Origin of the sequence: Kitasatospora sp. NPDC001309, assembly GCF_042896295.1 — a bacterium.
Classification (GTDB): domain Bacteria; phylum Actinomycetota; class Actinomycetes; order Streptomycetales; family Streptomycetaceae; genus Kitasatospora.
Genome location: NZ_JBIAXC010000049.1, coordinates 1 through 56,928 on the forward strand (window position 1 = coordinate 1; position 56,928 = coordinate 56,928).

Genomic DNA, 56,928 nt, shown 5'->3' on the forward strand with positions numbered 1-56,928 from the left:
CCGAACTCACCAACAAGAAGCTCCGCCGCGGCGTCCACCGCTCCGTCCAGGCCCTCGAACGCGACATCCGCGCCTGGGTCGCCGACTGGAACACCAACCCCCGGCCCTACGTCTGGACCAAAACCGCTGACCAGATCCTCGAATCCCTCGCTGGATACATCCGACGGATCAAGGACTCAGGACACTAGGCACCGAAGTGCCTAGCCTGCGTGCCGTGACCATACCCAGCAGGCACCAGCCCCATCTGACGGACGACGTCGCGCACCTGACTGCACGCCGGGTGCGCGACGTCGTCGCCGTCGTCCTGCTCGTACTCGGCGCCATCGGCCTCAACGCGGCCGCCTACGCCGCCGACCCGCGCCTCGGCCTCGCCTGCACCAGCCTGCTCGCGCTCGCGGGCGCGGCCATCCTCGGACACCACACCGAGCAGTAGGAGGACTGGATGCCCCGCCGCTGGTTCCCCAGCCTGCGCCGCCCCGCGCCGGCCATCAAGTCCATGCCGGAGTACACCATCGGTTGGACGCCCGCGGGCGTGGACCGGGCCCGTCCCTGGTCGGTCGAGCGTGCGGTGCGCGACGGCATGGAGCGAGCCGTGTGGATCTACAAGGCGGTCGACACGATCTCCAACCACGCCGCGGACAGACCGCTTCGAGTACGCCCGCGCAGTGGTACCTCCGACGAGCCGCTGCCTCCCCACGACGCGCACCCGCTCTACCGCGCGATGAACATCAGGGCCAACCCAGCCGAGGGCGCGTGGACCTTCAAGAAGCGGGTCAGCATGCAGCTTCTGCTGTCCAAGCGCGGGGTGTTCCTCGAGCCGACATTCTCGCGCGGAGGCGACCTGCTACGGATCGACCTGCTGCCACCGGGCCGCACCCGGCCGGTACCGTCTACCGGCGCCGACCTGATCTCGCACTTCGAGACCGTCACGATCACTGGGGAACTGCGCCACCTCGACGTCGACCAGGTGCGGTGGATCCGAACCCCCCACCCGCTCGACCCGTACAGCGGCATCACACCGCTGGAGGCCGCAGGCCTGAGCGCCGACCTCGACTTCTTCACCCGCCACTACAACCTGTCGTTCGTCAACAACGACGCCAGGCCCGGAGGCGTGATCGGTATCGACGGTGACATGGACGACGACGAACTGCGGCTGCTGCGCGCCAGGTTCGGCACGGGCCCGTCCGCGGCCGGCTCCTGGACGGTGCTCAACGGCGGCAACGTCACCGTCACCGACACCTCCGTCACACCCAGGGACATGGCCTACGAGACGGTCGCCGCCCTGTCCAAGATCGAGCTGCTCGCCGCGTTCGGCGTCCCGGAGTCCCAGCTCGGCAACGCCTCGGGCAGGACGTTCGACAACGCCCGCGCCGAGAAGACGACGTTCTGGGAGATCACCATGCCGCCGCACCTGCGGCTGATCGCCGACGCCTTCCAGGACGACGCCGGGGAAGACGCCGAGGTCTACTTCGACACCTCCGACATCGACGTGCTGCGCGAACCCCGAACCAAGCGCCTGTCCGAAGCCCGCGAGGAAGTCGCCGCCGGCGTCCGCTCGATCCGCTCCTACGCCGAACTCGCCGGATACGCCGACGAGATCGATGACACCCCCGAGACCCGGGCCCTGTGGCTTGCCTCCGGCCGGACCGCCCTGCCCGCCCGCACGGCAGATGCCCCGGCCCTCGACGCCACGACACCGTCCCCGGTGCCGGCCACAGGCAAGACGCTGTCGCCTACCTCCGACCTCGCCCTGGACGAGACCGCAGCCGATTCCCTCCGCGGCCGCCTGGACGACGCCCTCCAGACGCTCACGACCCGGTGGACGGAACGCACCGTCGCCCGGCTCCACTCCCCCCGGCACCGCAAGGGCACCCGGCACTGGGACGACCGAGGCGACACCCTCGCCGCCGCCGGTATCAAGGGTCTGCCCGTTGACCAGGTGATCGACGTCGCCACCTGGCAGCAGGAAGCCGCCCAGGCCCTCCAGCCCCTCATCGAACAGGCTGCCGCCACGGCCGCGACGGAGCTGCACGCCGCCCTCGGGTCGACCGGCACCGCCACCGTTGCCGTCTGGCCCACGATCGCCCCGCTGCTCACCGCCTGGCTCGCCAAGCGGGCCCAGGTCCTCGCTGAGGACGTGGCCGCCGCCGACCGGGAGGGCAAGAGCCTGGCGGGCATCGCCGAGGCGACCCGCGACTGGGGTCGCTCCCTGGCGAGCTGGGCGGGCGTCACGGCGGGCCACATCGCCACCGCTACCGTCGAGAGCGCCCGTGACCGGGCCGTCGCCGCCAACGCCCGCACCGGGCTCGTCCGTCGCTGGGTGGCGCACGACGACGACCGCACCAGGCTCGGCCACGACGCGGTCGACGGCCAGATCCAGCCCTACGGACAGCCCTTCACCATCGGCGACGACCTGCTACGCCACCCCGGCGACACCACTGCCCCGTCTGGACAGGCCGTCAACTGCCGCTGCCACCTGGCCTGGAGTATCGAACACTGACCGCCCGCGCCGGACCGTAGAGCGCGACGACTTCGCCCGTACCCCCGTGTGAGGATGAAGCATGACCACCGGAACACCGAGCGACCGCCAGCAGCTCAACGAGGACTGGCTGCGCAGTCGGCGTTGGGACATCCGCTTCGCGAACGGCGAGCCCGTCACCACGCTCGACGGGCTTGCCCAGGTACTGCGCGTCTCCCGGCAGGAAGCGGCCAGCCGGGTCCTGACTCAGCCGTTCGGCAAGGCCGCCCCGCAGCAGCTGCGGGTCGAAGCCGAGCAGGAGAACGGCGGCGACGCGACGGCGTGACCATCACCCAGCGCACCGAGCGGGGCGAGGACAATAGCGTCCCCGACGCGGCGTTGGCCGTCGGGACGCCACCAGGCCGCAGTGACGCTAAGGCGCGCCGCTGACAGGGTGCGCTGCATCAAGTCGCCCCGCCACCGGAGGACCGTGTGGGCCACCCGACCCGAACCGTCCGGCTTGTCCGCCTGCGCCTGCGCTCGAAGAACAAGCCGTTCGCGGAACACCTGCACCCGCGGGACGGCCGCGGCCGGTTCGCGCACGGCCCCGGCGCGGGGCTCAACCCGTTGCTGGAGCGCGTCCGAGCAGCCGCGAGCCGGCCGTCCAGGGCGCCGCGCTCCGAACCCCGCTTCGACGAGGAGCAGCACGGCCTGGTGTTCCGCGACGGGCAGAGCGAGCGCGTCGCCAAGGCGTACAAGGCGAATGTGGTGGAGGGGATCGCCCGGGACCTGCGGGACATGCCGGACGAGACGCTGCTGTTGGAGTCCGACCGGGCCTGGCTCGACAAGGTGCGCTTGGGGAAGGTGCGCGCGTACGAGGACCCGGCGACCGGGATCGCCAACTCCGTTCCGTTGGGCGACTCCCCGGCGGACGCGTCCTGGACCCGCGTCGACGCGGACCGGGCGCGCGAGCTCTTGCGGCGTGACGCCGTCAACCAGGTGGTAGCCACCTGGGCGATGACCTCCAACGACGAAGACCCCGGAGCCCTCGCCCTCCAGGAGACCGCACGGGACGCCTTCGGCCTCCACCCGGCCGCCGACTGGCCCAGCACCGACCAGATCGCACGGGAGACCGCCGGCCAGCGGGCCGCCCTCGGTACCGGCCACGCGGCGATCCTGACGGCGATGTGGGAACGCACCCAGAACCACCTGGCCGAAGCCGACCTCGGCTCCCTGACCGTGTGGCGCGGCGTCGCCACTTCGGACGGGCGGCCACCCGCAGGCTGGACGGCTGACGGCAGCACCCTCTCCGACCCGCTGCTGCGCCCCCTCTCGGCCTTCTCCCTGGACCCGGACGTAGCCCACGGCTTCGCCACCGACGAGGGACCCGGCTTCGTGATGAGCGCGATCGTGCCTGCAGAACGGGTGATCGCGACGCCGGCCACGGGGCTCGGCTGCCTGGACGAGTCGGAGGTCGTCATCCTGGCCGGCCCCGGCACCTGGCACTGGCAGTCCGCGGAGTAGCCCCGTACCGCTCGGCGCGACACCACCCCCGGCCCGGTGCCACGCTGCCGCCGACCTGATCTCCAGCAGAAGGCGGTGTGGTGCGGTGCACGACTTCCCCGCTGTCGCCCTCCGGCTGCGCCGCAAGAACCGGCCCTGGGACGAGGCCCGACACGCGCGCGACCTCCAAGGCCGCTTCGCCCACCACCCGGGCGCCGACCGAGCCAGCCTCCCGGGCACCCTCGCCGACGACCACACCGTAAACCAGGACGCCCTGCTGGGGAAACGGCAGCGGCCCCCCGGCGCCGTCAAGGCCGCCATGTGCGACTCGCTCGCAAGGAAGATGAGCGGCGTCCCCGACGAGCAGCTGCTGTCCGACTGCCAGCGCGACCGCCTCGCCCGGGTCCGCGCCGGACAGCTCGCCGCGTACCGCCCGGAGTCCGGGCACAATGGCTACGCCGACTACGTCGAGCAAACCGACCTCGACAGCGGCGCCCGCCGCGAGCCCTGGGGCTACGTGAGGATGAGCGCCGAGGAGTACCGGGACTTCGCCCGCGCCGAGGCCGTCTCCCACCACGTCGCCGGATGGGCGGCGACCTCCAACGACCACGACGCGAACGCCCTCGCCCTCCAGGAGACCGCCAGCCAGGCCTTCAACCTCACCGACACCATGGCCTGGGAGCACGGCGACGCCGACCTCGACGCCGAAACCGCCCAGGCCCTTGCCGAAGACGGCCCCGTGCTGCACGCCTTCCTCACCGCCATGTGGCAGAACACCCAAGACCACTTCGCCGGCCTCGGCATCACGCACGTCACCGTCCACCGCGGCTTCACCAGCGGCTACGACGACACCCACGTCAGCCAGATCGACGGCCAGGGCACCGTTACGGACCTGCGTCTGCGCCCCCTGTCGTCCTTCACCACCGAGGAACACGTCGCTGCCGGCTTCGCCACACACGGCGGCGAGGTCCACGTCGGCTACACCATCAGCGGCGACGTGCCCGTCACCCGCATCCTGGCCGTACCCGGAACCGGCGTCGGCTGCCTGGACGAGTCCGAGATCGTCGTCCTCGCAGGCCCCGGCGACTGGCACGTCCAACAGATCTACGCCGAGACCGACGACGACAACTGGTACGACGAGTAGAACGAGACCCAAGCCCGCCATCCGCCTACCGTGACCGCCACCAACCCAGCGAACCGGGAGCGAGAAGGTGGCACCGACCCCCAGCAGCACGCTGGACCACAAGCAGGCGATGCTCGGCGTCCTGGAAACCGACGACGACCAGGGCACCTTCACCACGCTCGTGTCGATCACCGGGCTACGCGACCACGACGGCGACGTGATCGAGCCCGGTGCCTACGCCCGCACCCTCGCGGAGATCACACCAAAGGGCGTGTGGTCGCACGACTGGAACGTGTGGACCGCCCGCACCGAGCACACCGAGGAACTGCTGCCCGGCGACGCCCGGCTGCCCGCCGCCCTGCCGAACGGCCAGCCCTGGCCCGCCGAGGCCGGCGCGCTCCTGATCAAGGGCCGCTGCAACCTGGCCACCCAGGCCGGGAAGGACATGTACGCCAACCTGCTGTTCTTCGGCGACCAGGTGCAGTGGTCCATCGGTTACCAGGTCCGAACGGCCAAACGCTCCAAGGGCGTTCGCCGCATCACCGACCTCGACCTCTACGAGTACAGCCCGGTGCTGTTCGGCGCGAACCCCTACACCTCGACCCTCGACCTCAAGCAGCACAAGGCCCGCGGGGCCCTGGGCGACACCCAGGTGGAACTGGCACCGCTGGCCGGCACCCTGGAGGAGCGGATCGACGCCATCGCCTCGGCCGTGGAGCAGCGCCTGCGTCCCACGGAGGACGACCGCCTCGAGGTCGGCACGGTGGAGATCATCGGCACCTACCCGGACCGGGTCATCGCGACCATCTGGAGATACACCGAGGACGGCTTCGGCTCCAGCAGCTGGGAGGTCCCGTACACGCTCTCCGGCGACGGCACCCCGGCCGTCGGCCAGCCCAGCCCCGTACGCCTGGTGCTCGACGTCGAGGGCGCCGGCCCCGAGGCGGCGCTGGCTGCCCTCGCGCCCGACGTCGAACGGGTCGCCTCCCAGATGAAGACCCTCGCGGACCTCCAGCACAAGGCGGGCCGGGTCCTCTCCGGGGAGAACGCCGACCGTCTGGCCTCCGCCGTGCAGCACCTGGTCGCCGTGCTCACCGCCGCCGGCATCGACTGGCAGCCGCTCAAGCCGCCCCCGGCTGACGAGAGTAAGACCCTGGCCACGGCGGTGCTCCAGCCGGGCGAGATCAGTGCGGCGCTCGCCCTGTTTGCCGATGTGCGGACCACCAGCTGACTGGTCAGTACGGAACCTTCGGGATTCGGGAGCGAACGGTTGCATCCGCCGGCACCAAAGGTGCTTCACTGACGATAGGTCACCGCTTCACCGCGACGGCGGCGTAGGCACTCACCTGGGCCTCGGTGATCCCTTGGTCGGCTCCGTTCGGCCGCCACCTATGGGTGGGGCAGATCCCGGGATCGAGGAGGTCCCAGCCGTCGAAGAACCGCTCAACCTGCGCCCGGGTGCGCATGCGGACCGTGGTGCCAGCGGCGGCGTAGACCTGGGTGATGCGCTCGGCCTCGGCTTGTCCGAAGTCGGGGGTGCCGTGGCTGATCACCAGAGCGCTGCCTGGGGAGAGCGCGTTCTTGAGCTGTTCCACGATCCGGTAGGCGTCTTGGTCGTCGGGCACGAAGTGGAGCAGGGCGTTGAGGCTCATGGCGACGGGTGCGGTGACGTCGATGGTCCGGTCCAGCTCCTGCGAGGTGAGGATCGTGGCCGGATCGGTGACGTCGGCCTGGAGGTAGGTGGTCAGCCCTTCGGGGCTGCTCAGTAACAGGGCGCGGGCGTGGGCCAGAACGATCGGGTCGTTGTCGGTGTAGAGAACCCGGCTTTGCGGATTCACGGCCTGGGCGACCTCGTGGAGGTTGGGCGAGGTGGGGATGCCGGTGCCGATGTCGAGGAACTGGGCGATGCCAGCCTGTGCGAGGGTGCTGGTGGAGCGGTGCATGAAGGCCCGGTTCGCTCGCGCGGCGACTCGGGCGGATGGGAACACCGCGATCGCCTGGCCGGCGGCTTCCCGATCTGCGGCGAAGTTCGTTGTCCCGCCGAGGTAGTAGTCGTACATGCGGGCGGAGTGGGCCCGGTGAAGCTGGAGGTCGATCTCGTCGTCCTCGTCGTTGCGCGTGCCCACCGTGCCCCCCGGCCGTCTCGTCCTGCGCTGCTGTTCGTGCCGCGCCATGCGGAGCGCGCCACGGCGCGCCACCGGCGGATGCTCCTGCGGTTCCTGCCCGGGGCCGTTGCATGTCAACCCCGACGCCGCCCGGATGGGCGAACTGGACTGCTCCGGGCGGTGCTTGAGCACGATGACCAACGTACGACAGGAAGACCCGACAATCGATCAGCTAATGCAGTAGTCATACTATTACCGTCTGTCATTTTCTTTGCGCCCCCTTTGCACCCAGCGGCCCCCACTGCGCTTCCATGTGCCTCGGGGGGACACGAGTTCCCCCGAGGCACACCAGCACCGGCCGCACGCCAGTGCAGGGGAGGGACAGCGCGATGCTGATCAACCGGGACGAGCCGCCCAGTGCCGGCCTCAGGGGAGGCCGGGCCATGAACGACACCAGCGGAACGACGTCGGGTGGCCGCGAGGCGCTCACCTTCGACGCGTTCTGCGCTACGCACGAGCGCGCCTGGCTGGGGTTCGTCCGCACCCAGGTAGGCCACCGCGACGGCGGCCCCGAACTGGTGGTGGCCGCCACCAAGGAGCACCTGCGCCGCAACTGGGCACTCGCCCTGCGCCAGGAGATCCCGGCGGCCTACGCCTGGCGGCTCCTCAAGGAGCACCTCGCGGCCTGGCGCGCCGCCCAGGCCGAGCCCGTCGCCGTGCAGACCGTGGCGATCGACGCCGTGATCGACCACTTCCGCCGACAGGCCCGCATCAGCCTGGAGACCCTGCCCGAGCGGATCGGCCTGATGACTGCGATCCTCGAACTCCCCGAACGCCAGCACGACAGCGTGGTCTTGCGCTACTGCCTCGACTTGGACGAGGAGCAGGTAGCAGACTTCCTCGGAACCCCGGTGGCCACCCTGCGCTCCAACTTGCGCCACGCCCGCCGCCGCCTCGCCACCGCCATCGGAAGGCCCGAACTCGCCGAACGGCAAAAGGGGGACCAATGAGCGGACCCGCCGACCAGCACCCCAGCCTCCTCACCTGGCACGCAGGCCCGTACCTAGGCCTGGACACGGACGCCACCGAGGCCAGGATCTTCACCTGCACCAGCACCGCGCCGCCCGCCGCAGCCGCCCACATCACGGCGGCTCCGGCCCCCTTCCCGTCCGACCACGAGCAGGCATTCCACGAACTCGACCTGGCTGTCGCCCTCGTCCTCAACGCGCCCCAGGCCGGCCGGTCCCTCGACCGGCTCGTCAACTCCCACCACATCCACCCCGAAGGCGCGCTCGTCTTCGGCAGCCTGCTGTTCGTCACCAGCCGTACGGACGCAGCCCAGTTCTGGTGGCAGTTCGCCGCGGGCTCCGGCAACGCCACAGCCGCATACCTGCTGCACCTGCACCACCTCACCCTCGGCGAGACCCGCGACGCGGCCCACTGGCGAGGCCAGGCCGAGAGCGTCCCGTCCAAGCCGAGGACCCCGTGCGCCTTCCAGAACCTGACCCCGCTGCTGCCCGAGGACGTCCGGCGCGACATACTCGCCCGCTGCCACGAAGGGCTCCACCCACGACTCCCCCCAGCCCTTGAGACCGTCATCAACCGGCTGACGATCCTGTGCGACGACGAGGACTTCGGCGAGGTGCCGCAGCCCTCGCCGACCCTCGCCGGACAGCTCGCACACTGAGCACCAGCACCGGCCGCGCGGGAATCCGGTTTGTGATCACCCGCTCGTGCCGTAGAGTCGGGATTACCGACGCGGGGTGGAGCAGCTCGGTAGCTCGCTGGGCTCATAACCCAGAGGTCGCAGGTTCAAATCCTGTCCCCGCTACCACGTAGGCCGAAGGGGCGGACACACGATGTGTCCGTCCCTTCGGCGTTCCACCTCACGGTCAGGCCAGCCGTACGGCCTCCAGGCGCCGTCGTACCTCGGCTTCTCCGAGCGTTGCCGCCACCAGGTGCAGCGCGGGGCTGCGGGTCGAGCCGGTGAGCAGCACGCGGATGACCTGCGAGGCCTCCTTGATGGAGCCCGGGTACAGGCCGGGGTTCTGCTTGTAAGTCCTCGCGCTGTCGGCGAATTTCAGCTCGGCGGCGACGGCGCGGAGCTGGTCGAACCAGTCGTCGCCGTCCTCGATGGGCTGGTAGCGGTCGAGCAGGCGCCGGCTGAGGTCCCGGACCACGTCCGGGGCCAGGCCGCCGAACCTCGGATCGGCAGGGTCGGTGACGAGGTCGAAGAGCTGCCGGAAGAAGAACCCATAGTGGGTGCCGAAGTTGCTCCACATGCGAAGGTCCTTGCGCGGGTTGTCAAATCCGTCGCGCTCCACCGCGAGGGCCCTCAGCGCCAGGTCATCCTCGCCCTCCAACACCTCGGCGAGCGGCACGTCGTACACCTTGGCCCACTCCTTGACGCGCCCCAGGATGGTGGCGCCTGGCAGGGCGGCGATGTAGTCGGCGCAGATGTCCTCCAGCTTCGCGAGGTTGATCAGCGCGCCTGTCACCCCGCACTCCTCCAGGCGCAGGGGCTCACGCAGGGCTTGGTCGAGGGGCATCTCGGCGAGCCGGCCGTTGGCCAGGCCGCGCAGGTAGTACAGGACGGCCTCGGTCGGGTAGCCGGCCTGGGCGTAGTACTCGACGTCCGCCTCGGGGTCCCGGCGCTTGCTCAACTTGCGGCGGGTCTTGCCCTCCTGCTTCATCAGGGGCGCGATGTGGGCGTACGGGATACGGGGGACGCCGAGGGCGTCGAAGAGCTGGTGATGAACCGCGACGGAGGAGAGCCACTCGTCGCCGCGGATCACGATGGTGACGCCCATCAGATGGTCGTCGACGGCGTGGGCGAGGTGGTAGGTGGGCAGGCGCAGAGCGCTGTCGGAGGTCTTGAGGATGACGGTGTCGGCGCGGTTGTCGTCCATCTCGATGGTGCCGCGGATGCGGTCGGTGAAGGCGATGCGCCCCGCGTCGGTACCCGGGGAGCGGAACCGCACGACGTACGGGACACCGGTGGCGAGCCGTTCACGGACCGCCTCGTCGTCGGCGTCACGCCACGGCGCCCACTCGCCGTAGTAGCCGCTGGGCACCTTCTTGGCGAGCTGGTCGGCGCGCAGGGCCTCGAGTTCGTCCTTGGTGGCGAAGCACGGGTAGGCCTTCCCCTGACGCATCAGCTCGCGGACGTAGGTCTGGTAGATGCGGGCGCGCCGGGACTGGGTATAGGGCCCGTAGAGGCCGGTGGTGTCGGTCTCGTCGGAGGCGACGCCGAAGTGGCGGAAGGCGTGGTCGAAGCGGTCGACGGCGCCTTCGACTTCACGGGCCTGGTCGGTGTCCTCGATGCGCACGAAGTACACGCCGCCGCTCTGGCGGGCGATGGCCGCGTCGATCGCGGCGACGTGGATGCCGCCGATGTGCGCGTGGCCGGTGGGGCTGGGGCAGAACCGGGTGACCTCGGCACCGGCGGGCAGCTGGCGGGCGGGGTACTGCTGCTCCCAGAAGGACGGCTCGGGCAGGTCCGGGTCGAAGAGCGCGTCGATCTCGCTGCGGTTGAGCACAGGGGTCCTCCGGGTGCGGTGTTTTCTCGCCGTAACGGCGGCCGGGCGGCGGTTCGGTCGGTGCCGGCGGGCCGGGCCGCTGGCCCGCATGGTACGCGAGCGAGCGACCCAGGCTGCCCTAACGTCGTCTGGTCGGACGGGAGTTCGACAAGTGATGGGCAGTCATGTCTGGGTGGGCGTGAGAGGGGTTTCCGCGCCGTGGACGTCCACGTGGGCCGTGGCGGTCTCCACCCAGTACCGGGGCCCGGGGCGTCCTTCCTGGACGCCGTACACCGCCGTCGCACGGCGCCCTCGCAGTCGCAGGAAGTGGGCGAGGGCCTCGCTCATGGGCTGGGAGGCGCCGCTGACCAGGGGTACCGCACAGGCCCGGCGGGCCAGGTCGGTGAGCGTCTCGCCGAGCTCCGGTTCGGCGGCGGTCGCCCGGGCGGGCGGAATGGACGTGCTGGGGAGCAGCTGGTGGGCGATGTTGAGTGCGGCCAGGGCGGCGACGTGTCGGCGGGCAGCGCGGTGCCGGTGCCGTGCGGCGGGCAGCGGCGGGCGCTCCATGGCGGGCGGGGCCGGCGGGCTGCTGAGGGTGACGACGGCGGGTCGAGGGCGGGGAGCGGGCTGGTCGAGCCAAGCGGTGAGGGCGGCCGGACGGATCCACTCCTCGCCGTGCCACAGCGGGTGGTCGGGGCGTTCGGCCTCGGCCGGCAGACGCAGTCCGATCTGCTGTGCGGTGGTGGAGCTGAGCAGGTCGAGCAGGTCGCCGTGTTCGTCGTTGCGCACGGCCTGGAGGATCGTGCCGTCGGCGCTGCCGATCTTCGGGTGGAGCGCGATCTGAGGGTCCAGCCAGGCCAGAGCCGCCTGTCGCAGCAGCCACTTCGGCTGGAAGCCGGGGACCGAGGGTTGGAGGTCTGTGCGGCGCAGCGCGAGGGCAGGGGCGATGAGTTGGGAGTCCACGAGGGGGCTGAGGACGGCCATGCCGGGCGCCTGCGTGCTGGCGGGCTCCCACTCCGGGACGGCGGCCGCTCGGCGGACCGAGCCCAGTGCGGACCACGTCCAGCCCTGGAGCCACCGCTCGCGGTCTGCATGCAGGGCGCGGGCCCGGGCTGCGGTGACGCGCTCGGCGAGCGCGTCACCGAACAGCATGTCGAGGACGGCGGCTGTGTGGCCGGGTGCCGGGGCGTGGCCGTGCAGGTAGCGCAGGGTGCGGTGAGCGCGCAGGAGTGCCTCCAGGCCCCGTTGCTGGGTGCGCAGCGCATGGTGGCCGAGGGCCGTCGGCAGGGCCCGCGGGTGGCGTGCGAGCAGGTCGACCAGGAGTTCGTCGCGTTCGGCGAAGACCTCGTCGCCGCCGTCGCCGGTGGCGATGGCGTCGCAGTCGAAGTCGGTGTGGGCGACGGCGACGATCTCCTCGAAAGCGGCCGCGAAGGGTGACCCGGTGGGGAGAGCGGTCATGGCGTTGACGTCTCGCAGGGCGGCGACCAGACCGGGTTTGGCGGGCAGGTCCACCGGCTCGCTCGTAGCCCCGTACTGGCGCAGGAACCGCTCCCGCAGCCGCTCTTCGGCCGGCGTTCCGAGGCCGCTGCCGACGTTGAGCAGCACCACGCGCTCGGGCGCGCGGCGCAGCAGGGCGGCCGCGACCAGGGTAGAGTCCAGGCCGCCGCTGAACAGGCAGGCGACACGACGGTGCCGGGTGAGAATGCGGTCGGCGAGGTCATCGAGGCGGTCGCGCAGCTGGACGGTGCTGGTCTCCAGCGGCTGGGAGGCGTGCGCGGGGTCCCAGTGCGGGGCCCAGGTCGCCTCGGCGCGGATCGTCCTGTCGGGCCGGATCACGGCCGTGTGGCCGGGTTGCAGGGTGAGGACGCCCCGGTACAGGGAGGGCAGGAGGCCGTGGGTCCAGCGTTCGCCGGTCAGGAACGCGGCGGCGCCGTCCGGGTCGGGCGTGCGGGCGCCGACGGCCCAGGCGAGGGTGCGCAGGTCGGAGGAGATCAGCAGGCTGGCGCCGTCCCAGGCGAAGTGGAGTTCGGCGCGCCAGACCGGGGGCAGCTCGATGCGCAGCTCGCGGGCGGTGGCGGTGAGCACGATCGGGGTGGTGTCGAGGGCGGCCTGCCAGGCGGGGTCGGACCAGTAGGCGACGGTGGGGCCGTCGCGGTGGCGGGCGGCGAGGTCGGCGTTGAGGAACAGCGGGGCGGCTTCGTCGGCGTGGCCGGTGGCGAGCAGGTCCGCCCACCCGGCCGTGCGGGCCGCGGTGGAGGCGCCGTCGGGCGCCCAGACGGCTCGGAGCGTCATGTCGAAAGTCCTTCCGGACGTGGGGCGTTGTGGTGGACGATGTCGGCCACGCTCGGGTGCTGGAGGATCGTGGTGTGGTGGGCGTCGAGGACGTGGACGGCGTGGCCGTGCTGTGCGAGGGCGGCCCAGCCCCAGGAGGGGTCACCGGCAGGGGCGGGCAGGACGCCCGCGAGCAGCGAGTCGTTGTACTCGGCCTCGGCGGCGCGCACCACCACGATGCGGCCCGGGTAGGGGCGGGGCCGGTAGTGCTCGGCGGCGGCAAGGCGGTGTCGGTAGCCGGCGGCGAGCCGGGTGGCGTGTTCGGTGGTGAAGGACTCGGGCACGACCTGCTGGGTGTGTAGGTCGTCCAGCAGGTCGGCCATCGCCTGCTCGGGAGGGTCGTGGCGCAGGTTGTACGGGTCCACGGTGAGGCGCTGACCGGCTTCCCGGGCCCGGTGGCTGGTGATGGCGGCCACGATCTCGGCAGCGGGGACCTCAGTGATGCTGCGGGGACCGGGGCCTGCGGGCGCGGGCATGTCGAGGACGACCACGGTGGGGGCGTGCCCGGTGGTGTCGTGCACGTGTTGTGCGACGGCCAGAGCGAGGTGAGCGCCGAAGGAGAAGCCGAGGACGACGTCGGGGCGCGGCGCGCTGGCGGTGAGCTGCTCGTGATGGCGGCGAGCCAGGTCCTCGATCGGGATCTCGCCGGTGACGTCGGACAGGGGCGGTCCGGGCAGTGCGTGGAGTTGGTGGCTGTCGCCGAGTTGCGCGGCGAGGGCGGCGAAGGTGTCGGCGGATCCGCTGATCGGATGCATGCACCACAGCGTCGACCGGTCGCCCTGGCCCCAGCGCCGGACCGCTGAGGTGTGCGGCGGCTGGCCGGCGGTCGTGGTCGAGTCGATCGCGGCGGCGAGGTCGCGGACCGAGGACGCGGCGAAGTACAGCTCGGTGGGCAGGGCGCGGCCGAGCCGGGTGCCGACCTGGGCGAGGACGTCGATCGCGGTGAGGGAGTCGGCGCCGTGCGTGGCGAGGTCGTCGTCCGGGCCCAGGTCGGGGTCGGCCAGGCAGCTGCGCCACGCGTCCAGCAGGGCCGCGAGCAGATCGGCCTGGCCGTCGGCCGATGTCGGCGGCTCGGGGGCGTGGGTGGGGCTCAGCGGGGCGCGCACGTAGCGGTCGTAGCGGTCGGCGAAGTGTCCGCCCTTGGCGACGAGGACGTGGCCGCTCTGGTCGGACAGCAGCAGGCTGGTGAGGGCCTGCTGGGCCTCCCGCGAGGTGAGGCCGCCCTGCACCATCCGCCGCTCGTGGGCTGAGGCGGCGGTGTCCTGGTGCTGCCAGGCGTCCCAGCCGATGCTCAGCCACCGGGTGCGGGCGTACTCGGCGTGCAGGGCGTAGCTGTCGGTCGCCGCCGAGGCGGCGCTGTAGGCCGGCAGGCCGATCGCGCCGAGCACCCCGGCGAGGGAGGACATCAGCACGACGCGCCGCACGTGATGGCTTGCGGCTGCGGCGCGCAGCGTGGCCGCCGCGTCGACCTTGAGGACGAAGTGCTGCTCGTCTGCCCACTGCGGCAGGCGGGTGCTGTCCTGGTAGGCGGCCTGGCCGGAGATTCCGGCGGCCATGACGATCCGGTCGATCGGGCCCAGGTCGCGGGTGACGTGCGCGATGAGGGTCGTGAGGACCCGTGGGTCGGAGGCGTCGCATTCCCGCACGACGACGCGGGCAGGCTGCGCGGCGAGGTCGTCGGCCAGGCGGTGGGCGTTGCGCAGGCCGGGGCCGGGCCGGGCCGCGAGCACCAGCGTGCCGCTGGTGGCGGCGAGGACGCGGGCGGCGGCCGTGCCGATCTGCCCGACACCCACGACGACCGACACGCCGCCGCCCGCTCCGGGCTCGGGGTTGGGTATCGGCGTGTAGGTGGGCCTCCACCAGCGGCGGCCACGCAGGGCGAGCACGGGCTCGGCGGCCCAGTCCACGCTGCGCCGCACTGCTTCGGCTAGCGCCCAGGGCTGAGTTCCCTCCAGGTCGAGGGTGCGGACGCGGACCGCGGGCACGTCCATCGACAGGGCCCGGGCCAGGCCCGTGAGCGTGGCCGCCCGGGGGTCGCCGCCCTCGGCGCCGAGCACCGGGTGCGCGCGCCGGGTGAGCGCCACGACGTCCACGCCGCAGTCGGCGGGCCAGCTCGCGGCGCGGGCGGCCAACGCGGTCAGCGCGTTGTAGGCACGCTGTACGGACTGGGCGCCGGCGCCCAGTCCGTACCCGCACACCACCAGAGCCCTGCCCCGGTACGCCTCGGTGAGGCCGTCCGGCGCCCACACCACCGGGGTTCCCTCGGGGACCGCCGTGGTCAGCAGGTCGAAAAGCCGGCGGCCCGTGTGGTCCTGCTCGGCCATCAGGACGACGCACGCCCAGCGGGGGAGCGCGGTGCCGGTGCGCCCGGGCCACTGGGCCCAGCCGCTTTGCCGGAACTCCAGCTGCGCTCCGGCGGGCCCGGCCGTGCCGATGCCGCCCGTGGTGCCGGTGACGGGCTCGGGCCAGATCCGACGAGGCCGGTAGCCCGCGTCCTGGAGCGCCGCCGGGCGCGGCGGGGGCGCGGTGTCCGGTGCCGGGGGTTCCTCCAGGACGACGTGGGCGTTGGTGCCGCCGACGCCGAAGCTGCTCACCCCGGCCCGGCGCACCCCTTCGGCCGGTTCCCAGGGCTCGGGGCGGGTCAGGACCCGCAGCCGCGCGGCGGCGGAGGCCAGGGCGGGGGAGGGCGAGGCGTGGTTGACCGTGCCGGGCAGCACGGCGTGGTGCAGGGCCAGGCTGGCGCGGATCAGCCCGACTACGCCGGCCGCGATGTCCAGGTGCCCGAGCCCGCCCTTCGCGGATCCCAGCGCCACGCGACCAGGCCCGGGATGGGAGGCGAACACGTCCGCGAGCGCTTGGAGCTCCACCTGATCGCCGAGAGCGGTGCCAGTGCCGTGCGTCTCGACGTAGCCGATCTGCCAGCAGTCGAGGCCTGCGCGGGCCAGCGCCGCGCGGACGGCCTCCGCCTGGCCGCTCCCGCTCGGCGCGGAGAACCCGTTCGAGCGCCCGCCGTCGTTGGTGACGGCCGAGCCGCGGATCACCGCGTAGATGCGCGACCCGTCGGCCACGGCGTCCTCAAGGCGGCGCAGCGCCACCAGGGCCGCACCGTCGCCCATCACCGTGCCATCTGCCGCCGCGTCGAAGGGCCGACAGACGCCGGAGGCGCTGTGGATGGAGGCGCTCTCATACTGCCAGCCCGGGGAGTTGGGCAGGACGACGGACGCTCCACCGGCCAACGCCTGGTCGGCCTCGCGGAGCAGCAGGGCCTGGCAGGCCAGGTGGACCGCCACCAGGGAGGAGGAGCAGGCCGTCTGCACGGCGACGCACGGGCCCCGCAGCCCGAGCCGGTATGCGAGCCGGGTGGCGGCGAAGTCCGGGGCGTTGCCTGCTTCGAACTCCAGGGCGCTGAACGGCCCGGAGCCGGAGTGGGCCAGCAGGTCGCGGTAGCCGCTGTGGTTGGTGCCGCAGAAGACCGCGGTCCGCTCACGGACAGCGGTGTTCGGCGGGCGGCCAGCATCCGCGTCGGCCAGGGCCTGCCAGGCGCATTCCAACAGGAGGCGCTGCTGCGGGTCGCAGGTCAGGGCCTCGCGCGGCGACATGCCGAAGAAGGCCGGGTCGAACAGCTCGACGTCCCCCAAGAGTCCCCGGGCGTAGAGGTGAGGGCCGTCCGTGGAGCGGGTGACGCTGGCGCGGTGGGCGAGGGTGTTGTCCCACAGTTCCTGGACGCTGTCGGCGCCGGGCACGCGGGCGGCCATGCCCACGACTGCGATGGCGTCCTCGGGGATCAGCGTCATGACCGGCCCTCCGCCCCGGTGCGGCGCCGACGCAGGACGCCCAGTGCCTCGTTGCGCTGCGCGCCGTGGTCGTGCTGAGCGGGCGCCTCGTCCGTGGTGCCGTCGACGTGGGCGGAGAGCGCCCGTACGGTCGGCTTGTCCAGGCAGTCGGCCGCCGTGACGTCGATGCCCAGCTCGCCCAGGCGGACCGTCCACGTGAGCAGGTCCAGCGAGGTGCCGCCAGCGTCTGCGAACCGCTCGTCGGGGTCGGCGGGCGGGCGGCCGAGCGTCCCCTGCCAGGCCTCGGCGACGGCGCGCTGCGTCGCCGTCTCCCAGAGCGTGTCCGGCACGGCCGGTCCGGTCTCGGGCAAGAGCTCAGGCAGGCGGTGCCGGTCGACCTTGCCGTGCGCCGTCGCTGGAAGGGCGGCCAGGACCACGACACGGTGCGGGAGCAGGTGCGCTGGCACGCGCCCCACCAGCCACTCCCGCACCCGGGCCTCAAGGTAGGCCGGGTCCCTCTCGGCCGGCACCACGAACGCCACCAGGCGCATCGTGCCGCCAGCCGTGTCGGGCACGGCCGCTGCCGCGGCTTCGGCCACCGCCTCGCTCGCCACCAGATGGCGTTCGAGCTCGGTCAGGTCCACGCGCGCACCGTTGACCTTGACCTGCGCGTCCATGCGGCCCAGCACCCGCAGTTGCCCCGCCGTGTCGAGCACGCCCGAGTCGCCGGTGCGGTAGTAGCGCCCCGCCGGCAGCGGGCCGGTGCCCGGGGTCTTGACGAACCGGGCGGCCGTCGCGGCGGGGTCGCCGAGGTAGCCGTCGGCCAGGCTCTCGCCGCCGACCCACACCTCGCCCACCGCACCCGCGTCAAGCGGCACACCGTTCTTGCCGACCACCCGCACGATGCTGTTGCCCAGCGCTGCGCCCACCGCGTCGGAGGCCACCGGCTGCCGCGGGTCGAAGACCCGCACGGTCGAGGTGATGCCGGCCTCCGTCACTCCGTAGACGTGCGCCAGCGGCAGGCCCCGCTCCAGGGACTCCTTGATCAGCGCGGCAGGCGCCTGCTCGCCACCCATGAGCAGCAGTCGCAGCGACGCCGGGATTGGGAGCGGGTTGGCGCGCAGGTGTCGAACAAGTAACTGCCAGTACACGGTGGTCAGTTCCGCAACGGTGACGCCTCGGTTGCCCAGCTCACGCAGCAGCTGGGCGGGGTCGTCGGGCTGCGCCCCGGCCAGGACCGCGGTGCCGCCCGCGCGCCACACGGGCAGCAGCTCCTCGAACACCACGTCGAAGGACGGCGGCGCCAGCTGGAGGAACCGGTCCTGTGCGTTGAGGCCGACGGCGGTACCGAAGGCCCGGCAGTAGGCGCCCAGCGCTCGGTGGGAGAGCACGACCGGCTTGGGCCGCCCCGTCGACCCGGAGGTGTGCATGACGTAGGCCGTGCCCGGCGCGGTCCGGGCGCCCGAGGTCGGCGGAGCCTGGAGTCGGACGGTGCCCGGCGCCTCGCCGTCCACCAGGACACCGGCCACGCCGACCCGTTCGGAGACTTCCCGTACCCACAGCGGCGGCGCATCCGCGTGAAGCGGCACCGCGACCGCGCCAGCCAGCCATACCGCCAGCAGGGCACGGCAGAACGAGTGCCGGTCCAAGGTCTTGATGCCCACCAGGACGTCGGGCGCGATGCCGGCGGCGCGCAGCCGCGCCGCCGTGGACTCGGCCTGCCGGTGCATCTCGGCGTAGGTGTGGGTCCCGGTCGCCGGGCTGTCGATCGCCGTGCCACCGGGGTTGGCGGCCACGCTGCGTCGCCATATGCCCGGGAAGGTGTCGTGGTCGTTCACGCGGCCTCCTCGGCCATGGTGTCCAGCAGGTGGGAGAGGGCGTCCAAGCCGGCGGCGAGGTCGGCGGTGGTCCCGCCGAAGCCGAGCCGTACACGGCCGGGGACACCGAAGGCTTCACCGGGCACGAGCAGCACCCGGTACTCGCGCATCAGCCGCTCGCACAGGGCCATCGTGTCTGGGACGTGGGCGAGTTGTGGGAAGACGACGACGCCCGCCCCGCCGACGGGGAAGGACACCTCGCCGGGGCGTGCGGCGAGCCAGTCGTGCACCAGGCTCCTGTTGGCGGCCGCGGTCAGCATGCGTGGTCCGATCAGTCGATCGGCCCCTTCCAGTGCCCGCTGCGCGACCCACTCGACCAGGGGTGAGAGTGCGAGGGTGGTGTAGTCGCGTACCCCCACGGCGGAGTGCACGATCTCGGGGGCCGCGATGCCCCAGCCCACCCGCAGCCCCGGCAGGCCGAGGGCCTTCGACATGGTCCCGAAGCACAGGGCCCGCTCGTAGTGCATCGGGGCCGCCAGCGCCGGAGCGTCGAACACCAGGTCCTCGAACGCGCCGTCCCACAGCAGGTAGCAGCCGTGCCGCTCCACGATCGCGACGAGCTCGGCCAGCTCCTCCGCGGTGAGCGTGACGCCGGTGGGGTTGTGCGGGAAGTTCACGATCACCGCCTTCGTGGCGCCGGTGACCAGGTGCCGCAGCTCGTCCAGGTCCGGGCTAAACCCGTCCTGCGGCCGCAGCCGCCACCGGCGTACCCGGCAGCCGCGCGCCCGCACCGGGGCGAGCAGCGAGTGGTACGCCGGCTCTACGACGACGACCTCGTCCCCTGGCCCCAGCAGCGCTGCCAGGCAGAGCAGTTGAGCTTCCGTCGAGCCGTTGCCCACCAGCACCCGCCCGGCGTCACCGAGGCCGTACCGCGCGGCGATCAGCGCCCGCAGCTTGTCGCCCCCGGCCGACTGCGAGTCCCGCAGGGACACCCCGGCCAGCTGCGCCAGGTCGAACCCGAGCAGGTCCCGCAGCTCGGCGACCGTGTAGGGCTCGACACCGCTGGAGCTGATGTCGATGTCGGCCTCGTGGTACCGCTCGCGCAGGAAGTCCTCCAGGAGGGCGCGTTCCACCAGCGGTCGCATCAGCCCACCACCTGGGTGAGCAGGCTCGGGCGGGCGGCGCGGGACTTGCGCAGGTCCCGGGTGACCAACACCCTCTTGAGCCAGCGGTCCGTGCCGTCGTAGCGCGCCTCGAAGGGCACCCGGCCGTGGACGGCCCGGAAGTTGTCGACGATCAGGATGTCGCCCGGCTCCAGCACGACGTTGCGCAGCCGGCGGTCGATCTCGCGAGTCAGGCGCTCCAGTGCGGCCTGCGCCTCGGTGTCGGCCGGGTCGAGCACCCCCCAGAACGATCGGTCCGCCCGCAGGTAGCCGCCCTCCAGCAGTGCGACCGCGGGCGGGGCGGCGAACATCGCCTCGATTCCCTCGAAGTCGCCCCCGGCGTCGGCCGAGTTGTTCGACGGCAGGTGGGAGTTGTCCGGCAGGATGAGGAACCGGGGCTCGCTGAGAATCCGCCGGTCCGCCGCGCTCAACCGCAGGTCGTCCACGACAGCGACGGTGGTGGCCGTGAAGGTCGGGTTGCGCACGCACGCCAGGGCGAGCCAGTCGGGCCGCAGCGGGTGGAACGCGTCCTCGGTGTGCCAGTCGAGCAGGACGTCGGCCGCCGTGCCGAGCTGCTGGCCCTCGTTCTCCTTGATCGGCAGGACGTCGTGGATCACCCGGCCGTCCTGCTGGGTGGCCCAGCCGAACGCGTCGCCGAGCAGCCCCGCGTAGAGCACAAGCGTCAGGTCCAGCGCCAGCGTCGGGGACGGGGCGGGCAGCGCGTTCCAGTGCCCGGGGGTGGGGCCGACCTGGACGTCATCGACGTGGTGGCCGTGAATCACGGTGAAGCCGGGCTCGTGCCGGCGCAGCCGGTTGAGGTGCTCCTGAACCCGAGTTGGCAGCGCCCGGGCGAGCACCGGCGCGCGCTCCAGCAGCTCGGGGTCCTCCGCGCTGGGGTACCGGTTGATCAGGTCCGTGATCAGCGAGGAGGTCTCCTCGCGCTCGGAATCGGTCAGGGACAGGTCGAACATGCCTGGCTCCTTCGGGACTTCGCGCCCACGGCCGCCCGGCAGGGGGTCGGCGGCTGTGGGGAGGGGAGTGGTGGCGCGCTGCCGGCCGGCGCCTTCGGGGTTGCGGGCAGCGGCTGTGCAGGTGGATCTCGGGCTGAACGAGGTCGACGGGTCCGGCGAGAGAACCGGACGGAGGCCGAGGTCAGGAGGCACGCATCCGGGTGTCTGTGCAACGGATCGCGGCAGCACGCGACGTCATGAGGAGTGACCCTTCGCTCACTCCTCGTTGTCGCCCTCACAGCATGCCCCTACAAAAGGCAGTTGGGCAATATGCCCACCTGACTTTGCCTCAGATGCGTTGCCCCGCACCGGTCCACCCGCCAGACTGTGCCCCATGGCGAAGAGGCCCCCAGCACCCCAGTCCGTGTACCGACGCCAACTGGCGCCCCGACTCAAAGCGCTGCGCGAAGCCATACCCGGGATGACCCTGACCGCGGTCGCCGAGGCCGTCGAGATCACGCAGGGCAGCCTCAGCCGCATCGAGACCGGCCAGCGCGGCACGACCCCGGTCCTCGTCAAGGCGCTGCTCGACCACTACGGCGTCACCGATCCTGAGGTCCGTGAAGATCTTCTGGACCTGGTGCGCGCCGACAACGCCCAGCGCAACAGCTGGTGGCGCAAGTACTCGGCCCTGATGGCCGCGACTCAGTACTCGGGCTACGTCGCCCTGGAGTCCAGCGCGACCACCCTTCACTCTTACGAGGCGCAGCTCATCCCGGGGCTGTTGCAGACTGAGGACTACGCCCGCGCTGTCATCAGCTCCATGCGGGTCAAACTCGACGCCCGAAGCATCGAAGACCTCGTGGAGGTCCGGATGAGGCGTCAGGACCTACTCACGTCGGACGAGCCCCCGAAGTTGTGGGCGGTGATCGACGAGGCGGCACTCCGGCGCCTGCGTGGCACGCCGGCCCTCCTGGAGGGCCAGCTTCGTCACCTGCTGGAGATGTCCCTGCGGCCCAACATCGTGGTTCAGCTCCTTCCCTTCGGTGTTGGCCTCCATCCGGCGAGCTACGGCAGCTTCATGCGCATGGGCTTCCCTGGCCCCACCCAGCCCGTCGTCTGGGTGGAGGGCCTGACCAAGTCGGTGTGCCTCGAGGCCGCCGACGACGTGGAAGAGTACGACGAGGCGTTCGACCACCTGCGTGCCCGAGCCCTCGGTCCGCCGGAGACTCGTGCCCGCATCACCGAAATGATCAAGGAGTTCCGTCCCAGTGACCAGCGCGAAGCCTGACCCCACCTCGATCGACTTCTCTACCGTGACGTGGGAGAAGTCGCCGTACAGCGGCGGCAACAACAACTGTGTGGAGTTCGGCCAGGTCGGAGATGATCTCGTGGCCATCCGCGACTCGCAGCGGACCGAGCAGACCCCGCTCATCTACACCCGTGGCGAGATCCGCGCCATGCTCCTCGGGGTTAAGGCGGGCCACTTCGACCACCTCGCCTGATCCCACCGGCGGCTCCCCAGCAGGGCCGGCCCCAGACGAAGTGGGGCCGGCCCTGCTGGCCATCCTCGCAGACCGGGGCACCAGACCTGCCGGGAACACGGGTACCAGGCGCCTGACCGCCGTGCTCACCGCCTGACCGAGGCCCGGCAGGGGCCCTACCGCCTGGCCAGTACGCCAACTGCCCTGCTGATCGTTGGGTTCCAGCCGCGCCCGGCTGCGGCGGCCGCGATCATCGCGTGCGAGACGCCGAGTTGCTCGGCAAGGTCCGTCGGCGAGTAGTTGCCGCGTCCGAGTTCGTGGTTCCGGTAGGCGTCCCGAGTGGTTGCCCCCAAGTCGGCAGTGGCCCACGTTGCCATCACCCGATAGCCCTCCCGCACCCAGAACTGTGTCTCGATCGCCCGGACCCCCAGTGGCAGGCTGGCGTCGTTTACGGGAGACCAGCAGGCTGGGGCGATCAGGTGGGCGGCTGTGTGAACCTCCGCGTCCTGCACGTCAAGGTGCAGTTGCACGGTTGGGGGCTGGGCGGTGCGTGCCAGTGCGGTCATCCAGCCCTCCGGGGCCCTTGCGAGGCAGCCCCAGGGTCCGCGGGTCCGGGTCAGTTGCCACAGGCGCCATGCCGCGAACCTGTGAAGCCACTCCTCCGCCTGTGCAGAGGTGTCCGATGGCCCGTACAACTCGACCGTGGAGGAGGAGATTCGCAGCGCCCACCCGGCCGACGTCCGAACGACCTGGAACGTCCGCCCGTCGATGGTCAGGACCGGGACGGCCTTGTGGTCCAACTCGGCAAGCGGGCCCGGGGCGGCGTCCAGAAGTGGTAACCGGGGTTTCGGGAAGGGATACATGGGTCTCCGATGCATTGGCCGGCGGATCACCGGCTGTCCGGCACCCTGCCGGACGGCACCACATTCACCCGCGCCGCAGGGTGATGGGCACAGCCAAATCGGCTTTTGAGAAAGCGACTTGAAGCTATCGAGCGAAGCGTCCGGCGGTGCCGGAGTGCGCCGTGGGCCTCGACGCGACACTAGCGATCAGCTCTTCCTACGGTGTGCCGATCGCCGTGGCGGTCCGGTGCTGACCGGTCGCACGGCTGGACCTCTTCCGTCCCGCGCTGGCGGGGTGGCCCGGAACCATCCCAAGGAGCGCCACACCGTGCCCACCATCGACAAGAGCCGACTCAAGGAGCTCAACGGCGCCCTGCGTGCCAAGGCCGCCGAACTGGACGGCATCAGCGCGGCCTTCACCGTCGAGGACGGCGGCGTCACGGTCTCGGCCGAGAAGGCCGCTGCGTTTCGTAAGGCCCTCAGCGAGGCGCAGGAGATCAAGCAGCTGATCACCGATCTGGAGGGCGCGGCGACCGTCCACGCCTTCCTCGCCGAACCCACCTCGCAGCCCTTCGCCCCGCAGGACGCCGCCCTCGTGGCCCACCTCGGCGGCCAGGCCAAGTCCCTCGGCCAGCAGTTCCTCGACAGCGAGGAGTTCAAGGGCCTCAAGGCCGCCGGTTTCCGCGGCAGCTTCGACCAGATGGTGACCGTCGACGGCAGCGCCCTGGACCAACTCGCCCGAAAGGACATCTTCACCCGGAGCACTGGCACCGCCAACGTCCTCGGCTTCGGCACCCCCGAGCACCTGGACATCGTTCCGCGCGCCGTTCGGCCGGGCCGCATCCGGGACCTGTTCCCCTCCCAGACCACCACCGCCAACATCCTGTACGGGGTGCGCGTCACCGGCTTCACCAACGCGGCGGCAATCGTGCCCGAGCGAGCGATGGAGGTGCCGCCCGGCGGCACGGCCGCCGTCGAGGTGTACGCGCGAGCCCCGCAGTCGAACCTGACGTTCAAGACCGTCACCTACCCGGTCGCCGAGATCGCGCACACCATCCCGGTCCACAAGAACACCCTGGCCGACGAGCCGCGGCTGCGCGACATCATCGACAGCGAACTCGTCGACGGCGTCAAGATGACCGAGGACAACGAGCTCCTCTTCGGAGCCGGCGGCGATGAGAAGATCACCGGCATCGTCAACACAGCCGGCGTCCAGACCTACGCGCAGGCCGACCCGGACAAGCAGAGCGCGGCGATCCGCCGAGCGGCCACCCGCGCCGTGCTCGCCTACTACCCGCCGACCGGGATCGTGCTCCACCCGTTCGACTTCGAGGACCTGGAGCTGGAGACCGACCTCCAGGGCGCGTACCGCGTCGCCGTGAACGTCGCGATCGGCGCACAGAAGATTGTCTGGCGGCTCGCCGTGGTGGACTCCATGGCCATCAACCAGGGCAAGTTCCTCGTCGGGTCCTTCGGCCTGGGTGCGCGCCTGTACGACCGCGAGCAGGTCTCCGTCCAGGTCAGTACCGAGAACCGCGACAACTTCGAGCGCGGCGTCGTCACCATGCGCGGCTCCGAGCGCATCGGCCTCGAGGTCCCCCGCCCCGAGAGCTTCGTCTACGGCACCTTCAAGGCGCACTGATGGCCGCCCGCAAGCCCACCACGAAGCCCACCGCCGCCCCCGCGGCGGAGGCCGTCGGCGCGGGCGGCGCGGACCTGGAGACCCCGCCCGCCGATTTGTCTGCCGCCGCGCCGCTCGACCCGCCCCCCAGCCCGACGGCTGCACCGGAGCCCAGCCAGCCTGAGCCGACAACCCCGGGCATCAAGGCCCACCAGCCCCTGGCCTCCGGCCACGTCGACCTGGTGGATGAGGACGGCGCCCCGCTGCCCCACGACCTGGGGCAGCTGTTCGACCTCGCCCACCCCGAGCAGACCGTCGTCTTCCCCCGGCTGCGGATCTACCAGTCCCGGACGTACCCCGGAACCCACCGGACGGTCACGCAGCTGCTGTACGTGCCGACCCAGTCGATCCCACGCGACGAGTTCGAGCGTCTCCGGCTGGCACTCGGCTGGGAGTAGACCCCACGAGCTCACGGAGCCCGTCGCCTTCGGGAGACGGGCTCCGGCGCGTAACCGGCCTGCGTCAGCACGCTAGGTCGTCCGGCCGTGACGAAGCCGCCGGTCCATGAGAGCCGGAATCGAGTGGATCTTCGCCTCGGTGAGGTGGTCCCACAGAATGCCGGCCGGGCGAGGGCGAGGCGGGCACCTGATGACCTCGGTAGGCGTGATCACCAGGTCCATGTAGACGTCGTGGTCCGTTGTCGGGACGCTGTCCACCAGTTGCAGCTGGTGGACCGTCGTCGCGATGACGGTGCCGGGGCCTACCAGTCCGGCTTCCGCGAGCAGCGCGTACTCCAGGTCCGAGTAGCCGGCCCCCTTGCCGATCCGGGCTCCGGAGCGATCGGCCGCGACGCTCCCGAGGACGATCAGGTCGACGGGCCGCATCTCGCCCACGTCGGTCGTTGGCGCGACGGCCGCCGCCGTACGGCGGTTCGCCGCAGCCTCAGCGGGGCTCGGGAGCTCAGCCGGATCGAGGACGAAGAAGGGATGAGGCAGGGCGAGCCGGGGGACTGCCATGTAGACCAGTCGCCCCTCTCGCAGGGCTATTACCCGAACCGGTTCCTGCGCCGTGTCGGGTACGGCTTTCACCACCGAGGCGGTCCTCCACTCCGGAAGCTGGGCGAGCAGCTCTGCGGCCTCGTGAGAGCCGTGGAAGTCGGGGATGCTGTCGCGGGCTGGTTCACGAACCGCCTCTGCGGCATCCAGCGCGTTCCACACGCGCTGTCGCAACGTGGCCTTGTCCACCTCGACGTTGTTGGGCATGGAGGCTCCCCTTCTACGGCGCAGCCATCAGGTCGAACAGCCTGTCCTGAACATCCTGCACCTCCTGAGCTGTTCGCCACGGCCGGAGTTCCTTGACCGCGGTGACGACCACGCCGATTCCGCCGCCGCTCATGATGGTCTGAAGGTCGTCGATGGCCCGGTTAATCGCGAAGATAGCGCCGTCGAGTTGGCCTTGCCCGATGGCGGCGCGGGCAAGGTTGCCCAGCACGATCGGCCGGGACTTCGGGCCGATCGAAACGGAGCTGGCGGCGGCTTCCAGCCGTCTCTGCGCGGCGCGGTGCTGCCCGAGTTCGAGGTAGCACGACCCGGCGAGTCGCTCGACTTGGTCGACGGCGCCAAGGTCGCTGGCGATGTCGGTGGCATCGACGGTTTCGAGGGTGTTGATCGCCTCGCCGAGCGCACGGTCGCACTCGCGCCCTTGGCGAAGCATGGCATGGGCCTCGCCAGCATGCAGCAGCGCGAGACCCGCGAGTGCTGGGCTGATCGGTGCTGCCACCGTGGCGGCGGACCGGGCCAGGACCAGGCCGGCTTCGGCATCCCGCGTTCCGTACAGCTCGACGTACGCCGACCGCAGGAGGGCATGGCCCTGCACGGCTGGGTCACGCAGACGCTCACCGATGCGGGCGGCCTGATCGTAGTACGCGCGGGCTGCGGTAGAAGCCCGGCGCTGGCTCGCGTCCCAGACGATCTTTCCCATCAGAATGGCGGTCTCGGCCTGCAAGGCGAGCATGTCCCGTGTGAGGCGACTGGAGTGGGACTGCTCGGCGAGCTGCTTGAGATGCGAGAGTTGTTCGCTTCCCTCCGCGAGCAGTTCGGAGCTGGGGACCAGCTCGTAGCGCGCCGACAACGCGAGGTGCGCCTCGCGCAGTTCAAGGACCGTGGTCAGATCGGCGATGGTCGGCGCGCTCGGCGCCTGACTGGGCTCCACGGTTGCCGGCGGACCGTCGAAGAGGGCACTCACATCAGCGACTTTGATCTTGAGCACCCGGGCGAGTGGCGGATACCTCCACGGCCGGGGCTTGTCGTGTCCGCGCTCCCACCTGCGCACGGTGGAGAGGCTCACGTTCAACAGTTCGGCCAGCTGCTCCTGCGTAAGGCCTGCAGCTCTCCGCCATCGGACAAGCTGTCGCTGCTCCATAAGTCCCCCGGAGATCCACGCCGAACAACAGTGCAGGCCACGGGCCACTTTGAACCCTAAGGGAACCATATTCGCACCAAAACCGGCCTGGTGATCAGAAGTTGATGGTGATTCCGTAGGCAGTGCATCGGGCGCGTCGTGTCTTCGGCGCGAGGTCCGTTGACCCACGACCCGCAGCCTCTTCGCCCGCTGGGAGCGATGCACATGGTGGCCGTCGAACAGCCGACGCCCGTCCGCCACTGGACGGGTACCTTCGTGGCGGACGAGGCGGTGGTCCCCATAGTGCGTCACAACGCGCGTTCGCAGCTGGGGAAGTGGGGGTGGGACGTGAACGGTGCCCACGCCGGTGATGTCCTGCTCGTCCTCACGGAGCTGGTGGCGAATGCGATCCGGCACGGCAGTGGTCCGGGCGACTCCGTCGTGGTGTGTCTGGACGAGACCGGCGGCATCTGTCAGGTCGAGGTCCAGGACTCCCGGCCCGACCGGCTGCTGCCCAAGGTCTTCACGGCCCGCGGTGAGCACGGCCGCGGACTGATTCTCGTGGACCGCCTGGCGCTCGCCGTAGGGGTGACGACGACGGTCACAACCAAGAAGGTATGGGCGAGCGTTGGTCTCGCCGACGACACGCCGGGAGTCACACAGTGAAGCTCATCCATCTCGCCCAGGTCTTCGGTCGGCGGCCCGCGACCGGCCGCCGACGGAGACCTACGCCACCTCGATCGAGGCCCTCCGCGCAGCAACACCGCCCCGGGTCCGACCCGAACGTCTTCCTGCGGGAGCGCCCCTGGACACCGTCGGCGCCCTTCTGGTGCACGGTCACCGCCTACTACCGGTGGGGCCAGCCGATCACGCTTTGGAGCGGCGACGCCGGAAGTGTCCGCTTGGCCGTCAGGGTGCTGCGCGACCGAGTCGAGGCACTCGCCGTCGACCTCGGCCTTCCCGAGGGCGACGAGCAACTGCTCTGGCTGGATGCCTCATCCGCCGAGGGGCGAGCCGCCGACGACCTCGCCAAGGGCCGCCCGCACGCCATCACGATCACCAACGGCGACATCGTCTACATCATCAACGCCATCCGGACCACCCGCACCGAGGCCGGCGCCGCGGCTGACTTGCGCTGCTCGACCTGACGGAAACGACCTCATGACGTACACGCGACGCGGCCGACTCCGGGTGGCCGCAAGGGACTTCAACCTCGGAGCGACCTGGCTCGCCTCCGCCAACCGGGAGCCGGAAGCGGCCATCGACCAATGGAAGGCAGGCCAGCTCGCCGACATCGAGACCGGAGAGCTCTTCAACGTTGTGCGGGTCGGTGACGTGGGGAGAGGCCGGGTCGCGCTGGCGGACCTGTGGCAGGCCGACGTACCGGTCGGCCCGGTCCTGCACAACCGCGCCGACCAGTGCATCGAGTTCCTGGTCACCACCCGCGCCGCCGCGCAATGGGACATGCCTCGGACCCGGCTCGTCGGCCACCCCGCCTACGAGGCCGAGCCGCTGACGGTCGCCATGCCGGCCCCCGGCGTGCAGCGGCTCTTCGGGAGGAGCTGGCTCGTCCTCCCAGACGGCGAGCGAAGACCGACCAACCCCGCAGACCTGGCCGTGGCTCTGCGGCGCGCCGACGCCCGCCTACGCCACGACAACCCCTGAACCCCCGCTACGCCGAACTGCTCGGCTGTAGCGGGCCCTGGCCCGGCCGTTCCACCCCCGCCGGACGGCCCGGCCAGAACGGATCGGCGACGGCCGATTCCAGCTGACCGTCCCCAGGCGCGGGTGCGCGCAGGGTGGTGCCGCTGCGCCCCCTGGGGACGGTCAGCCCCAGCCCACACCACGACCGACCGGACGGCCTGCGGCAACGACAGGCCGGAGAGGCACGACCTGATGCACCCCAGCTCCCGCACACCGGCCGAAGCCACCGAACCGCCCCCGCCCGCCCCCAGCCTCCGGGTACCGGCGGTCAAGGAGCCCCAGGTGCGGCCATGCGGGCACTACCCCGACCTCACGCCGGAAGAGGGCGAGGTGATGGCACTACTCGCCGCCGACCTCAACGGCATACAGATCGCCGAGCACACCCGCGCGTCCCACTACGCCGTCCGAAGCCGTCTCAGCACGCTGGGACTCAAGCTCGGGGCGGCTACCACGCCGCAGATCATCGACATCGCCTGCCGAACGGGACTGCTGCTCCCGCCCCGGGGCGTGCTGACGACGCCGATCTCCGTCTCCGCGGTGACCTCGTTCCAGGCCCTGGCGGAGGGCGGTACCCGCTCCTGGATCGCCAGCCGTAAGAAGGTCTCGGAGAACACGGTCGCAAACCACCTGGCGGCCGTCCGGGCCCGGATGCGTACCTCGTGGAACGCGGCCGCGGTCTACCGGCTCCATGGGGTGACGCCCCCGCTCCTGAACGCCACCGTGGCGCCGTGCCCGTTCTGCGCGGCCCGCGAACGGGGCGCCAGCACCGTCTCCGGCCAGTAGCACACGGCACCACCGGCGGCGGGCCCGACAGCAAGCCGGGCCCGCCGCTCCACTCCGCCCGCAACCTGAGGAACCCCACCGTGAGCCACCCTCGCCTGCGCGCCGCGCACCAGCCCACGATCCGGCCGGACGGCCGAGTCCAGATCGGCTCGTTGCCCGGCCTCGTGAGCATCCTGTCCGACCCTGACGGCTGGCGTCAGCACCTCCTCCAACTCCTGGACGGCACGATGACGGCCGAGCAGATCGCCCAAGCGGTCATCGACCGTCACCCCGAGGTCTCAGGACCCCAGGTCCGCCAGCTGCTCCTCGACCTGACCCATGCCGGACACATCCAGGACGCCGTCCCGTCCCGCCCGGCCAGCCGACTGGACCCCGATGCCGCCCGACTGCACCAACGCGGCATCAAGTACTGGGAGATGGTCGACCAAGACCCCGGCCGTACCGGAGCGGACATCCAGCAGATCCTGGCGCGCGCCGTGGTGACCGTTGTCGGGATTGGCGGCGTCGGCCTCACCGCAGCGGCTGCACTGGCCGGAGCCGGAGTCGGCTGCCTGATCCTGGCTGACCACGACCGCGTCGAGGAATCCGACTTCAACCGCCAGCTCCTCTACACCCGCGCCGACATCGGCCGGTACAAAGTCGACGCCACCCGGGACCGCCTCCTGGAACGCCACCCCGACCTCGACGTCGTCCTGTACCCCGAACCGACGGTTCTCCAGGTGCAGTTCGCACGCCTCATGCGCCGGTGCGATCTGCTCATCCTCGCCGCCGACGGCCCCGACCGCCTGCGGCTGACCGCCAACCGCGCGGCCCTGAGCACCTCCTGCGCGTGGATCGACCCCGGCTGCCACGGCCCGCTGATCAGCTTCGCCCTCTACACGCCGGGCACCGGCGACAGCGCCTGCTGGGAATGCCTGACCCACGACGATGGCCTGGCCGACACCCTGCCCCAGCCGCTCGACAACCCCGGCCTCTCCACCAGCGCACTGCTCGCCGGCACCTACGCCGCCCACGCCGCCCTCACCCACCTCACCGGCACCCGAAGCGCCAACCCGGCGGGCACCATCCAGCTGCACAGCCTCATCGCCCCCGCCGACCAGACCCCCCGCGCCATCACCCGCCCCCGAAACCCCGGCTGCCCCTCCTGCGCCCAGTACCACCCCAAGGCCACGCCGGCACTCCCGCAAGGGGCCCCCGTCGCCCGATGACCCGCGGCCAGCGCGACCTGGGCTGTCCCCTGGCGCTGCGAATGGCCGGCACCGAGCCCCCGTCCAATGGCCGCCCTAGACACGAAGCCGTCCCGGGCCGTGACCGGATGCACCACCCACGCCGCAGGCCCGCAAGAGGCCTGCCGCGGATCGCTGCGGCCGCGCCCCGGCGAAGCCACCGCGCTCACGCACATCGCACCGCATGCACCACCCACGGCGGCCGTCCGGGTCAGGGCCGCAACCCCACCAACTGTTATCCCACCCCAGGAGGTCCACCATGCCCGATCCGCTGATCGAGTCGCACGCCTTCCTCAGCAACACGCGCACCGCCGCGCTCACTCAGCCCGACGGCACGATGACGTGGCTGTGCCTTCCGCGCTTCGACTCCCCCGCGGTCTTCGCCAGCCTCCTCGGCACCCCCTCAGCCGGGTACTGGCGAGTCGGCCCGGCGACGTACACCAGCACGCCGTCCGAGAGCCGACGGCGCTACATCGGCGACACCCTCGCCGTCGAACAGGTCTGGGACACCGGCAGCGGCGTGCTGGAGGTGACCGACTTCCTGCCCGCCCCGGACGCCACCGGGGACGCGCCGCCGATGGTCGTGCGCGTCGCCACCTGCCGCAGCGGCATGGTGCGCCTGGCCTCCGAGTTTCGGCCCCGCCCCGGCTACGGCTCCCTGACCCCCGGCATGCAACACGTCGGCTACGGCACGTCCCGGCTGCGCGCCCAGGCTGGCAGCGACACGTACTGGCTGGACGGGCCCCGCCACAGCGTCAACCTCGGCGGCACCGCCTCCACCGACATGCCGCTCAAGGCCGGGCAGAGCATCGTCATGGCCCTGACCTGGACGCGCACCGGCAGCCCGGCGCCCGCCCCGATGACGGACACCACGGCACTGGAGGCGACGACCCGGTGGTGGACGCAGTGGGCGTCCGCGAGCACCCACGAAGGGCCGCACCGGGACGCCGTCCTACGTTCGGCGCTCACCCTCAAGGGCCTGTGCCACCTCGGCGGCGCCGCTGTCGCGGCCCCGACCACCTCGCTGCCCGCGCCCATCGGCGGGGTGCGCAACTGGGACTACCGCTACACCTGGCCGCGCGACACCTCGTGGATGATGCAGTCCCTCCTGTCGCTGGGATACGTCGAAGAGCCCACTGCGTACCGGAACTGGCTGACCACCCACGTCGACCCGGACGCCCTCCAGCCCCTCTATGGCCTCGACGGCGGCCCGGTCCCGCCGGAGGAGCCCCAGCACCACCTGCGGGGCTACCGCAGCTCCACACCGGTCCGGACCGGCAACGCCGCCGCCGGACAGCACCAGCTGGACGTGTACGGCGAACTCGCCGACCTGCTCGCGCAGATGGACGATGCAGGCATCCCGCCCTGCCCGGCCGCCGACAAGCTGCTGCTCGCCCTGGCGCTCAAGGCCCAGGCGCTGTGGGAGCAGCCCGACGACGGAATGTGGGAGAGCAGGGGCACCCCGCGCCGGTACGTCTCCTCCCTGGTGTGGGCCTGGGTGGCCCTCGACCGCGCAGTGCGCGTGCTGGGACGCCGCGACGCCGCCGACCAGAACACCCTGCGGAGCCTGGCGGCGACCGCCGAGACCATCCACGCCGAGGTGTGCGCCCGGGGCTACGACGCGGAGCGCAACACCTTCACCCAGTACCTCGACGGCCGGGACCTGGACGCCTCCCTCCTGCACATCGTCCGCGTGGGGTTCCTCCCCCCGGACGACAAGCGGCTGATCGGCACCGTCGAGGCGATCGAACGCGAACTCGGCGCCGGCGGCGGCATGCTCCGTCGCTACCCCACCGGCGCCGACGCGGCCGACAACGTGGACGGCCTGTCCGGACACGAGGGAGCGTTCCTCGCCACCCCGTTCTGGATGGCCGAGGCTCTCGCGCTGATCGGCAGGCACGGCGAGGCGGGGGAACTGCTCGACCGCCTGCTGGCGGTGCGCAGCGACCTCGGCCTCCTCGCCGAGCAGTACGACCCCGCCGAAGGCACCCACCTCGGCAACTACCCGCAGGGTCTGTCGCACGACGGCCTGATCCGGGCCGCCCTGGCCATCAGCGCCGCGAGGAACCCCACTGTCGACGGGCAACTGGCTCTCGCCGTCGCAGAGGTGTAGCCCCGCGCCGCTGCCCGCCCCGACGACCACACCGGCGGCCTGCCGTCCGCGATCAGCCCGGACAAGACGCCGGCCGACCCCTACGAGGAACGCTGCTCATGACGATCACCGACACCATCGACCGACTGTCCCCGGAGCTCCGGCGACTACTCGCCCAGATCGCCGACCTTCCGGCACCGGACCTGGACGTCTACGCCGTTGCCGCCTCCACCGACACACCCACCAGCCAGACCAGGAAGTGGCTCGGCGAGCTCGCAGCCAAGAACCTGCTGGAGCACACCGGAGACGTCGCCGCCCGCGGCCCGGTGTACACGATCCGGCCGGAGGCGACCGACCGGGCCCTGACCCTCGCCGACGAGCCCGTCGCCCGTACGGCCGTCCTCCAGCGCTACCTGGCCTACCTGACCACCACCGCCTACGAAGCCGCCCGGGTCCTCACCCCCCACCGCCGCGTGCTGGGAGGCGCCAGCCGGCCCGAACCCGCCGAGCCCGTCCGGTTCGCTGTCGGCCACGTGGCGCTCGCCTGGCTGGAAGCGATGGCCGACGCGCTGCTCCCGGCGATCACCGTCGCCACCCGGCACGGTGACTACCAGGCCGCGACCTGCGTGACCCACGCGGCATGGCCACTGTTCCTCTACACCCGCCGCCACGAGTTGTGGATTCCCTGCTACCGCGAGGGCTTGGCCGCCGCCGAACGCTGGGGCGACACCGTGGCCATCCGCGAGATGCTGACCGGGCTCGCCGGTGGCCTGCGCGACAACCGGGAGTACGACGAGGCGGTCTCCCGCCTCCAGCGCGCACGCTCCCTCGCGGAAGGCGACCTGGAAGGGATCGCCAAGTGCAGCAGCGGCATCGGGGCGTGCCTGCACGCCGACGCCCGCTACGCGGAGGCGATGCCCCAGCTGACCGCTGCCGCTGCCCGCTACGAGCGGCTAGGCCACGTGCGGGGCCAGGCTCTCGCCTTGATTCTCGTGGGGTCGGCGCACGCCCGGCAGGGCGACCCCGCCGCCGGCGTTCCGGTACTCCAACAGGCCTGCACGCTGCTCTCCGGCCTAACCGAACCGGACCCGCTCAACATCACACGAGCGATGGCCTACCTCGGCGAAGCCCACTCGTTGGCGGGTGCCCACGACCTGGCCGCCAGCGCGCTCGTACAAGCCCTGGAGCGGTTCCGCGCCCTGCGCGTGCCCCACTGGACCGCGCACACCATGGAACTCCTGGGCCAGGCCGCCATGCGCGCCGACCAACGTCACGCCGCCATGGACTGGTACTCCGCCAGCCTCGCCCGGTACACCGAACTCGCCAGCGGCCACGACACCGACCGCCTCCAGCGTCGCATCAGGGCGGTGACCAACCCGTGAACGACAGCCAACCCGGAGGAGCAGACGCAGCCAGACCGTGCCCCGGCCCGCCGACGCGGCTTGGCAGCCGACCGCGGAGGAGCGTCCTGCGGTACCGTCCCGGCCCGGTCCAGGGCCCGCGGATCCAGCGGGTGCGCCGGGCAAGGGCGCAGATGCCGGTCCAGGCCGAGGCCCCGGGCCTGGAGAAACGGACTCCACGCCGGCCGTTCGAGGGAGGCGACGACACGAGGGCCGCCCTGGAGTGGGGCCGCGAACGGCTTGATGCTCTCAACGTCGCCTCGGGACCCCGACCGGAACTGACCAGCCACGAAGTGGAGCTTCTGCTCGGCTACATGAACGGCCTGTCGTACGAGGAACTCGGGCAGCTGGCCGGCACCGATGCGAGGCGAGTGAACGCCCTGTACTCCCGGATCAGCACGGGCTTGCGGATGAAGGGCCGGCTCCAGGCCATGTTCGCCGTGCTCGCGCGCGGCTACGTGAGGCCTGAGCAGGTCGTACCTGAGGAACTGGCCTGGGGCGAGGTCGCTCTTTCCGCTGACACCGTTGCTCTGCTGACCCTTCTCGCCTGCAACTTGAGCCAGGAGGGTGCCGCCGCGAAGCTTGGACTGCGCTACGCCCAGGCCCAGTACCTTCTGCTCATCGCACGCGCTGAACTCTGTGCCAAGAACAGCCACAACGCCATCCTGATCGCAGCTGTCCTCGGCGTCATCGATGTGCCAGGCGTACCACGGTGCGAAGTGCCGAAGCCCCCTTCTGCGGCGGAGCCAACGGAGCGCTGCCCCACGGCCGGGGGCGGGTCTCAGACGGACCTCGCCGACCGGTAGCCGGACAACGGCGGTGACGGCCCGGAGCGACAAGACCTCCAACCGCCACCTACCGTCCCTCCTCGCCACCCACCAGTACGAGGAGGACGCCGGTGGAGTTGATCGTGACAGCCGAGGACGTCGCCCGCCGCCTCGGCTACCCCACCCCCCTCGGCGACCCAGTGCGGCAGCGCATCGAGACCGCCGTCGAGGACGCCCAGGACACCCTGATCGGGCACCTCGGCCGGCCGCTGCTCCCCGTGCAGTACACCGAGAGCGGCGTCCGCGCCGGGGCGGACGGCTGGGCGCTCAGCCACGGCCCCCTCATATCGGTGATCTCCGCCGTCCTGGACACGGGCACGACGTCGGCCCCCTTCGGCGCGCCGACGTACACCGTCACCTACACCGCCGGCATCGACGCCCGCGCCGACCCGCAGACCGCCCCGCTGCGCCTGTGGGTCCGGGCGACGGCGTGCCACCACCCGCTGGTGGCGGACGCGCCCGCGCGCCAGCGCCGCATCGTTTCCGCCTCCGTCGAGGGCCAGTCCGTCACCTACGACACCGCGGCCGAGCCGCCAGTGGTGCTCGCGCCGCCGGACCTCGCCACGACCGACCGGTGGCGGCTGCGCGGGCGTCGGGTCTACCAGGCCCCGACGAAGCCGAATCCGCCCGGGCTCACGATCCCCGGGCACTTCGGTTCGGGTGGGCGGTGATGGCGGTCCTGCTGGCTGACCGGCAGCTCGGTGTCCGTACCCGCGGCGTGCCCGTCCTGGACGCGCACGGCGCGGAGGTGACCGGGCCGCTCGGCCCGCTGCGGGGACCGTGGCCAGGCCGTGCCGTGCCGCAACCCGACGGAACGTGGCACCTGGCCCTGGACACGCAGGCCGGCGTCCTGCTGGTCGGCGACGTCGTGCTGGAGCCAGCCACCGGAGCCGAGTGGACCGTCCTCGCCGCCGACCAGTTGGCAAACACCGGCGACCCGGCACTGGCCTACGTGCGGATCAAGGGGCGTGCCCGCGTCTCGGGCGGCACCCGGCCGGAAGGACACCCGTGATGGCACACCTCGAACTGCCCTCCGACGTCGCACGCCGCCTGGCCCCGCTGATGCTGCGCCACACCCAACGCCTGGCCGAGGACGTCGCGGAGGAGGCCCGGCGGCGAGCCCCGGCGGCCAAGACCTGGCACACCCAGGAAGACGGTCATGCGCGGCCCAGCCACCAGGCCGCCGACGGCCAGACCGTACCCGCGCCGCTTCCCTTCTCCGTCGGAGACACCACGCTCTCCGGACCGCGCGACCCCGACGGCCCCGTCGAGGAAACGGCGGGGTGCCGGTGCACGGTCACCGAGGACCCGGAAGCCGTCGCCGCGACGATCTCAGCGGGCAAGGCCGCCATCGACGGTACGCGTACTCGGGCGGACGTCACGTGCGACTTCCCGCGAGCCGTCGAGGCGGAGTACGCGCACGGCGACGGCACCCACTTCATGAGCGGCGCCGCCTCCCAGGTCGCCGCCCGCCACCGCTGACCCGCCGCGCGAAGCCCCGCTCCAGCGTGAGGCGCGGTGTGGAGAGACGGACGGTAGAGGCCGGGCCCTGATTTCCTTCGCCGGTCACCCCCACCACTGCCCGAAGGAGCCGGCATGACCCAGCCCGACCACGTCCGCATCGTCCTCGCCCACCACCTCACGCGGCACGATGATCAGCTGCTGCCCGGAGACGAGATCGAAGTCCCGCACCACGAGGCCCGGCAGCTGATCGGCGCCGGGTACGTCGCCGACCTGGACCCCACCGACTCGGCCGCGGTAGCCAAGGCCCTCCAACCCACGATCGAGAGCAAGCCGGCCATGGCCAAGCCGACGGCGAACAAGGCGGCAGGGCAGGCGAGTGGGTGACCTGGCCGCCCTCGACCCCGAGGAACTGGCTGTCGCCTGGCTGTCCGGGCACGCCGAGCTGACGAAGGCGCTCGGCGGGCCCGGACGGGTCGGGGCCCGCAACACCCCGCCCTACCCCCGCATCCGCATCATCCAGGTGCCCGGCGGTGCCGTCCCGGGCTGGCGCTGGACCGCCACCTTCCACCTCCAGGTCGAAGCGCTCGGCGACCTGGACCGGTCGACCCCCCGCCCCCTGCTACGCCGGGCGTTCGCCACCGCGATCCAGGCCCTGCACCAGCTGCCCTCGCAGGCCCCCGTCCCGGGCCGGCCCGTGGTGACCGCCGTGCGGGCGCTGTCGGCTGGAGGGTGGCTGCCAGAGCCGACCGGCCAGGCCCGGTACGTCGCGGTGCTCGCCGTCACCGCGCACCCGCCCACAGCGTGACGGGGGTAATTGCGCGAGTTGTGCGACAGCCCCACGCGCGGTGCCGGCGCGACGCTACTGCTCGGCGCGGCCTACGGTCCGGCTCGTTTCTGGCGGTCCGCATTGAGGAGGCCGGTCGTGCCCGCGGAGAGCATGTTCGTTGCGCAGATGGCCCGTCTGTACCTGGCCGTGCCGGGTACGGTCGCGCCCACGGACCCGGTGGCGGCGATGCCGGCCGGGTGGAAGGAGGCCGGACTGTTCAAGCCGGGCAGCCTGGAGTGGAACACCGACCCGAAGTTCGAGGACCTGCGATCCCACCAGCTGCGGTACCCGGCTCGTACCATTCAGACCGAGGATGCCGCGTCCATCAAGGTCGAGTTGCAGGAGTGGAACGCGGGCAACATCGTCGCCGTGTACGGCGGCGGCGAGGTCACCGCGATCACGCAGAACACCAAGACCTTCTACCGGTACAGCCCGCCGCGGGTCGGCGGCCGCAAGCAGTTCGCGGCGGTGGTGGAGCTGATCGACGGCGCGAAGCACTACCGGCGGATCGTGCCGTTGTGCGAGCAGGTTGCGTCGGTGAACCAGAAGTTCCCCGACGACGCGGAGTCCACGCTGCCCCTGGAGATGAAGGTGATCGGCGGATCCGTCGGCGACCCGTGGTACGACCTGACCGACGACCCCGGTTTCGCCCCAGCAGCAGCGTGAACTTGACTGCACAGTAGGTGCTTTGGGCCTGTGCCCATTCACAGCCCGTGCGCCTACTGTGGATCACGTCGGGCAGCCTTCTCCCCCTGGGGCCGTCCGACCCCGCGATGCCCCGGCCTCCCCTTCGGCCGGGGCATCGCTGCCTAGGCAGACGAGCGCGGTAGCGCTCAGATGGATTGCCCCATTCCTATGTGGCTGCGATGGAAGCTAGGCAGGGGAAGGAGGTCGAAGAGAGAGGGCTCGCTCATGGGCGGAGGAGGAGGTGTGGATGGCAGAGAAGCTGCAAAGTCGGGTTGTCTCGCGCGGTCCTCGTCGTCGGCCTGGATCCACAGTTGGTTGAGCGTTGATGAGATGGAGTCGATCTGCTCGTGGGGTATGCCCTTGATACGGCTCAGAAGCTCGACCACGAGGGCATCGACCAGGCCGGCCATTGGCAGCCGTGTATGGGTGAAGGCGTTGTAGATCGTCGTCCTGCTCGCGTCGGGCACGCTACGTGCCGCCAGCGCGTTCGCCATCGCGCCGATGGACGGGGAGTGCGCACGCCTGTGTAGGTCGTGGAGCCAGTCGTTCAGCTCCTTGTGCGGGCCAGTGGGAAGGTCTGGCCGCTTGAGTCGTCCGGCACGTCCCACGGCCGCCCCCATCACCGTTCACAACCGTTCAACTGTGTTCCACCGTCGCTAACGTTAGCAACTTGCAGTCCGACCCGGTCGCCGATGTTCTTGTCTGTCCGGCGAGTTGGCTCAGGAATCCACCGTGGTCCTTCCCAACGAGGAAGGACACGCACATGGCTGTACAGCCCCTTCGAACGATCCGCCGGCTTGGCCGGGCCGCCTTGTTCCAAGCTCTGCGCGGGGCGGCGTACGCGGCCGGCGGCGGAGTCGCCACCTGGCTGATCCACCGTCAGTGACGACCAGCCGGTCATGGCCCTGGCGGTCGGTGCCGGTGCGGGCCGGCGCGACGCTAACTGCCTTCGGCTCCTACGGTCTGCGGCGTTCCGTTGCCGACAGACCGAGGAGCCGACATGGTCGGGATCGACCTGGACGCCGCCCGTGAGCGCCGTCTGGCCGCCGCTGCCGAGAAGGCGCTCGCCGCCAAGGCCGAGTACACCGTCGGCGAGGAGCCGCTGATCTTTGGCGGCACCAGCGTGGCGATGCTGCCGGCCGAGCTGCCGCTCGCGGTGTGGGAGCCGCTGATCGGCATCCCGTACCTGCCGCTGCTGCTGCGTTCCCTGGTGGAAGCCGCGCAGGCGCAGGGCGATCAGCAGACCGAGGCCGCGAGCCTGATCGTGGACGTGCTCGGCTCGGAGCCGTCGCTGCCGACTGACCTGCTTGCCGCGGCCGCCGAGATGGGCCGCCGTCTGCTCGGGGAGGACGGGTTCGCCCGGCTGATGGAGCAGCGCCCCAGCCACCCGGACATTCTCGAGCTGGTGCGCGCGGTCTGGGCGAAGTACTTCCCGGGCGGTGCGGGCCTGGGGGAACTCATGGGGCCGTCCGAGTCGCTTTCGAGCGCTGGGACGACCTCGAAGCCGACTTCCAGCGGTACTACCGGCTCGACGCCCGCGGTGTCTGGCGACGGCCCGGTGACCCTGGATTCGTCGGCACCCGACGCCTCCTGACCCTGATGCGGGGGCTGCCTGCTGAGGCCCTGCTGCTCCGGGACGGGGCAGAGGTCGGCGCGGACCGCTGGGGGCTGACGCAGGAACTGCTGGCACAGCTGGTCGAGCTGGTGTCGGTACTGGCGGCGGAGCACCGCCTACGTCGGCCGGTCGAGCTGCCGCGTCCGGCCTATCTGCGGGCTGGCCGCGGGCACGAGCAGGCCGGGCAGGGCATGGCCCGAGCTGTCGCCGTGCTGCGCCGCACCGGAAAGGCGGCCGGGCGTGGCTGAGGAGATCGACTCCGGTCGCCTCGTCGTCGAGGTCGTCGCCGACTCGTCGGGGTTCGCGACGGACGCGAAGGCCCGTGTCGACGCGGCGGTGCGCAACCTGCGGGCCAAGGTCCGGCTGGACCCGGATGCCTCCGGGCTGCGCGAGCGCGTCGAAGCCGCTGCGCAGGCCACCCGCGCCCGGATCAAGGTCACGGTCGACGTCGACCTTGCCGGGCTGCGCCAGCGCGTCCAGGCGGCCACGCAGGCTGCCCGCGCCCGCATCAAGGTCGCCGTCGACCCGGACACCTCCGGGCTGGCGGAGAAGGTACGGGCGGCGACCGCCCGCGCCGCGTACGTGCGCGTCGGGGTCGGCCTCGACACCGGCAACCTGCGCCAGCGCGTCCGGATCGCCGCAGAGGCTGCCGCGGCCACCGTCAAGCTCGACCTGGACGTCGAGACGGCCGGGCTGCGTGCCCGCGTCAGGGAGGCGCTGGCCGGCCTGTCGGTGCGCGTGCGGGTCGACGTGGACACCGCCGCCGCGACCACCCGCCTCGCGGCGTTCCGCACGCTCGCGTCCCGGCCGGTCGACGTCCCCCTCAACGCCCGCGGTTCCGCCGGCGGCGGTGGTGAGTCCGGGGGGTTTCTCCAGGCCGCCGAGGGCTTCGGCTCCACCGTCGCCGGGCTGGCCCGCCTGCCCGCGATGGCCTCCGGGGCGCTCGCCCTCGGCCAGGCCCTCACCCAGGTCGCCGCAGGGCTCTTCGCGATGGGCGCGGCAGCCGCGCCCGCGGTCGGGCTGCTCGGTGCCCTTCCCGGGGCGGCGGGCGCCGCCGTCCAGGGCCTGGGCACCCTGCTGGCCGCCTTCTCCGGCATCGGCGCCGCCGTCAAGGCGCTCGGCCAGGCGGACAAGCAGTCCGCCGGAGCGGCGGGCGCCTCCGCGCAGGCCCGGCAGGCCGCCGCCGACCGGGTGGCGGACGCGCAGCGCCGCCTCGGCACCGCCCAGCGTGACAGCGACGAGCAGGCCCTTCGAGGTGCCGAACAGGTCGCGCAGTCCCGGCGCCGGCTGGCCGATGTCCAGGAACGGGCGGCGGCGCAGGTCGCCGCCGCCGACCGGCAGCTGGCGGCGGCGGAGCTCACGGTCACCCGCGCGCACCAGGCCGCCGCGCAGGCGCAGCAGGCGCTGAACGACGCCAGGCAGCAGGCGGCGCGGGCCCTGGAGGACCTGAACCGGGACGCCGCGCGCGGGCCGCTGGAGGAGCAGAAGGCGCTGCTGTCCCTGGAGCAGGCCCGTTCCCGGCTCAACCAGGTCAACGTCAGTCCGTTCTCTTCGGAGGCGGACCGGCGCGAAGCCCAGATCTCCTACCAGGAGGCGATCAACCAGCTCGAGGACGTCCGCACCCGCAACCGGCGGCTCGCCGAGGACGTCAAGAAGGCCAACCAGCAGGGCGTCGAGGGCAGCGACCAAGTCGCTTCCGCGAAGGCGCAGTTGGCCCGCGCACAGGAGGCGGAGCAGGACACGGTCCGGGGTGTCCGCGAGGCCGAGCAGCAGGCCGCCCGGGCCCGCGTCGAGGCGGTGCGCGAGGTCCAGGACGCGCACACCGACCTCGACAAGGCGGTGCGCGAGGCGCAGCGCCAGCAGAAACGTTCCGCCGAGCAAGTAGCGGACGCCCAGCGGGACATCGCCCGCGCGGTTCGGGACCAGTCGCAGGCGCTCAACAGCACCAGCAGCGCCGCCAATGCCGCCGAGCAGGCGCTCAACGCGCTCTCCCCGGCCGGGCAGCGCTTCGCACGCTTCATCTCCGGCACGGTGCAGCCCGTCCTGCGGGGGCTGCGGGACACCGCGCAGGAGGCACTGCTGCCTCCGCTGGAGAGGGGGATCGGCCGGGCTCTGGTCCTGCTGCCGATCTTCAACCGCGCGATCGGCGACACCGGGCAGGTACTCGGCCAGGCCGCCGAGCGCGGCGCGGAGATGGCCACGTCCGGGCCGTGGCGCGCGGACCTGGCACAGGTCGCCTCGACCAACACGCGAGTCATCGGCTCACTGGCGAACGCCGGCCTGAGCGCGGCCGACGGCCTGCGCAATCTCACGGCCGCCGGCGCGCCGCTGCTGGAGCGCCTGGCCCGCGCCACCGAACGCGGCACTGCCCTGGCCGCCTCGTTCATCCAGGCCCGCCGCGACGGCGGCCAGCTCAGCGCGTTCTTCCAGCGTGCCGGGGACACCGGCGCGCAGCTGTGGGGCATCCTGCGGGACATCGGCCTCGGTGTCCTCAACATCGGGCGTGCCGCCGCCCCCGCCGGACAGCAGCTCCTCAACTCGCTCGCCAACGCCGCGAGTTCCTTCCGCACCCTCACAGGCGAAGGTGAGACGCAGGCCAAGCTCGCCGGGTACTTCGCCAACACCGTCCCCGTCCTCCAGGAGGCCGGTCGGCTGGTCGCAGCCCTCGGCGTCGCCTGGTTCAACTTCACCAACAACCCGGCACTCGCGCCGCTGATCGCCCGGCTGCGCACCGAAGTCCTGCCCGCGGTCATGCAGTTGGCCGGAGCGCTCGGTAACGGCCAGCTGTGGGACCAACTGCTCGGCCTGCTCAACTCCATCGTCGGCATCGCCGCCCAACTCGGCGGCCTCGGCAACACCCTGTCCGGGTTCCTGTTCGTCATCCAGGCCGTCGCCTCCGCCGTGCAGGTGCTGTTGTCGATACCCGGCATGGCACCGTTCGTCTCCGCGCTGCTGACGATGGCCGGCGTCGCGGGCGGGATCATGTTCGTCGCCAACGCGATCGGCGCGGTGCGCGGCGCCCTGACCCTGCTGTCCGCCAACCCGATCATGCTGATCGTCGCCGCCGTCGCCGCCATCGTCCTCGGTCTCGTGACGGCCTACCAGAAGGTCGACTGGTTCCGAAACGCGGTCAACGGCGCGTTCAGTGGGCTCGCCGACGGCGTGCGCTACGCCCTCGACGGCATGGTGTCCTTCGCGGCCTGGTCCTGGGGCAAACTATCGGGGATCTTCGCCCCGCCGATCCGCTTCCTCGTCAACACCGTGTACGACGGCGGTATCCGCCGGGCCTGGAACTGGATCGCCGACAGCTTCGGCCTCGGCAAACTGCCCAGCTTCACCGTCGGGTTCGCCCGAGGCGGAGTCGTGCCCGGCTACGCGCCCGGCCGCGACACCGTGCCCGCCATGCTCAGCCCGGGTGAGGGCGTACTCGTGCCGCAGGCCGTGCGCCAACTCGGCGGTGAAGGCGGCATCACCGCCCTCAACGACGCCGCCCGGGCCGGTCGCCTCGCCGATGCCGGCGCGCCCATGCAGGGCTTCTTCCTCGGCGGCCTCGTGGACGGCGCGGTCGACCAGCTCCGCGGCTGGGCCGCCGGCGCGCTCGGCAAGGCCCTCAACCCGGTGAGGGGCTGGTTCAACTGGATGCCCGACAACACGTGGGGCAAAATGCTGCGCGGCATGGTCAACCGAGCCGTCGACGGCGTCTTGTCCTTCGTACGCGGCTACGCCACCGGGGGAGTAGTGCCCGGCTACGCGCCCGGCCAGGACAGCACCCTGGCCCGGCTCAGCCCCGGCGAAGGCGTCCTGACCCCGCAGGCCGTGCGCGGACTCGGAGGCAGCGCCTCCGTCAGCGCCATCAACGCCGCCCGCGGGCAACTCGCCGGCGGCGCGCAGGGCGAGCGCATCGGCACCGTCATCTCGCCCGGCGCGATCGTGCAGTACATCACCAACCCGCTGCCCGAGACGCCGGGTGAGAGCGTCAACAACCGGCTGCGGGCCCTCGCCAGCTTCGGCCTGTTCGACAAGGAGAGCGCCTGATGGCCCGCGAACGCTGGCTGGTGGACGGCTACGACCTCACCGACGGCCTGGTGCGCGACGTCGAGTACCGGGCCGGCCTGACCGGCACCCCGGCCGTCGTCGGCGCGAACGCCACCGTGCCCAACCGCATCGGGGAGCTGTGGAGGCCCAAGCACCACGGCCCCGGCAAGTTCACCCTCGTCCTGTGGCTGGCCCCCACCGCTGGCGGCTGGCAGGACGTCGAAACGGCGTGGGAAGACCTGCTGCGCGTCGTCGCCCGCCCGCAACGACTACTCACCTTCGAGCGGCACACCGCCGCCGGCCAGGTCCGCCGCTGCGAGGGCGAGGTTCTGTCCGCGCTCACCCCGACCCCGCTGGGCCAGAGCGGCATGCGCATCAGCCTCGAGGTCAACGTGCCCGCTGGGTACTGGGTGTCCGCCGACACCAGCACCCAGGCGACCGCTCCCGGCACGCCCGTGCCCCAGGACCTCGCGCTGACCGAGTTCGCCGACGCAACCGCGCCCATGGAGCAACTCGCCTACCTGCTCTCCGGCCCGATCACCGCCCCCACCGTCACCGACACCACCGACGCAACCAGCGGCGACTCCTTCACTTACACCGGGCAGATCGGCGCCGGGCAGACCCTCACCGTGGACGCCGCCACCTGGCAGCTGACCGGCAGCGGCGGCTTCGTCCCCGACCCGGGGCGCCTGACCAACACCGGGCCCGCCTTCCTGCGCCTGGTCCCCGGCCGGCCCGGCAAGCCGCCGAGCGTGCGCCTGACCGGCACCAACACCGGCCCTACCACCCGGCTCGCCGTCACCGGCCGCCGCGCCTACCTGACCTGACCGGAGAACCACCGTGGCCGTGCACCTGCGCGTTTCCAGCCCGAGCGGCAGCCTGCTCGGGCTGCTGCCCTACCCCGCCGACCTCAAGACGCAGGCCGAGCACAACGGCGCCGGCGCGCTGACCTTCACCTACCCGCGCAACGCCCGGGGCGCTGGCCTGCTGTCCGGAGACGACCCGCGGATCTCCCTCGTCATCGACGGCGTCGAGCAGTCCGAGCGGTACCTGCTGGAGGACGACGGCGACGACCCGGCCGACGGCGCGGGCGAGGCCCGGCCGGTCCAGGTCGGCTGCCGGGGTGCCCTCGCCCTGCTGGAGCGCGCCGTGATCTACCCGGTCGGCCACGCCCCAGGACAAGCCGTGCACGGCCTCGACGCGCACTTCCCGTTCGTCAACGCCACCCCCGGGGCCGTCCTCGCCACCCTGCTCCAGCGCGCCCAGGCCCGCGGGGCCCTGCCCGAGGTCAGCTGGGACTTCACCTCGGCCGGCGACAGTGCCGGCCGCCCCTGGCCAACCACGTACACCGTCCAGTACGACGCTGGCGGCGACCTGCTCAAGACCGTCACCTCGATCACCAGTGCGGGGTGGGCGGACGTGCGGATGGAGGGCTACCGGCTGCTCGCCTACGTGCCCGACACCGTGTGCGCCACCGACCACCCCGGCATCGTGCTGTACCTGGGCCGAGACGTCCTCAAGGGCCCCCGGCAGCGCTCCCGCCGCTCGGTGCGCTCCCACCTACTGGCCTCCGGCGACTCCGGCAACCTCGCCGAAGTCGTCAACCCGACCGCGGCCGCTCGCTACGGACGCCGCGAGGCCTTCGACGGCCGGGGCGGCATCACCGACACCGCCACCCTCGCCGAACTCGCCCGCGTCACCCTCGGCGGCATGGGCGCCGCCTCCGAGGGCTTCACGATCGAACTCGACCCCGCCGCCACCCAGCACCAGCCCGGCACCGACTACCGGCCCGGGGACTACATCCGCTACGACCAGCGGCGCACCGACCCGACCACACTGGAGCCGCTGCGGGTGCGCACCATCGCCACCACGTACGACGACGCCGGCCAGCCCAGCAGCAGCCTGGAGCTGAACGACCTGTTCGTGGAACAGCGCATCCGGGTGCAGCGGCAGCTGGACGCCCTCACCAACGGCTCCGCGACCGCCTCCCGCACCCCCCTCCCGCCGCTCGGCGACCGCAACGACACCGTCGCCCCCAAGGCCCCGGACACGGTGTCGCTCGGCTCCTGGGCCTACCTGGACCGGGACGGGCAGCAGCACGCCGCGCTCGCAGTGTCCTGGCCCGCGGTGACGCAGAACGTCGACGGCACCGTGTACGACGACGCCGGCAACTACTACGTCTCCTACCTGCTGCCAGGCCTGCGGATCGCGGGGCAGGACCCGCAGTGGTCCCCGGAGCAGGCCGTCAACGGCACCATCGCCCACTACGACCAGCTGCCCGCCGGGCAGCGCGTCCAGACCCGGGTGCGCACCGTGGACGCCTCCGGGAACTCCTCCATCTGGCGGCTCTCGCAGGAGACCGTCCTCGCCAGCGACACCACGCCTCCTCCAGTCCCGTCGAAGCCCGTGGTGACCTCGCTGATCGGCGCCCTGCGAGCAGCGTGGGACGGGCGCGGATCGGCGGGGGAGGAAATGCCCGCGGACTTCGCCGAGTTGGAGGTGCACGCTGCCACAGCAGCTGGATTCACCCCCAACGCGGCGACGATCGTCGACCGGCTCGCCGGAGCGGCGGCCGCCCCGATCACCGGCCTGTCCTACGGCACCACCTACTACGTCAAGTTCGTCGCCCGCGACCGGGCAGGCAACGCCTCGCAGCCCTCCGCCGAGGCCTCCGCCGCGCCGACCGTCGTCATCAGGTCCGACCTCGCCGACCAGATCATCGGGACGGCCCAGCTCGCGGACGCCACGATCATCGGAGCGAAGATCGCACTCGCCACCATCCAGGACGCCAACATCGGCACTGTCTCAGCGAGCAAGCTGACCGTCGGCGCGCTCAGCGCCGACGTCACCGTGTCCGCCCGTATCAAGACCGCCGACGCCGGCGCGAGAGTGGAGCTCAACTCCGCCGGCATCGAGGCGTGGAACGCCAACGGTGTGAAGACCGTCTCCGTGTCCGCCACCACCGGCGACGTGCGGATCGTCGGCGGCCTGTCCAGCGGCACCAGCGGCCAGCGCATCGAGATCAACCCCGGCGGGGGCCTCCCGGAGATCCGATTCTTCCCCACCACGGGCTCCAACTACGCCTTCATCAACGCGGTCGGCGGGAACAACGGCGCGGCGTACATCGGCCTCAACAGCGGCACCTTCCAGCACAACGGGCAGTCGACGGCCTACCGGCTCTACCTGACCGACAACATCTCCGCGCTGGAGACCATCCGCACCGACACCCAGAAGCCATGGGGTGGCACCGTCCGGATGAACGCGAGCCAAGGCGCCGCGCTCGCGTACATGGTCGAGGACTCGCCCAAAGGCTACGTGATCGCCTCGGATACAGGCGTCCAGATCGGCCGGAGCAACGACAAAGGCGGCAACACCGAGCTGTGGATCGACGCCACGACCCTCCAGTACAAGGGCACCTTCCTGAACTACTGGTACGCCGAGCCGACGCAGGGACTTTTCACCGGCAGAGTGGAGATGCGCAACTGGACATCCATGTCGCTGTCCTACGGGCCGACCATGCAGTCCACGATGGTGCCGATCGTCACCCTGTGGGACTGGCAAGCGGTTCGAGCCTGGCAGGTCACCGCATCTTCCACGACCGGCTTCACCACCACCCTCGCCTCCGCCAGTGCCGACGGCTCCATCGGCTTCTGGTGCTACCGCATCTGACAGGAACGGGGAACAACCATGCCCGAGCAGTACCGGGTCATCGACGCGGCCCGGATCAATGTCGGGCCGACCGAGTGCTGGGCCGTGCGCCAGCGGCGGCCGGACGGCGACCACCACGTCACCGTCTTCCCGACCTCCTCGCTGGAGTGGCGGGCCGCCGAGTACGACATCGACCACACCACCCCGGACGGCATCAACACCATCCTCGACATGCTGCTCCACGAGCCGTGGATCCCGGACCCGCGCGAGGAACGCCACACCGAGCCGGCCGCCGCGAAGAGCCTCACGGCCCCCGCCACCCAGGAGATCCCCGGCCCGACCGCCGAGGGGCCGCAGCCGGTCACCCTGCACAACGCGCCCGACCGGGCCACCGCCCGCCAGGCCCACCTCGAACGGATTGCCCACGCCAAGCGGACCCGCGTCGCCGTCACAGCCGGACCGGCCGCGGGCGCGCGCCGCACGGCAGCAGCGAAGGCCGCGACGGACCCGCTCGACATCATCCGGCGCCACCACGGCATCACCCCCGAAGGGGTGGCCGCGAAGACGGAGATCGTCGAGCAGGCCAGGCGGCAACTCGCCGTGCCCCAAACACCTGTTGAGGATGAGGTGACCCGCGTCAACCCGAACAGCTTCACCACGCCGATGTGGGACGCCGCGGTGCCCCGACGCGACGAGGCACAACGCAGCGAGGAGGACGCGGCATGACCGACGGCCCCACCGCCGAACAGCTCGACCGTCTGCTCAGCACCGCCGACCGCCGCCGGCTCACCCCAGTCGAAGCCGCCCTGCTCCGGACCGCTGTCCAGCACCTCCAGAAGGCGGCCGCCAGCGCCCCGCCGATCACCAACGACCCTCCCGACCCGACGAAGTGAACGGAGCCCCCGCCACCATGGACCACAACACCCAGCCCATCACCGTGGACGCCGAGCCGTACATCGCCCGGCTACGCGACCAACTGGCCGAGGCCTGGGGTCAAACGCAGGCGCAACTCGCCCTCGCCCGCGAAGAGATCGCCATACGCGCCGCGCGGGAAACCGACCTGAACCGGCGGATCGCCGACCTCGAAACCACCATCGCCGAACTACGGGGCACCTCGACGCGACCGTAGACACCACCGCGTCCTACCGTCCCCCGCTGTGGAACGGGACCCGGACGGCCAGCAGCCTCCCGCTGGCCGACGACACCGACGGAGGACCAGATGGAGCGAGATCACCGGATGGAAGACGATCCGGGACCTAGTCCTGTTCCTGCTCGGAGCGGCAGTGATCGTGCGGGAGGCGTGGACGCCACCGGCCGACCCGAGCGTGATCATCACGGGCCTGACCCTCGCGGGGCTGCCCGCCGCGCTGTCAAGGGACGAACGGCCGCCGCGGGAGTAGCCCCGCGCACCGGCCTCCTGGCCCGCTACCGGTTCACCACCGGCTACCTGGCCGCCGCCGGCGTCGCGTTCGCTGCGACCTGGCCGCTCTGAGCGCCAAGCCCGCCCATCACCAGCACCAGGAGACGATCGTGAACATCCTGAACGACACCGAGGCGTGGGGCCTGCTGCTCGGCGCCATCACTCCCTGGGCGACCGCCCTCGTCCAGCAGCCGCACTGGACCAAGCCGGTGCGCGCCGTCGTCGGCGCCGTGGCCTCCGGCATCGTCGGCATTCTTACCGTCCTCGCCCGCGGGGACATCGCCCACGCCCAGACCGCCCTGACCACTGTTGCCCTCACTGTCGTGGCCTCCAAGACGTTCTACGACGGCCTGTGGCAGCACGCCGGCGCCGGAGCGCTGGAGCGCGCGACCGCCCCGGACCGCCGGGCCGGCTGGTAGCCGGTCCTGTGTCTGCGGCCGGCGCTACCCTAGAGTGATGATGTGGCCGCCGGGCCGACCGGCCGCGTGCTCTGGCAACAAGCCCTTCGGGGCTGTCTCCTATCAAGGGGAGCACGCGGACCCGGGCGGCTTCGCAACCCGCGGGCCCGGCGGCCACACTTCCTAATCTCCCTTCTCCGCAGCCGATTTGGCCACGTGGTGGGTGTTCCCACGCAGGCCGGGCTGACGGGAGGGTGGAGGCAGGCAGCCACACCGGGGCCTGCGAACCCCGGTGCCGCCACGGAGACAAGGAAGGCACCCTGAGGTGACAGCACCAGCTCAGCAGGCACCCCCCGCGACCGAACAAGTCACCCCGCTGACGGACAACCGCGCGGAGATGACCATCGAGAAGGCCGACCAGGTCCTGGAGATCACCGGCGACCAGCGGTTCTGGACGAAGGCGCAGCGGGCCGCCCTCGCCGCCATCGGCCTCGCGCAGGCCCCGACGCACGACCTCGTCGCGTTCTTCCACATCTGCAAGTCGACCGCGTTGGACCCGTTCCGCCGCGAGATCTACTACATCCAGCGCAAGCGCAAGGTGTTCGGGCAGGACGAGCTGTACTACACCGCGCAGACCGGCATCGACGGGTTCCGGCACATTGGGCAGCGTACTGGCCGGTTCATCCGGCGCGTCGGCCCCTTCTGGACCGGACCCGAAGACGACCCGAAGTGGTGGATCGTGGGAGAGGACGGGATCAACCGCCGAAGGTGGGTCGACGTGTGGCTCCACGACAACCCGCCCGCCGCCGCGATGTGCCGGATCGAACACCGCAGCATCGCCGGGGACGAGACGGTCACCCAAGCCGTCGCCGTCTTCGCCGAGTTCGCCGTCGGCAAGGACGAGTGGCAGGACGACCCGCGCACGGGCAGAGGAGTGAAGACTGGCAAGCGCATCCTGACCGGGCAGTGGCCGACCATGGGCGCCCACATGATCGGCAAGGTGGCCGAAGCCCAGGCATGGCGCATCGCCTTCCCCCGCGAGCTCGTGAACATCTACGAGCATGCGGAGATGGAGCAAGCCGACGCCGCTCAGCGTGAAATGGAGCGCGAGGCAGGAGCAGCGCGCCGCCGCGAGGCCCGATCCCAGAAGCAGCCCGGTGCCGTCGTCCCCGGCACGGTGGTCAGCGCCTCGACCACCGAGACGGCCGATGGAGCTACAGGACGGGGCACGCCCGAGGGAGAGCCGGACACGACCTCGGCGGAACCGGCTGACGAACCCCCCACCGCAGACGAGCTGCGCCAGGAACTGCGCGCTTACGCCACCGCGATGGGCAGCACCGTCACCAAGATCACCGACCGGTGGCGGAAGGCGACCGGGATCGGCCTCAACAAGGCGAACGCGGCGCAGCTCACCATCCTGCTGGCCGAGCTGCGCCCCTACGTCCTGTCCGCGCTCGGATCCCACCCCGAGGCGGCCGAGCACGTCGAGGCCGGCGGGCTACTGATCCGGCTCGACCCCGACGCCACCGTGTGGAGCAGAGAGGACGCCCGCGAGGGCTAGCCCGCGCCTCCCGCCCGCCTCACCCGCAGGGCCGCGCCCCGGCCGCGCGGCCCTGCGGCCTGCACACACGGACACCTCATGCAGCCCCTCATCGAGCAAGCCCGCAACCTAGCCCGCGCCCGTCTCATCGGGCCCAGCCCGCTGCCGTGCCGCTGCGGCGCACCCCGTCACGCGCACCGGGGACAGAAGCGCTCCGGCGGCCACCCCTCCACCAGCTGCGCCCGCTACCGCCGCGACCCCGCCGACGTACTCCTGGAACGCGCCCAGGCGGCAGCCCACGCCCGGCTCGGCGACGACCTCGCGGCATCCGAGCGCACCGGCCGCCGCCGACGCTCCCGCCGCCCCAAGAAGCCAGGCCAGTGGTCGATCGGCGCCTCCGACACCAGCTCCTGCCGCCGTGCGATCTGGTACCGGGAGAACCCGCCACCCGGCTACGTCCCGGCCCCGGTCGACCGGCGCGCGGCCCGGGCCGGAACCCTGATCCACGACTCGGTGTCCCGCCGCCGGCGCGCCCTCTACCCGTGGCGGCTGTACGAGCAGTCCGTCACCCTGCCCGGCCTGGACCGGCCGAGCCGCTACGACGAGTACGACCCGGTCACCGGCGTCCTGTACGACTACAAGACCGCCGGGGACTGGAAGTGGGCGCTGGTCGGCGACGACGGCCCACCCGAGACGGAGTGGGACCAGACACAGCTGTACGGCCTCGCCCTGCACCTCGCTGGCGAGGTGGTGACCGAGGTGAGGATCATCTACTTCGAGCGCAAGAGCGGCAGCGACGAGGAGTTCACCCGTCCGTTCGACGAGCAGGCCGCCCGGCGGGCGCTCGGCCGGTTGACCGCGATCGCCACGGCCCTCGACCTGGGCACCGCCCTGCCCCGGGACCGGTCCGGGCCGAGCACCGACGTGATCTGCCGACGCTTCTGCCCGGCCCGCATCGACTGCTGGAACATGCTCCGGGCCGAGGCTGTCGGCCGTTCCCCGGAGTCGTACACCCTCGTCACCGACAGGTCCGACATTGAATGGGCCCTCGGCGAGTACGACCGGCACCGCGCCGCGAAGTCCGCCGCCGAGAAGGCGCAGAACATCGCCAAGGCGCTGCTCGACGGGGTGCAGCCCGACACCTACGGCGAGTACGAGTACGTGCGCACCGCCGGACGGCTCAAGGACCCCGAACCGGACCATCAAGGACGCGTCCGGCAGCTCGAAGCGTTCTGGGACAACCCGCCCAACGAGCGCCCGGCACTGCACGAGCTCGACTACCCGACCAAGCGGTCCCGCACGTCCGGCAACACCCAGGTCCGCCGGGTGCGCGCGGCCAAGCGCGGAGCCCCGCCGGTGCGCGGCGGCCAGTAAGGCCGCCAAATCCTGCGCGCATCACTCTCCCTGGCCAGGTGCTCCCTGCCCGCGCCTGGCCAGGCCAACCCCGGGCATCGAAGCAGGCCCTCTGTCCGTCGGCTGATCTAACGTCCGGCCATCGCAGGCAAGTTGAGAGGAACACCGTGACCAGCCCGTACGACCCCGCGCCCGACGCGCCTCGATCGCCCTGGTTCACCCAGCGGTCGCCCGCCCTCAGGCCCGCAGCGCACCTCACGCCAGCGCGGCCCGCCGGGGACGCCGGCACACCGATCTACGAACAGCTCGTCGCCGAGTTCGGCGACCCGTTCAGCCGGATCGGCCCGATCCACGCCCGGTACCCGCGTCGACCTCTCGCCGGCCCGGCCAGGGGCTGAACCCCCACCTCAGCGCCGGAAGTTGCTCGACGCGACCTAAGCGCAGTAGGCGGCCTAGGTTCCCCGCTCATGGCAGCCCCCCGCTACATCGACTACATGCCGCTGGACGAGATCCGGCCCGCCGCCCGAAACCCGAAAGGGCACGACGACGACGGGCTGGACCGTTCCGTCGAGCAGTTCGACTTCACTGAGCCCGGCCTGATGGACGAACGCACCGACCGGCTGGTGGCCGGCCACGGCCGCTACGAGACCCTCGCGCGCCGCCGCGACGCGGGCAAGGCCGCCCCGGAGGGCGTGGTCGTCACCGCCGACGGCACGTGGACGGTCCCGGTGGTGCGCGGCTGGGCATCGCGCGACGACGCGCACGCCGAGGCCTACCTGATCGCCTCCAACCACCTGACCACCGTCGGTGGCTGGGACGGCGAGGGCCTCGCCACGATGCTGTCCGATCTGGAGCAGGTGGACCCGGCGCTGTTCGCCGCCACCGGTTTCGACCACGCCCAGATCGACGCCCTGCTCCGGGACGTTGCCGAGGGCGACCCGGCCGACGACGCGGACCACGCGGACGACGACGTCGAGCACGAGCAGATCAACCGCGGCGACCTGCTGGCGCTGGCCGGCGTCACCGTCGGGGAGCCCGAGCACCAGGTCGAGACCGGGCAGGTGTGGGAGCTGGGCGACCACCGCCTCGTCGTGGCCGAGGTCTTCGACGGCTGGCCCACGTGGACCCCGCTGCTCATCGAGGGCAGCCTCTTCCTGCCCTACCCCACGCCGCTCGCCCCGTTCGCGGACCGGGCCGTCGGCCGGCGCCTGGTGATGGTGCAGCCCGAGCGCTACCTGGCCGGTCACCTCTTGGACAAGTGGGCACGGATCAGCGGCGAGGCGCCCACGCTCCGGGACGAGTCGTGACGACCGTCCTGCCGACCGCCGGGGGCACCTTCGACCGGTCGGAGCGCCCCATCTACTTCACCGCGGGGGGCGGCGAGTTCAACGCGGGCCCGCACGTGCTGACGGCCGTCAACGAGCTGATGGGCGATGCCGAGGAGCAGCGGCTGCGCGACCTGCTGGACACCGGGTGCCGGGTGCTGCTGGACAGCGGCATCTTCTGGCTCACCAACCGGCACAGCCGGGCCCACGGCGTCTCCATGGACGAGGCCCTGGCGCTCGCCCCGGAGCAGATCGACGGCTTCGAGGAACTGCGCGAGCGGTACGTGTACCTGGCCCGCAGGTACGGCGACTGGCTGTGGGGCTACATCGAGCTGGACCAGGGCGGCCTGCTGCACAAGCGGGCGCAGCGCGCGGCCCTCCACGACCTCGGCCTGTCGCCGATCCCCGTCTACCACCCGCTGGTGGACGGCTGGGACTACTTCGACGAGCTCGCCGAGCAGTACGACCGGATCTGCGTGGGCAACATCGTCCAGGCGCCGGCCCCGGTGCGGCTGCGCCTGCTGCACACGATCTGGGAGCGCCGCCAGAAGTACCCGCACCTGTGGATCCACGCGCTCGGCCTGACCGCCAACGAGTGGTGCCTGCCGCTGGCCCCGGACTCCTGCGACTCCTCGTCCTGGCTGGCGCCGCTGCGCTGGAACCATCAGCGGATCGAGACCTCGATGCTGCGCCGTGTCGGCAACCTGCCCGCCGGCTTCCGCTACGCCCCCGGCGACAGCGCCTCCTACCAGGCCGCCGCAAGGCTGTGCGCGGACGCCGCGACGGCGCTGGGCACCTGCTGGAGGCACGCCACCCACCGCGTCCAGGAGCTGACCGGCGCCCCCGGCGGCGCCGCGCTGGAAGGGGCGGAGCAGTGAGCCCGAGCCACCAGCGCGCCGCGGTGAAGCGCACCGGCGGCGGCGTGTTCGACCCGGCCGACCGGCACCTGTACTTCGCCGCCGGCGACTCCGAGCACTACCCGCACCACGTGCTGCTCGCCACCAACGACCTGCTGACTGCCGGCCACGAACGACGGCTGGTCGAGCTGCTGGACGCCGGGCACCGGGTGCTGCTCGACTCGGGGATCTTCTGGCTGACCAACCAGTACAAGCGGGCCCACGGCGTCTCCATGGACGAGGCCCTCCGCCTGGCTCCGGAGGAGATCGACGGCTTCGACGGCCTGTACGCCCGGTACGTCGAACTGGTGCGCCGCCACGGCGACCGACTGTGGGGCTACATCGAGCTGGACCAGGGCGGCCGGGACAACAAGATCCGCACCCGCGCCCGCCTGGAGGGTGAAGGCCTTGCGCCGATCCCCGTCTACCACCCACTGGTAGACGGCTGGGACTACTTCGATGAGCTCGCCCAGCAGTATGACCGGATCTGCTTCGGCAACGTCGTCCAGGCACCGGCGCCGGTGCGGCTGCGCCTGCTGCACACCCTGTGGGAACGGCACCGCCAGTACCCCGACCTGTGGGTGCACGTCCTCGGCCTGACGGTCAACGAATGGTGCCTGGCCGTCCCACCGGACTCCTGCGACTCCTCCACCTGGCTTGGCCCGCTGCGCTGGCCGGACGTGCGGGTCGACTCCGCGCTGCTGCGCAAGGTCGGTGTGATCGACCGCGGCTTCGCGTACGACCTCGACCAGCCGGCCCACCCCACCCGCGGCCGCACCGCCTGCTGCCTGATGTGCGCGCAGACCGTTGACGCCACCACCACCGTGTGGCGCATCGCCCGCACCACCCGCGACGAGCTGCTCGGCCAGCCGTCCTACCCGCCCCTCACCGAACCGGAGACACGATCATCGTGAAGCCAACTGCCAACGTCTGGACCAAGGTCCAGCTGCCCGGATTCCACCACTGGCCTGCCGCACCCGAGCACCGCTCCTACCTCCGGGCTCGGCACCGCCACCTCTTCCACATCACGGTCACCGTCGCTGTCGCCCACGACGACCGCGACACCGAGTTCCACGACCTCGGCGACCTGATCCGCGGCTGGTGGGGCCCGGGCGCCCGCGAGTGCGGGCCCGCCTCGTGCGAGACCCTCGCCCGCACCCTCGCCGAGCACCTGAACAGCGTCGGCCTGCGGGTGACCAGGGTCGCGGTGTCCGAGGACGGCGAGGCCGGCGCGATCGTGCACCTGGGCGATGAGGGAGAGCAGCAGTGAGCCACGCCGTCACCGTTCGCCACGACTTCCAGACGGCACACCGCCTGCCGCACCTCACCGGGAAGTGCGAGAACCTGCACGGCCACTCCTGGGTGGTCGAGGTCACCGTCTCCGCCTCGGAGCTCGCGGCCGGCACCGTCGTGGAGTTCGGCGCGTTCAAGCGCGCCCTGCGGGACTGGATCGACACCTTCCTCGACCACGGCACCATGCTCGGGGCCACCGACACGCTCGTCCCGGTCCTGGCGGGGGAGGGCAGCAAGCTGTTCCGCTTCGGCGCCAAGGACCCCGCCGAGCAGGAGCAGCACGCCGCAGACCTCGGCTGGCCGAGCGTGGAGGCCGTCGCGGAACTGCTCGGCCGGGTTGCAACGGAAGCCCTGCGCACCCTGCCCCGCGCGGCCGGCGCGTACGTCTCCCACGTCGGTGTATCCGAGACCGCCGTCAACGCCGCCTCCTGGACGGCGGCCCCGTGAGCGCTCTCGTCCTGCCCGACGCCGGCCTGCCTGTCGCCGAGACCTTCGGACCCACCATCCAGGGAGAGGGGCCGACCGCCGGCCAGAGGGCCCTGTTCCTACGCCTGGGCGGCTGCAACCTGGCCTGCGACTGGTGCGACACCCCGTACACCTGGGACAGCAAGCGGTACGACCTGCGCAAGGAGATCGCCCGCGTCCCGGTCATCGAACTCGCCGAGTGGGCAGCCGAGCACCCGCACGCGCTCATCGTCATCACTGGCGGCGAGCCGCTGCTGCACCAGCGCACCGACGCCTGGCGCTCCCTGATGGCCGTGCTGCGCTACACCACCCGCCGCGTCGAGATCGAGACCAATGGCACCCTCGCGCCGAAGCCCGTCAGCCTCGGCGTGCCGCGGCTGACCTTCAACGTCAGCCCCAAGCTGGCGAACTCCGGCATGCCGGAGGAACGGCGGATCAAGCCGGACTCCCTGGAGGTCTTCGCCGGCCTCGCCCACCGCGGCCGTGCCCGCTTCAAGTTCGTCGCCGCCAGCCCCGACGACCTCAAGGAGATCGCCGAACTGGTCGAGCGCTTCCACATCCCTCCGCACGCGACCTGGGTGATGCCCGAAGGGACCACTGCCGAGCGCATCATCGCCGTCGCCCGGTCCCTTGCCGACGACGTGATCGCACGCAACTGGAACCTGACGATGCGGCAGCACGTGCTGCTGTGGCCTGGAGAACGCAACCGATGACTACCCCCGGCAACACCGTCGACCTGGACGGCGCCGCCGAGCATGCCGCCAGGCTGCTCACCGCCCTCGGCATCCCGTGCAACACCGAGTCCACCGCGGCCACCCCGCGGCGCATGGCCAAGGCCCTCGC

Annotated in this window: 56 protein-coding genes, 1 tRNA gene and 1 pseudogene (1 of these 58 only partly in view); 47 read left to right on the forward strand and 11 right to left on the reverse strand. The window is 71.8% G+C overall.

Features of this window, described 5'->3' with window-relative positions:
• From ACFY2K_RS35150 to ACFY2K_RS35180, 7 genes and pseudogenes are all read left to right on the forward strand, one after another.
• Positions 1–188, forward strand: a pseudogene (locus ACFY2K_RS35150) (IS630 family transposase); the annotation flags it as partial.
• Positions 189–214: 26 nt separating this feature from the next.
• Positions 215–433, forward strand: a complete 219-nt coding sequence (locus ACFY2K_RS35155) for a hypothetical protein (protein ID WP_387716677.1) — start codon at positions 215–217, stop codon at positions 431–433.
• A gap of 9 nt (positions 434–442) precedes the next feature.
• The gene (locus tag ACFY2K_RS35160) at positions 443–2,500 is read left to right on the forward strand and encodes a phage portal protein (RefSeq protein WP_387716679.1); all 2,058 of its coding nucleotides are present in this window, start codon (positions 443–445) and stop codon (positions 2,498–2,500) included.
• A 61-nt stretch (positions 2,501–2,561) separates the two neighbouring features.
• Positions 2,562–2,804, forward strand: coding sequence for a hypothetical protein (locus ACFY2K_RS35165; RefSeq protein ID WP_387716681.1), 243 nt, complete (start codon positions 2,562–2,564; stop codon positions 2,802–2,804).
• 146 nt (positions 2,805–2,950) lie between these two features.
• Positions 2,951–3,982, forward strand: a complete 1,032-nt coding sequence (locus ACFY2K_RS35170) for a hypothetical protein (protein WP_387716683.1) — start codon at positions 2,951–2,953, stop codon at positions 3,980–3,982.
• Between the two features lie 85 nt (positions 3,983–4,067).
• A complete protein-coding gene (locus ACFY2K_RS35175; protein WP_387716685.1) occupies positions 4,068–5,105 on the forward strand; it encodes a hypothetical protein in 1,038 nt (345 codons plus the stop codon).
• A gap of 67 nt (positions 5,106–5,172) precedes the next feature.
• Positions 5,173–6,315 (forward strand): HK97 family phage prohead protease, encoded by a 1,143-nt coding sequence (locus ACFY2K_RS35180; protein ID WP_387716687.1) that lies wholly within the window; start codon positions 5,173–5,175, stop codon positions 6,313–6,315.
• Between the two features lie 79 nt (positions 6,316–6,394).
• Here the strand turns inward: ACFY2K_RS35180 and ACFY2K_RS35185 are convergent, their stop codons facing one another.
• Entirely contained in the window at positions 6,395–7,258 is an 864-nt protein-coding gene (locus ACFY2K_RS35185; RefSeq protein ID WP_387716812.1) for an SAM-dependent methyltransferase, read from the reverse strand.
• 374 nt (positions 7,259–7,632) lie between these two features.
• Here ACFY2K_RS35185 and ACFY2K_RS35190 point away from each other — a divergent pair, with 374 nt between their 5' ends.
• The 3 genes from ACFY2K_RS35190 (at position 7,633) to ACFY2K_RS35200 (ending at position 9,023) form a co-directional block, all read left to right on the forward strand.
• Positions 7,633–8,199 (forward strand): sigma factor-like helix-turn-helix DNA-binding protein, encoded by a 567-nt coding sequence (locus tag ACFY2K_RS35190; protein WP_387716689.1) that lies wholly within the window; start codon positions 7,633–7,635, stop codon positions 8,197–8,199.
• On the forward strand, positions 8,196–8,876 hold the full coding sequence (locus tag ACFY2K_RS35195; RefSeq protein WP_387716691.1) for a hypothetical protein: 681 nt from the start codon (positions 8,196–8,198) through the stop codon (positions 8,874–8,876). The genes ACFY2K_RS35190 and ACFY2K_RS35195 overlap by 4 nt, the downstream gene beginning before the upstream one ends.
• A gap of 70 nt (positions 8,877–8,946) precedes the next feature.
• Positions 8,947–9,023 (forward strand) — tRNA-Met (locus ACFY2K_RS35200).
• A 58-nt stretch (positions 9,024–9,081) separates the two neighbouring features.
• On the opposite strand, the gene ACFY2K_RS35205 is transcribed toward ACFY2K_RS35200, so the two are convergent.
• From ACFY2K_RS35205 to gntD, 6 genes are all read right to left on the reverse strand, one after another.
• Positions 9,082–10,728, reverse strand: a complete 1,647-nt coding sequence (locus ACFY2K_RS35205) for a glutamate--tRNA ligase (protein ID WP_387716692.1) — start codon at positions 10,726–10,728, stop codon at positions 9,082–9,084.
• A 162-nt stretch (positions 10,729–10,890) separates the two neighbouring features.
• Positions 10,891–12,999, reverse strand: coding sequence for an asparagine synthase-related protein (locus ACFY2K_RS35210; RefSeq protein WP_387716694.1), 2,109 nt, complete (start codon positions 12,997–12,999; stop codon positions 10,891–10,893).
• Positions 12,996–16,832, reverse strand: coding sequence for an SDR family NAD(P)-dependent oxidoreductase (locus tag ACFY2K_RS35215; RefSeq protein ID WP_387716696.1), 3,837 nt, complete (start codon positions 16,830–16,832; stop codon positions 12,996–12,998). Before ACFY2K_RS35215 ends, ACFY2K_RS35210 begins: the two co-directional genes overlap by 4 nt.
• Positions 16,829–18,649, reverse strand: a complete 1,821-nt coding sequence (locus ACFY2K_RS35220; RefSeq protein WP_387716698.1) for a non-ribosomal peptide synthetase — start codon at positions 18,647–18,649, stop codon at positions 16,829–16,831. The genes ACFY2K_RS35215 and ACFY2K_RS35220 overlap by 4 nt, the downstream gene beginning before the upstream one ends.
• On the reverse strand, positions 18,646–19,773 hold the full coding sequence (gene vioD, locus ACFY2K_RS35225) for a capreomycidine synthase (RefSeq protein WP_387716699.1): 1,128 nt from the start codon (positions 19,771–19,773) through the stop codon (positions 18,646–18,648). Before vioD ends, ACFY2K_RS35220 begins: the two co-directional genes overlap by 4 nt.
• Positions 19,773–20,762 (reverse strand): guanitoxin biosynthesis L-enduracididine beta-hydroxylase GntD, encoded by a 990-nt coding sequence (gene gntD, locus ACFY2K_RS35230; RefSeq protein WP_387716700.1) that lies wholly within the window; start codon positions 20,760–20,762, stop codon positions 19,773–19,775. The genes vioD and gntD overlap by 1 nt, the downstream gene beginning before the upstream one ends.
• A 373-nt stretch (positions 20,763–21,135) precedes the next feature.
• On the opposite strand from gntD, the gene ACFY2K_RS35235 reads away from it, so the two are divergent.
• Together ACFY2K_RS35235 and ACFY2K_RS35240 are read left to right on the forward strand one after the other, a co-directional pair.
• Entirely contained in the window at positions 21,136–22,032 is an 897-nt protein-coding gene (locus ACFY2K_RS35235) for a helix-turn-helix domain-containing protein (protein ID WP_387716701.1), read from the forward strand.
• Positions 22,013–22,246, forward strand: a complete 234-nt coding sequence (locus ACFY2K_RS35240; RefSeq protein WP_387716703.1) for a DUF397 domain-containing protein — start codon at positions 22,013–22,015, stop codon at positions 22,244–22,246. Before ACFY2K_RS35235 ends, ACFY2K_RS35240 begins: the two co-directional genes overlap by 20 nt.
• 155 nt (positions 22,247–22,401) lie before the next feature.
• Here ACFY2K_RS35240 and ACFY2K_RS35245 read toward each other — a convergent pair whose 3' ends face one another.
• Positions 22,402–22,791, reverse strand: coding sequence for a hypothetical protein (locus tag ACFY2K_RS35245; protein WP_387716705.1), 390 nt, complete (start codon positions 22,789–22,791; stop codon positions 22,402–22,404).
• A gap of 604 nt (positions 22,792–23,395) precedes the next feature.
• On the opposite strand from ACFY2K_RS35245, the gene ACFY2K_RS35250 reads away from it, so the two are divergent.
• Both ACFY2K_RS35250 and ACFY2K_RS35255 read left to right on the forward strand, forming a co-directional pair.
• Positions 23,396–24,709: a phage major capsid protein gene (locus ACFY2K_RS35250; RefSeq protein WP_387716707.1), complete on the forward strand. Its 1,314-nt coding sequence runs from the start codon at positions 23,396–23,398 to the stop codon at positions 24,707–24,709.
• Entirely contained in the window at positions 24,709–25,146 is a 438-nt protein-coding gene (locus ACFY2K_RS35255; protein WP_387716709.1) for a hypothetical protein, read from the forward strand. The genes ACFY2K_RS35250 and ACFY2K_RS35255 overlap by 1 nt, the downstream gene beginning before the upstream one ends.
• Positions 25,147–25,218: 72 nt before the next feature.
• On the opposite strand, the gene ACFY2K_RS35260 is transcribed toward ACFY2K_RS35255, so the two are convergent.
• Both ACFY2K_RS35260 and ACFY2K_RS35265 read right to left on the reverse strand, forming a co-directional pair.
• Positions 25,219–25,950 carry a 5-formyltetrahydrofolate cyclo-ligase gene (locus ACFY2K_RS35260; RefSeq protein ID WP_387716711.1) on the reverse strand — a complete coding sequence of 244 codons (732 nt, stop codon included), beginning with the start codon at positions 25,948–25,950 and terminating at the stop codon, positions 25,219–25,221.
• Between the two features lie 13 nt (positions 25,951–25,963).
• A complete protein-coding gene (locus ACFY2K_RS35265) occupies positions 25,964–27,178 on the reverse strand; it encodes a helix-turn-helix domain-containing protein (RefSeq protein ID WP_387716713.1) in 1,215 nt (404 codons plus the stop codon).
• 135 nt (positions 27,179–27,313) lie between these two features.
• Between ACFY2K_RS35265 and ACFY2K_RS35270 the strand changes: the two genes are divergently transcribed.
• The 14 genes from ACFY2K_RS35270 to ACFY2K_RS35335 all read left to right on the forward strand — a co-directional run bounded on the left by ACFY2K_RS35270 (position 27,314) and on the right by ACFY2K_RS35335 (position 38,076).
• Positions 27,314–27,754, forward strand: a complete 441-nt coding sequence (locus tag ACFY2K_RS35270) for an ATP-binding protein (protein ID WP_387716715.1) — start codon at positions 27,314–27,316, stop codon at positions 27,752–27,754.
• 236 nt (positions 27,755–27,990) lie between these two features.
• Positions 27,991–28,236, forward strand: coding sequence for a hypothetical protein (locus ACFY2K_RS35275; RefSeq protein WP_387716717.1), 246 nt, complete (start codon positions 27,991–27,993; stop codon positions 28,234–28,236).
• A gap of 13 nt (positions 28,237–28,249) precedes the next feature.
• Complete coding sequence (locus ACFY2K_RS35280) at positions 28,250–28,753, forward strand: hypothetical protein (protein ID WP_387716719.1); 504 nt, start codon at positions 28,250–28,252, stop codon at positions 28,751–28,753.
• Between the two features lie 321 nt (positions 28,754–29,074).
• On the forward strand, positions 29,075–29,575 hold the full coding sequence (locus ACFY2K_RS35285) for a hypothetical protein (protein WP_387716721.1): 501 nt from the start codon (positions 29,075–29,077) through the stop codon (positions 29,573–29,575).
• An 80-nt stretch (positions 29,576–29,655) separates the two neighbouring features.
• Positions 29,656–30,783: a HesA/MoeB/ThiF family protein gene (locus ACFY2K_RS35290; protein WP_387716723.1), complete on the forward strand. Its 1,128-nt coding sequence runs from the start codon at positions 29,656–29,658 to the stop codon at positions 30,781–30,783.
• A 277-nt stretch (positions 30,784–31,060) separates the two neighbouring features.
• Positions 31,061–32,914 (forward strand): glycoside hydrolase family 15 protein, encoded by a 1,854-nt coding sequence (locus ACFY2K_RS35295; protein WP_387716725.1) that lies wholly within the window; start codon positions 31,061–31,063, stop codon positions 32,912–32,914.
• 98 nt (positions 32,915–33,012) lie between these two features.
• Complete coding sequence (locus ACFY2K_RS35300) at positions 33,013–34,275, forward strand: hypothetical protein (RefSeq protein WP_387716726.1); 1,263 nt, start codon at positions 33,013–33,015, stop codon at positions 34,273–34,275.
• A 152-nt stretch (positions 34,276–34,427) separates the two neighbouring features.
• Positions 34,428–35,099, forward strand: a complete 672-nt coding sequence (locus ACFY2K_RS35305) for a hypothetical protein (protein WP_387716728.1) — start codon at positions 34,428–34,430, stop codon at positions 35,097–35,099.
• 92 nt (positions 35,100–35,191) lie between these two features.
• Positions 35,192–35,791, forward strand: coding sequence for a hypothetical protein (locus ACFY2K_RS35310; protein WP_387716730.1), 600 nt, complete (start codon positions 35,192–35,194; stop codon positions 35,789–35,791).
• On the forward strand, positions 35,791–36,132 hold the full coding sequence (locus ACFY2K_RS35315; protein WP_387716732.1) for a hypothetical protein: 342 nt from the start codon (positions 35,791–35,793) through the stop codon (positions 36,130–36,132). Before ACFY2K_RS35310 ends, ACFY2K_RS35315 begins: the two co-directional genes overlap by 1 nt.
• A complete protein-coding gene (locus ACFY2K_RS35320; RefSeq protein ID WP_387716734.1) occupies positions 36,132–36,602 on the forward strand; it encodes a hypothetical protein in 471 nt (156 codons plus the stop codon). Before ACFY2K_RS35315 ends, ACFY2K_RS35320 begins: the two co-directional genes overlap by 1 nt.
• 114 nt (positions 36,603–36,716) lie before the next feature.
• Entirely contained in the window at positions 36,717–36,968 is a 252-nt protein-coding gene (locus ACFY2K_RS35325; protein ID WP_387716735.1) for a hypothetical protein, read from the forward strand.
• Positions 36,961–37,389, forward strand: coding sequence for a hypothetical protein (locus tag ACFY2K_RS35330; protein ID WP_387716737.1), 429 nt, complete (start codon positions 36,961–36,963; stop codon positions 37,387–37,389). The genes ACFY2K_RS35325 and ACFY2K_RS35330 overlap by 8 nt, the downstream gene beginning before the upstream one ends.
• Positions 37,390–37,506: 117 nt before the next feature.
• Positions 37,507–38,076: a hypothetical protein gene (locus ACFY2K_RS35335; protein WP_387716738.1), complete on the forward strand. Its 570-nt coding sequence runs from the start codon at positions 37,507–37,509 to the stop codon at positions 38,074–38,076.
• Positions 38,077–38,243: 167 nt separating this feature from the next.
• On the opposite strand, the gene ACFY2K_RS35340 is transcribed toward ACFY2K_RS35335, so the two are convergent.
• A complete protein-coding gene (locus ACFY2K_RS35340) occupies positions 38,244–38,591 on the reverse strand; it encodes a hypothetical protein (RefSeq protein ID WP_387716740.1) in 348 nt (115 codons plus the stop codon).
• Between the two features lie 506 nt (positions 38,592–39,097).
• Here ACFY2K_RS35340 and ACFY2K_RS35345 point away from each other — a divergent pair.
• From ACFY2K_RS35345 to folE, 19 genes are all read left to right on the forward strand, one after another.
• Positions 39,098–39,691, forward strand: coding sequence for a hypothetical protein (locus tag ACFY2K_RS35345; protein WP_387716742.1), 594 nt, complete (start codon positions 39,098–39,100; stop codon positions 39,689–39,691).
• A 5-nt stretch (positions 39,692–39,696) separates the two neighbouring features.
• Positions 39,697–39,960 carry a hypothetical protein gene (locus ACFY2K_RS35350; RefSeq protein ID WP_387716744.1) on the forward strand — a complete coding sequence of 88 codons (264 nt, stop codon included), beginning with the start codon at positions 39,697–39,699 and terminating at the stop codon, positions 39,958–39,960.
• Positions 39,953–43,747 carry a hypothetical protein gene (locus ACFY2K_RS35355; RefSeq protein WP_387716746.1) on the forward strand — a complete coding sequence of 1,265 codons (3,795 nt, stop codon included), beginning with the start codon at positions 39,953–39,955 and terminating at the stop codon, positions 43,745–43,747. Before ACFY2K_RS35350 ends, ACFY2K_RS35355 begins: the two co-directional genes overlap by 8 nt.
• Entirely contained in the window at positions 43,747–44,574 is an 828-nt protein-coding gene (locus ACFY2K_RS35360; RefSeq protein ID WP_387716747.1) for a hypothetical protein, read from the forward strand. Before ACFY2K_RS35355 ends, ACFY2K_RS35360 begins: the two co-directional genes overlap by 1 nt.
• 13 nt (positions 44,575–44,587) lie before the next feature.
• Entirely contained in the window at positions 44,588–47,416 is a 2,829-nt protein-coding gene (locus ACFY2K_RS35365) for a hypothetical protein (protein ID WP_387716749.1), read from the forward strand.
• An 18-nt stretch (positions 47,417–47,434) separates the two neighbouring features.
• Positions 47,435–48,121, forward strand: a complete 687-nt coding sequence (locus ACFY2K_RS35370; RefSeq protein WP_387716751.1) for a hypothetical protein — start codon at positions 47,435–47,437, stop codon at positions 48,119–48,121.
• Positions 48,118–48,288: a hypothetical protein gene (locus ACFY2K_RS35375; RefSeq protein WP_387716753.1), complete on the forward strand. Its 171-nt coding sequence runs from the start codon at positions 48,118–48,120 to the stop codon at positions 48,286–48,288. Before ACFY2K_RS35370 ends, ACFY2K_RS35375 begins: the two co-directional genes overlap by 4 nt.
• 17 nt (positions 48,289–48,305) lie before the next feature.
• Positions 48,306–48,524, forward strand: coding sequence for a hypothetical protein (locus ACFY2K_RS35380; protein ID WP_387716755.1), 219 nt, complete (start codon positions 48,306–48,308; stop codon positions 48,522–48,524).
• A gap of 401 nt (positions 48,525–48,925) precedes the next feature.
• Positions 48,926–49,234 carry a hypothetical protein gene (locus ACFY2K_RS35385; RefSeq protein ID WP_387716757.1) on the forward strand — a complete coding sequence of 103 codons (309 nt, stop codon included), beginning with the start codon at positions 48,926–48,928 and terminating at the stop codon, positions 49,232–49,234.
• Between the two features lie 304 nt (positions 49,235–49,538).
• Positions 49,539–50,774 (forward strand): recombinase RecT, encoded by a 1,236-nt coding sequence (locus tag ACFY2K_RS35390; RefSeq protein ID WP_387716758.1) that lies wholly within the window; start codon positions 49,539–49,541, stop codon positions 50,772–50,774.
• A 78-nt stretch (positions 50,775–50,852) separates the two neighbouring features.
• Complete coding sequence (locus ACFY2K_RS35395) at positions 50,853–52,127, forward strand: hypothetical protein (protein WP_387716760.1); 1,275 nt, start codon at positions 50,853–50,855, stop codon at positions 52,125–52,127.
• A 146-nt stretch (positions 52,128–52,273) separates the two neighbouring features.
• Complete coding sequence (locus ACFY2K_RS35400; protein ID WP_387716762.1) at positions 52,274–52,504, forward strand: hypothetical protein; 231 nt, start codon at positions 52,274–52,276, stop codon at positions 52,502–52,504.
• A gap of 69 nt (positions 52,505–52,573) precedes the next feature.
• The gene (locus ACFY2K_RS35405) at positions 52,574–53,413 is read left to right on the forward strand and encodes a hypothetical protein (RefSeq protein WP_387716764.1); all 840 of its coding nucleotides are present in this window, start codon (positions 52,574–52,576) and stop codon (positions 53,411–53,413) included.
• Positions 53,410–54,309 carry a hypothetical protein gene (locus ACFY2K_RS35410; RefSeq protein WP_387716766.1) on the forward strand — a complete coding sequence of 300 codons (900 nt, stop codon included), beginning with the start codon at positions 53,410–53,412 and terminating at the stop codon, positions 54,307–54,309. Before ACFY2K_RS35405 ends, ACFY2K_RS35410 begins: the two co-directional genes overlap by 4 nt.
• The gene (locus tag ACFY2K_RS35415) at positions 54,306–55,241 is read left to right on the forward strand and encodes a hypothetical protein (protein ID WP_387716768.1); all 936 of its coding nucleotides are present in this window, start codon (positions 54,306–54,308) and stop codon (positions 55,239–55,241) included. Before ACFY2K_RS35410 ends, ACFY2K_RS35415 begins: the two co-directional genes overlap by 4 nt.
• Positions 55,238–55,597, forward strand: a complete 360-nt coding sequence (locus ACFY2K_RS35420) for a hypothetical protein (protein WP_387716770.1) — start codon at positions 55,238–55,240, stop codon at positions 55,595–55,597. The genes ACFY2K_RS35415 and ACFY2K_RS35420 overlap by 4 nt, the downstream gene beginning before the upstream one ends.
• Entirely contained in the window at positions 55,594–56,067 is a 474-nt protein-coding gene (locus ACFY2K_RS35425) for a 6-pyruvoyl tetrahydropterin synthase family protein (protein ID WP_387716772.1), read from the forward strand. The genes ACFY2K_RS35420 and ACFY2K_RS35425 overlap by 4 nt, the downstream gene beginning before the upstream one ends.
• Positions 56,064–56,798 (forward strand): 7-carboxy-7-deazaguanine synthase QueE, encoded by a 735-nt coding sequence (locus tag ACFY2K_RS35430; protein WP_387716773.1) that lies wholly within the window; start codon positions 56,064–56,066, stop codon positions 56,796–56,798. Before ACFY2K_RS35425 ends, ACFY2K_RS35430 begins: the two co-directional genes overlap by 4 nt.
• Positions 56,795–56,928: the 5' portion of a GTP cyclohydrolase I gene (folE, locus tag ACFY2K_RS35435; protein ID WP_387716775.1), read on the forward strand. Its footprint extends 460 nt past the window's final position; the window shows 134 of its 594 coding nt (coding positions 1–134); the start codon lies at positions 56,795–56,797; its stop codon lies off the right edge, out of view. The genes ACFY2K_RS35430 and folE overlap by 4 nt, the downstream gene beginning before the upstream one ends.

What these genes read in the sequence shown, in the direction of transcription:
- ACFY2K_RS35255 (WP_387716709.1), top strand. Translation starts at nt 24,709, where the DNA reads ATGGCCGCCCGCAAGCCCACCACGAAGCCCACCGCCGCCCCCGCGGCG.
- ACFY2K_RS35160 (WP_387716679.1), top strand. Translation starts at nt 443, where the DNA reads ATGCCCCGCCGCTGGTTCCCCAGCCTGCGCCGCCCCGCGCCGGCCATC.
- ACFY2K_RS35360 (WP_387716747.1), top strand. Translation starts at nt 43,747, where the DNA reads ATGGCCCGCGAACGCTGGCTGGTGGACGGCTACGACCTCACCGACGGC.
- ACFY2K_RS35320 (WP_387716734.1), top strand. Translation starts at nt 36,132, where the DNA reads ATGGCACACCTCGAACTGCCCTCCGACGTCGCACGCCGCCTGGCCCCG.
- ACFY2K_RS35315 (WP_387716732.1), top strand. Translation starts at nt 35,791, where the DNA reads ATGGCGGTCCTGCTGGCTGACCGGCAGCTCGGTGTCCGTACCCGCGGC.
- ACFY2K_RS35405 (WP_387716764.1), top strand. Translation starts at nt 52,574, where the DNA reads ATGGCAGCCCCCCGCTACATCGACTACATGCCGCTGGACGAGATCCGG.
- ACFY2K_RS35265 (WP_387716713.1), bottom strand. Translation starts at nt 27,178, where the DNA reads ATGGTTCCCTTAGGGTTCAAAGTGGCCCGTGGCCTGCACTGTTGTTCG.
- vioD (WP_387716699.1), bottom strand. Translation starts at nt 19,773, where the DNA reads ATGCGACCGCTGGTGGAACGCGCCCTCCTGGAGGACTTCCTGCGCGAG.
- ACFY2K_RS35245 (WP_387716705.1), bottom strand. Translation starts at nt 22,791, where the DNA reads ATGACCGCACTGGCACGCACCGCCCAGCCCCCAACCGTGCAACTGCAC.
- ACFY2K_RS35300 (WP_387716726.1), top strand. Translation starts at nt 33,013, where the DNA reads ATGACGATCACCGACACCATCGACCGACTGTCCCCGGAGCTCCGGCGA.
- gntD (WP_387716700.1), bottom strand. Translation starts at nt 20,762, where the DNA reads ATGTTCGACCTGTCCCTGACCGATTCCGAGCGCGAGGAGACCTCCTCG.
- ACFY2K_RS35195 (WP_387716691.1), top strand. Translation starts at nt 8,196, where the DNA reads ATGAGCGGACCCGCCGACCAGCACCCCAGCCTCCTCACCTGGCACGCA.
- ACFY2K_RS35370 (WP_387716751.1), top strand. Translation starts at nt 47,435, where the DNA reads ATGCCCGAGCAGTACCGGGTCATCGACGCGGCCCGGATCAATGTCGGG.
- ACFY2K_RS35345 (WP_387716742.1), top strand. Translation starts at nt 39,098, where the DNA reads ATGGTCGGGATCGACCTGGACGCCGCCCGTGAGCGCCGTCTGGCCGCC.
- ACFY2K_RS35380 (WP_387716755.1), top strand. Translation starts at nt 48,306, where the DNA reads ATGGACCACAACACCCAGCCCATCACCGTGGACGCCGAGCCGTACATC.
- ACFY2K_RS35395 (WP_387716760.1), top strand. Translation starts at nt 50,853, where the DNA reads ATGCAGCCCCTCATCGAGCAAGCCCGCAACCTAGCCCGCGCCCGTCTC.
- ACFY2K_RS35295 (WP_387716725.1), top strand. Translation starts at nt 31,061, where the DNA reads ATGCCCGATCCGCTGATCGAGTCGCACGCCTTCCTCAGCAACACGCGC.
- ACFY2K_RS35305 (WP_387716728.1), top strand. Translation starts at nt 34,428, where the DNA reads ATGCCGGTCCAGGCCGAGGCCCCGGGCCTGGAGAAACGGACTCCACGC.
- ACFY2K_RS35325 (WP_387716735.1), top strand. Translation starts at nt 36,717, where the DNA reads ATGACCCAGCCCGACCACGTCCGCATCGTCCTCGCCCACCACCTCACG.
- ACFY2K_RS35165 (WP_387716681.1), top strand. Translation starts at nt 2,562, where the DNA reads ATGACCACCGGAACACCGAGCGACCGCCAGCAGCTCAACGAGGACTGG.
- ACFY2K_RS35185 (WP_387716812.1), bottom strand. Translation starts at nt 7,258, where the DNA reads ATGGCGCGGCACGAACAGCAGCGCAGGACGAGACGGCCGGGGGGCACG.
- ACFY2K_RS35350 (WP_387716744.1), top strand. Translation starts at nt 39,697, where the DNA reads ATGCGGGGGCTGCCTGCTGAGGCCCTGCTGCTCCGGGACGGGGCAGAG.
- ACFY2K_RS35235 (WP_387716701.1), top strand. Translation starts at nt 21,136, where the DNA reads ATGGCGAAGAGGCCCCCAGCACCCCAGTCCGTGTACCGACGCCAACTG.
- ACFY2K_RS35340 (WP_387716740.1), bottom strand. Translation starts at nt 38,591, where the DNA reads ATGGCGAACGCGCTGGCGGCACGTAGCGTGCCCGACGCGAGCAGGACG.
- ACFY2K_RS35260 (WP_387716711.1), bottom strand. Translation starts at nt 25,950, where the DNA reads ATGCCCAACAACGTCGAGGTGGACAAGGCCACGTTGCGACAGCGCGTG.
- ACFY2K_RS35270 (WP_387716715.1), top strand. Translation starts at nt 27,314, where the DNA reads ATGGTGGCCGTCGAACAGCCGACGCCCGTCCGCCACTGGACGGGTACC.
- ACFY2K_RS35190 (WP_387716689.1), top strand. Translation starts at nt 7,633, where the DNA reads ATGAACGACACCAGCGGAACGACGTCGGGTGGCCGCGAGGCGCTCACC.
- ACFY2K_RS35215 (WP_387716696.1), bottom strand. Translation starts at nt 16,832, where the DNA reads ATGACGCTGATCCCCGAGGACGCCATCGCAGTCGTGGGCATGGCCGCC.
- ACFY2K_RS35280 (WP_387716719.1), top strand. Translation starts at nt 28,250, where the DNA reads ATGACGTACACGCGACGCGGCCGACTCCGGGTGGCCGCAAGGGACTTC.
- ACFY2K_RS35375 (WP_387716753.1), top strand. Translation starts at nt 48,118, where the DNA reads ATGACCGACGGCCCCACCGCCGAACAGCTCGACCGTCTGCTCAGCACC.
- ACFY2K_RS35210 (WP_387716694.1), bottom strand. Translation starts at nt 12,999, where the DNA reads ATGACGCTCCGAGCCGTCTGGGCGCCCGACGGCGCCTCCACCGCGGCC.